This window comes from Acidaminococcales bacterium (genome assembly GCA_031290885.1).
Lineage (GTDB): Bacteria > Bacillota > Negativicutes > Acidaminococcales > JAISLQ01 > JAISLQ01.
In genome coordinates, this window is the sequence record JAISLQ010000064.1 from 1 (window position 1) to 46,075 (window position 46,075).

General features: G+C 50.9%; 45 protein-coding genes and 5 pseudogenes. 39 read left to right on the forward strand and 11 right to left on the reverse strand.

Annotated features, from left to right (window positions below):
* A partial coding sequence (locus LBO03_07775; protein ID MDR3349484.1) for a hypothetical protein occupies nucleotides 1-255 on the reverse strand: 255 nt, incomplete at its 3' end.
* Nucleotides 256-667: 412 nt separating this feature from the next.
* Here LBO03_07775 and LBO03_07780 point away from each other — a divergent pair.
* The 12 genes from LBO03_07780 (at nucleotide 668) to LBO03_07835 (ending at nucleotide 12,678) form a co-directional block, all read left to right on the forward strand.
* A complete protein-coding gene (locus LBO03_07780) occupies nucleotides 668-1,456 on the forward strand; it encodes a hypothetical protein (GenBank protein ID MDR3349485.1) in 789 nt (262 codons plus the stop codon).
* A 70-nt stretch (nucleotides 1,457-1,526) separates the two neighbouring features.
* Nucleotides 1,527-2,012 carry a hypothetical protein gene (locus tag LBO03_07785; protein MDR3349486.1) on the forward strand — a complete coding sequence of 162 codons (486 nt, stop codon included), beginning with the start codon at nucleotides 1,527-1,529 and terminating at the stop codon, nucleotides 2,010-2,012.
* Complete coding sequence (locus LBO03_07790) at nucleotides 2,009-3,331, forward strand: hypothetical protein (GenBank protein ID MDR3349487.1); 1,323 nt, start codon at nucleotides 2,009-2,011, stop codon at nucleotides 3,329-3,331. Before LBO03_07785 ends, LBO03_07790 begins: the two co-directional genes overlap by 4 nt.
* Before the next feature lie 38 nt (nucleotides 3,332-3,369).
* Complete coding sequence (locus LBO03_07795; protein ID MDR3349488.1) at nucleotides 3,370-4,872, forward strand: NTP transferase domain-containing protein; 1,503 nt, start codon at nucleotides 3,370-3,372, stop codon at nucleotides 4,870-4,872.
* Nucleotides 4,872-5,237, forward strand: a complete 366-nt coding sequence (locus LBO03_07800) for a hypothetical protein (GenBank protein ID MDR3349489.1) — start codon at nucleotides 4,872-4,874, stop codon at nucleotides 5,235-5,237. Before LBO03_07795 ends, LBO03_07800 begins: the two co-directional genes overlap by 1 nt.
* Before the next feature lie 243 nt (nucleotides 5,238-5,480).
* Nucleotides 5,481-6,677, forward strand: coding sequence for a hypothetical protein (locus tag LBO03_07805; GenBank protein ID MDR3349490.1), 1,197 nt, complete (start codon nucleotides 5,481-5,483; stop codon nucleotides 6,675-6,677).
* Nucleotides 6,678-6,696: 19 nt separating this feature from the next.
* Entirely contained in the window at nucleotides 6,697-7,797 is a 1,101-nt protein-coding gene (locus LBO03_07810; protein MDR3349491.1) for a DUF115 domain-containing protein, read from the forward strand.
* The gene (locus tag LBO03_07815; GenBank protein ID MDR3349492.1) at nucleotides 7,788-8,432 is read left to right on the forward strand and encodes a hypothetical protein; all 645 of its coding nucleotides are present in this window, start codon (nucleotides 7,788-7,790) and stop codon (nucleotides 8,430-8,432) included. Before LBO03_07810 ends, LBO03_07815 begins: the two co-directional genes overlap by 10 nt.
* Nucleotides 8,429-9,457, forward strand: coding sequence for a hypothetical protein (locus LBO03_07820; protein MDR3349493.1), 1,029 nt, complete (start codon nucleotides 8,429-8,431; stop codon nucleotides 9,455-9,457). Before LBO03_07815 ends, LBO03_07820 begins: the two co-directional genes overlap by 4 nt.
* A gap of 20 nt (nucleotides 9,458-9,477) precedes the next feature.
* Entirely contained in the window at nucleotides 9,478-10,740 is a 1,263-nt protein-coding gene (locus tag LBO03_07825; GenBank protein ID MDR3349494.1) for a glycosyltransferase, read from the forward strand.
* Entirely contained in the window at nucleotides 10,741-11,835 is a 1,095-nt protein-coding gene (locus LBO03_07830) for a polysaccharide pyruvyl transferase family protein (protein MDR3349495.1), read from the forward strand. It begins immediately after the preceding gene.
* A 6-nt stretch (nucleotides 11,836-11,841) separates the two neighbouring features.
* Complete coding sequence (locus tag LBO03_07835; GenBank protein MDR3349496.1) at nucleotides 11,842-12,678, forward strand: radical SAM protein; 837 nt, start codon at nucleotides 11,842-11,844, stop codon at nucleotides 12,676-12,678.
* 399 nt (nucleotides 12,679-13,077) lie between these two features.
* Here the strand turns inward: LBO03_07835 and LBO03_07840 are convergent.
* Together LBO03_07840 and LBO03_07845 are read right to left on the reverse strand one after the other, a co-directional pair.
* Nucleotides 13,078-13,326 (reverse strand): annotated as a pseudogene (locus tag LBO03_07840) (transposase).
* Nucleotides 13,266-13,655 (reverse strand): annotated as a pseudogene (locus LBO03_07845) (IS5 family transposase). Before LBO03_07845 ends, LBO03_07840 begins: the two co-directional pseudogenes overlap by 61 nt.
* Before the next feature lie 70 nt (nucleotides 13,656-13,725).
* Between LBO03_07845 and LBO03_07850 the strand changes: the two are divergent.
* Nucleotides 13,726-14,985 (forward strand): radical SAM protein, encoded by a 1,260-nt coding sequence (locus LBO03_07850; protein ID MDR3349497.1) that lies wholly within the window; start codon nucleotides 13,726-13,728, stop codon nucleotides 14,983-14,985.
* 39 nt (nucleotides 14,986-15,024) lie between these two features.
* On the opposite strand, the pseudogene LBO03_07855 reads toward LBO03_07850, so the two are convergent.
* The 4 genes and pseudogenes from LBO03_07855 to LBO03_07870 all read right to left on the reverse strand — a co-directional run bounded on the left by LBO03_07855 (nucleotide 15,025) and on the right by LBO03_07870 (nucleotide 17,424).
* Nucleotides 15,025-15,847, reverse strand: a pseudogene (locus LBO03_07855) (IS5 family transposase).
* Nucleotides 15,848-15,944: 97 nt separating this feature from the next.
* On the reverse strand, nucleotides 15,945-16,295 hold the full coding sequence (locus LBO03_07860) for a hypothetical protein (GenBank protein MDR3349498.1): 351 nt from the start codon (nucleotides 16,293-16,295) through the stop codon (nucleotides 15,945-15,947).
* 222 nt (nucleotides 16,296-16,517) lie between these two features.
* Nucleotides 16,518-17,111 carry a zeta toxin family protein gene (locus LBO03_07865; GenBank protein MDR3349499.1) on the reverse strand — a complete coding sequence of 198 codons (594 nt, stop codon included), beginning with the start codon at nucleotides 17,109-17,111 and terminating at the stop codon, nucleotides 16,518-16,520.
* A complete protein-coding gene (locus tag LBO03_07870) occupies nucleotides 17,104-17,424 on the reverse strand; it encodes a hypothetical protein (GenBank protein ID MDR3349500.1) in 321 nt (106 codons plus the stop codon). The genes LBO03_07865 and LBO03_07870 overlap by 8 nt, the downstream gene beginning before the upstream one ends.
* Nucleotides 17,425-17,723: 299 nt before the next feature.
* Between LBO03_07870 and LBO03_07875 the strand changes: the two are divergent.
* A pseudogene (locus LBO03_07875) lies at nucleotides 17,724-17,912 on the forward strand (IS5/IS1182 family transposase).
* Between the two features lie 16 nt (nucleotides 17,913-17,928).
* Here the strand turns inward: LBO03_07875 and LBO03_07880 are convergent.
* Nucleotides 17,929-18,138, reverse strand: a pseudogene (locus LBO03_07880) (transposase).
* 11 nt (nucleotides 18,139-18,149) lie between these two features.
* Between LBO03_07880 and LBO03_07885 the strand changes: the two are divergent.
* The 10 genes from LBO03_07885 (at nucleotide 18,150) to LBO03_07930 (ending at nucleotide 26,879) form a co-directional block, all read left to right on the forward strand.
* Nucleotides 18,150-18,425 carry a gamma-glutamyl-gamma-aminobutyrate hydrolase family protein gene (locus tag LBO03_07885; protein ID MDR3349501.1) on the forward strand — a complete coding sequence of 92 codons (276 nt, stop codon included), beginning with the start codon at nucleotides 18,150-18,152 and terminating at the stop codon, nucleotides 18,423-18,425.
* A 2-nt stretch (nucleotides 18,426-18,427) separates the two neighbouring features.
* The gene (locus tag LBO03_07890) at nucleotides 18,428-19,213 is read left to right on the forward strand and encodes a phosphocholine cytidylyltransferase family protein (GenBank protein ID MDR3349502.1); all 786 of its coding nucleotides are present in this window, start codon (nucleotides 18,428-18,430) and stop codon (nucleotides 19,211-19,213) included.
* A 306-nt stretch (nucleotides 19,214-19,519) separates the two neighbouring features.
* The gene (gene fsa, locus LBO03_07895; protein ID MDR3349503.1) at nucleotides 19,520-20,164 is read left to right on the forward strand and encodes a fructose-6-phosphate aldolase; all 645 of its coding nucleotides are present in this window, start codon (nucleotides 19,520-19,522) and stop codon (nucleotides 20,162-20,164) included.
* 16 nt (nucleotides 20,165-20,180) lie between these two features.
* Entirely contained in the window at nucleotides 20,181-21,143 is a 963-nt protein-coding gene (gene glpX, locus LBO03_07900; GenBank protein MDR3349504.1) for a class II fructose-bisphosphatase, read from the forward strand.
* A gap of 118 nt (nucleotides 21,144-21,261) precedes the next feature.
* Nucleotides 21,262-22,281: a 3-deoxy-7-phosphoheptulonate synthase gene (aroF, locus tag LBO03_07905; protein MDR3349505.1), complete on the forward strand. Its 1,020-nt coding sequence runs from the start codon at nucleotides 21,262-21,264 to the stop codon at nucleotides 22,279-22,281.
* A 119-nt stretch (nucleotides 22,282-22,400) separates the two neighbouring features.
* Nucleotides 22,401-23,297, forward strand: a complete 897-nt coding sequence (locus LBO03_07910; protein ID MDR3349506.1) for a hypothetical protein — start codon at nucleotides 22,401-22,403, stop codon at nucleotides 23,295-23,297.
* Nucleotides 23,298-23,649: 352 nt separating this feature from the next.
* On the forward strand, nucleotides 23,650-24,432 hold the full coding sequence (locus LBO03_07915) for a hypothetical protein (protein MDR3349507.1): 783 nt from the start codon (nucleotides 23,650-23,652) through the stop codon (nucleotides 24,430-24,432).
* 9 nt (nucleotides 24,433-24,441) lie between these two features.
* On the forward strand, nucleotides 24,442-25,620 hold the full coding sequence (locus LBO03_07920) for a site-specific DNA-methyltransferase (GenBank protein ID MDR3349508.1): 1,179 nt from the start codon (nucleotides 24,442-24,444) through the stop codon (nucleotides 25,618-25,620).
* Between the two features lie 141 nt (nucleotides 25,621-25,761).
* Nucleotides 25,762-26,265, forward strand: a complete 504-nt coding sequence (gene queF / locus LBO03_07925) for a preQ(1) synthase (GenBank protein ID MDR3349509.1) — start codon at nucleotides 25,762-25,764, stop codon at nucleotides 26,263-26,265.
* A 35-nt stretch (nucleotides 26,266-26,300) separates the two neighbouring features.
* On the forward strand, nucleotides 26,301-26,879 hold the full coding sequence (locus tag LBO03_07930) for a gamma carbonic anhydrase family protein (GenBank protein ID MDR3349510.1): 579 nt from the start codon (nucleotides 26,301-26,303) through the stop codon (nucleotides 26,877-26,879).
* A gap of 3 nt (nucleotides 26,880-26,882) precedes the next feature.
* Here LBO03_07930 and LBO03_07935 read toward each other — a convergent pair whose 3' ends face one another.
* Nucleotides 26,883-27,665 carry an HD domain-containing protein gene (locus tag LBO03_07935; GenBank protein MDR3349511.1) on the reverse strand — a complete coding sequence of 261 codons (783 nt, stop codon included), beginning with the start codon at nucleotides 27,663-27,665 and terminating at the stop codon, nucleotides 26,883-26,885.
* Between the two features lie 65 nt (nucleotides 27,666-27,730).
* Here LBO03_07935 and LBO03_07940 point away from each other — a divergent pair, with 65 nt between their 5' ends.
* Nucleotides 27,731-28,201: a peptidylprolyl isomerase gene (locus LBO03_07940; protein ID MDR3349512.1), complete on the forward strand. Its 471-nt coding sequence runs from the start codon at nucleotides 27,731-27,733 to the stop codon at nucleotides 28,199-28,201.
* A 1-nt stretch (nucleotide 28,202) separates the two neighbouring features.
* Nucleotides 28,203-28,451 carry a GIY-YIG nuclease family protein gene (locus tag LBO03_07945; GenBank protein ID MDR3349513.1) on the forward strand — a complete coding sequence of 83 codons (249 nt, stop codon included), beginning with the start codon at nucleotides 28,203-28,205 and terminating at the stop codon, nucleotides 28,449-28,451.
* Between the two features lie 79 nt (nucleotides 28,452-28,530).
* On the opposite strand, the gene LBO03_07950 is transcribed toward LBO03_07945, so the two are convergent.
* Complete coding sequence (locus LBO03_07950; protein MDR3349514.1) at nucleotides 28,531-28,926, reverse strand: Asp23/Gls24 family envelope stress response protein; 396 nt, start codon at nucleotides 28,924-28,926, stop codon at nucleotides 28,531-28,533.
* Between the two features lie 143 nt (nucleotides 28,927-29,069).
* Between LBO03_07950 and LBO03_07955 the strand changes: the two genes are divergently transcribed.
* Complete coding sequence (locus tag LBO03_07955; GenBank protein MDR3349515.1) at nucleotides 29,070-30,419, forward strand: lipase family protein; 1,350 nt, start codon at nucleotides 29,070-29,072, stop codon at nucleotides 30,417-30,419.
* On the opposite strand, the gene LBO03_07960 is transcribed toward LBO03_07955, so the two are convergent.
* Nucleotides 30,383-32,005 carry a hypothetical protein gene (locus LBO03_07960; protein ID MDR3349516.1) on the reverse strand — a complete coding sequence of 541 codons (1,623 nt, stop codon included), beginning with the start codon at nucleotides 32,003-32,005 and terminating at the stop codon, nucleotides 30,383-30,385. The two genes, LBO03_07955 and LBO03_07960, sit on opposite strands and share 37 nt — an antisense overlap.
* Nucleotides 32,006-32,089: 84 nt before the next feature.
* Between LBO03_07960 and LBO03_07965 the strand changes: the two genes are divergently transcribed.
* The 12 genes from LBO03_07965 to LBO03_08020 form a co-directional block, all read left to right on the forward strand.
* Nucleotides 32,090-32,764, forward strand: coding sequence for a DUF1624 domain-containing protein (locus LBO03_07965; GenBank protein ID MDR3349517.1), 675 nt, complete (start codon nucleotides 32,090-32,092; stop codon nucleotides 32,762-32,764).
* A 47-nt stretch (nucleotides 32,765-32,811) separates the two neighbouring features.
* Complete coding sequence (locus tag LBO03_07970) at nucleotides 32,812-33,627, forward strand: hypothetical protein (protein ID MDR3349518.1); 816 nt, start codon at nucleotides 32,812-32,814, stop codon at nucleotides 33,625-33,627.
* An 11-nt stretch (nucleotides 33,628-33,638) separates the two neighbouring features.
* On the forward strand, nucleotides 33,639-34,406 hold the full coding sequence (locus LBO03_07975) for a hypothetical protein (protein ID MDR3349519.1): 768 nt from the start codon (nucleotides 33,639-33,641) through the stop codon (nucleotides 34,404-34,406).
* 59 nt (nucleotides 34,407-34,465) lie between these two features.
* Nucleotides 34,466-34,936: a YhcH/YjgK/YiaL family protein gene (locus LBO03_07980; GenBank protein MDR3349520.1), complete on the forward strand. Its 471-nt coding sequence runs from the start codon at nucleotides 34,466-34,468 to the stop codon at nucleotides 34,934-34,936.
* Nucleotides 34,937-35,218: 282 nt separating this feature from the next.
* A complete protein-coding gene (locus tag LBO03_07985; protein ID MDR3349521.1) occupies nucleotides 35,219-35,614 on the forward strand; it encodes a hemerythrin family protein in 396 nt (131 codons plus the stop codon).
* Nucleotides 35,615-35,721: 107 nt separating this feature from the next.
* A complete protein-coding gene (locus tag LBO03_07990) occupies nucleotides 35,722-36,534 on the forward strand; it encodes a Cof-type HAD-IIB family hydrolase (protein MDR3349522.1) in 813 nt (270 codons plus the stop codon).
* 135 nt (nucleotides 36,535-36,669) lie between these two features.
* Entirely contained in the window at nucleotides 36,670-37,500 is an 831-nt protein-coding gene (locus tag LBO03_07995; protein MDR3349523.1) for an MBL fold metallo-hydrolase, read from the forward strand.
* A gap of 93 nt (nucleotides 37,501-37,593) precedes the next feature.
* On the forward strand, nucleotides 37,594-41,928 hold the full coding sequence (locus LBO03_08000; GenBank protein ID MDR3349524.1) for a hypothetical protein: 4,335 nt from the start codon (nucleotides 37,594-37,596) through the stop codon (nucleotides 41,926-41,928).
* 81 nt (nucleotides 41,929-42,009) lie between these two features.
* Nucleotides 42,010-42,888, forward strand: coding sequence for an RNase adapter RapZ (gene rapZ / locus LBO03_08005; GenBank protein MDR3349525.1), 879 nt, complete (start codon nucleotides 42,010-42,012; stop codon nucleotides 42,886-42,888).
* Between the two features lie 70 nt (nucleotides 42,889-42,958).
* The gene (locus tag LBO03_08010) at nucleotides 42,959-44,308 is read left to right on the forward strand and encodes a YvcK family protein (GenBank protein MDR3349526.1); all 1,350 of its coding nucleotides are present in this window, start codon (nucleotides 42,959-42,961) and stop codon (nucleotides 44,306-44,308) included.
* A gap of 1 nt (nucleotide 44,309) precedes the next feature.
* On the forward strand, nucleotides 44,310-45,242 hold the full coding sequence (gene whiA / locus LBO03_08015; protein ID MDR3349527.1) for a DNA-binding protein WhiA: 933 nt from the start codon (nucleotides 44,310-44,312) through the stop codon (nucleotides 45,240-45,242).
* A gap of 360 nt (nucleotides 45,243-45,602) precedes the next feature.
* On the forward strand, nucleotides 45,603-46,075 hold a 473-nt coding region (locus tag LBO03_08020; protein MDR3349528.1), incomplete at its 3' end, for a hypothetical protein.

Consider the following 46,075-nt stretch of genomic DNA (forward strand, 5'->3'; position numbering starts at 1 on the left):
CGCCTCCCGGTGCAGGGGAAAACGTTTCCTTTTGCCGGTTTTCCTCTCCGTAAGCTCGATGCGCGCGCGGCAACTGCCTTTCGCGAAGTCATAGGCATCTTCCCAGGTCAACGAGAGCAGGTCGCTTATCCGCAAGGCGCTGTGCACGCCCATGACGAGCAAAAGGCAGTTGCGCAAGGCGCCTTTTTGCCGCCAGTAGGCGGCCATTTTTTTAATGTCGCTTTTTTTCCTGACAGGATCGGTTACCGCCGACATGCCAAACCGCCCCTTTCCCCAAAAAAAATTATTGACTTAAAAGAAAAATATTGTTAACATTATGAATGTCAATATTTACAATGCGTCAGTTTTTCGCGCGCTGCAAACAATGTTCATTTTAGCACAACCGCCGGGTCAACAGAAGTTAAAAACTGTTGACCCGGCGGTTTTTCTTTGCCCGGCGGCGCGGGGTTTCCCGCGCCCGTTCTTTTATTTGATCTATAACGCGGCAAAAATGGAAATGGCTCTTTCCCGCCTGTGCGCGGCCTGTCAACTTAGGCTCCGGTAAACAATATTTAACTTTTGTTGACTTTTCCCGCAAACGGGTTTGGGCACAAGTGGCGCAAATAAAAATTGCGCCTTGGAACATGGCTTGCCGGGCACGCAAAAACACAAAGGAGGAGAAGGGCAAATGAACCAAACGAACCAAACGAATCAAACGAACCAAACGAACCAAACGAACCAAACGAACAAAGTGAACTTCATTCCTTGGGTAGGCGGGGAGTATTGCCAAATAGTGCAAAGGAATATTGATTGGCCCGGCTATGGCTCAAATACTGACTTTGCCAAAGTGTACAGCTGGGGCAGCAAGCACAGAATCCTTATGCTGGGCGAAAGCGTTTATGCGGGCGGCGGCTTTGACGCAGATACAGTAAACAAATTCTCCGACCGCAATATCGCTTTGGTCAAAGACTGCATGGCGGCCGGCCAGAACACGACTTTCGCCAAGGCGGGCGCCGTAGTCACGGGAAAGTGCGATCCCCACATTCCAATATTTCAAGAATTGGCTTTCATGAACTTTTTTCAGAAAGCTGTCGGCGACAGCAGCAGAGACAAACAGTATATTACGCCCACGCTTGTGGAGGATTCGTGCCATGCCTTGGGCGAGGTTCTGGATGTCCTGAAGCCGGATTTGGTCATAGCTTGGGGCATCAGCAAACTTACGTCAAACGGAACGGATGGTTGGCTGCCTTCGGAGAACCATAAAAGCGATATCTGCCGCTGGCCGGACAAATTGACCACGCCGGAAAATGTGGGGCAAATACCCTTAAAACGCGCAGCGGACCTAAACACTTGGGTTTATGACGCGTACCTGCGCACGACCTTTTGGGCGATAGAACATCCCAGCGTTCCCGGATTTTCCTGCGACTATTGGCATAAATTGTTCAAAACCGTATTGGCGGCATTGCCGCCCGTTTGAGCAAAAGGGCAAGGGCGGCGGCGTTTCCCTCGGTTGCATTGTTTACGAGCATCAGAACGAGACTTAGCGGATGGTTATAATGAATATTGCCAAGGCGTTTTGGCAGGCCTACCGGGGCAGGCAGCTGTGGCTGGGACTGAAAAAAGAATATAAGCTCACCGACTGGGACTGGGCCATGCTCTTTCCTTCGGATTCAGAAGAGGAAACCGCGCTCGCCTTGGGCTTGGTGAAGAGTTTCTACCAATTCGAGGAACTGTCCGGAGAAATTTTGCTGATTTTTTGCCGGGAAGAGTTCAAAATCTTGGCGGAAAGCTTCCCTTTCCCGCAAAAGGGCCGCGTTGCGATCGGACGGGAGGCATGCGAAAGCCTCTTGAAGCTATATTCCTTTTACCATTTCGAAGGCAACTTCATCGTCGCCTCGCTGGACAAGCCCGCCGGCCGCAAGGCAGGCCGCCTCTTGGGCTACAAAGGCCTTTCCCGCTTTGACCTGTACCAAGCCTTTGTCTTTAGGCTGCCGCACGATACGGGAACAGGAAACGGCGGGAACGGGCCGTGAACACGCAAGACTTCGCCGACGCCAGGAAAAAACTGGAAACGCTTATACGGGCGGGTGCTTTTAAAAACAAAAAGATATTCTTTTTTGGCAGAACGGACGACGCCGCAGTTTCGAGCGCCTTTTTGGCGCAGAAAGGGCTGCCGGTCTTTGGCATCCTCAACAACTCCAAACGGTTGGCCGGCCAAACCTGCGGCGGGCTGAAAGTCTACAAACCGGAAGAAATATTTGCCGGCGGCGCCAAAGGCTGCGCGGCCATCACCGTGTCGAGATACCACAAAGCAATGCTGGCCCAGCTGGAAAAGCTCGGCTTTGACAAGAACTGCTTCTTCCGGCTGGACAAATTCTATTACTTCGCTACGGCCGGCGGTAATGACGACAGCCTTTGGTTTTTCCTGAAAAACTGTTTCCACATGCTAAGGGCCAAGCTCCTCGTCAGGTGGCTCACCGCGAAATACGGCCTCGGCAAAGAAGGCAAAGTCTATGTCTGCGGCTACCCCGGCTTGGGGGACGTCTACCTGGCCTGCGCGCACTTAGGGCGCCACGCGAAGTCAAGCGGCACCGAAAAATACGCGCTCGTCGTGCCCCATGAGGCAGGCAGAGACATAGCGCTCGCCTTTGACATAAAAAACGTGGCCGTCCTCGGCAAACAGGCCCGGCTCTACCTTGTGGCGCTCGCGCGCTTCCTGCAGGAGCCGGGCATAGAAACCATCTGCCTCTCCTATGACTATGCCAATAACTTCGCCGTGGGCCTGGGCTTCAAACAACTCAACATGAGGGACATCTACGAACAGGCCATTTTCACCTTCCCCCGGCGTGGGCCCAAAGCGGCCTTTAGGCCAAAGAGCGACCCTGAGTACATAGAGCGCCTTATGGCGGAACGCGGCGTGGCCAAAGGCAAGTCCGCCATCTTCTTCCCCTACGCCGGCAGCGTGGACAACATACCGCATCTTTTCTGGCTCAGCCTGATAGCCTGCCTGAAAGAAAAAGGCTACGGGCTCTTCAGCAACACGACGAACGAAGAAGTGGCCCTGCCGGGCACAAAGCCGCTTTCCTTCCCCGTCAGGGAGGCGAAGGCCGTAGTTGAGTACGCGGGCTGGGCCGTCATGAACAGGAGCGGCATCTGCGACGTGCTCTCCCAGGCGAAATGCAGGAAGACCGTCTTTTACATGCCGCAGAGGTGGATGGACAACAGGGGGCACATCTTCGACGCTTTCAGCCTCCGCGCGATGGGCATGGGCGAAGGCGCAGAAGAAATCGTCCTGGACGGGCAAGCCCTGCGGGGCGACATCACGGCAGTTCGCCGGCAGCTGGGCTTGTAGCCGGCCGGCGGCGCGAACGAATAGGAAAGGATGCCCCGATGAAAATAGTCGTACAGGCCGGCGGGCGCGGCTCCAGGCTGGAACAGCTCACCAGGAACAAACCCAAATGCCTCGTGCCGGTCAGCAACCTGCCCATACTCTTTTACGCCTTCCGGCAGTTCCCCGCAGCGGAATTCACCGTCATAGCGGACTACAAAATGGACGTGCTGGAAAAATACCTCGCCGCCTTCGCGTCCCAGTACCGCTACAGGATCGTCCGCGCGCGGAAAAAGGGCACGGCGGCGGGCATACGGGAAGCCGTGCTGGATTTCGGCGACGACGAGCGCTTCATGCTTTTATGGTGCGACTTGATCCTCTCGGAAGATTTTAACCCGGAAGAATGCCAGGGGGGCAACTACATAGGCATCTCCTGCGGCTTTGAATGCCGCTGGTCCTACGAGGGGGGACAGTTCTCGGAGACGCCGTCCAAAGAAAACGGCGTGGCGGGCGTCTTTGTTTTTGAAAGCAAAAAAAGCTTGGCCGGGCTGCCGGAAGAAGGAGCCTTTGTATCCTGGCTGCAAGGAAGCGGCATCCCCTTCCGGCGCCTTGAACTGCGTGGCTGCCGCGAAGTGGGCACCGCGCTCTCCTACGCCGACAACAACGCCGCCGGGCGCCGCTGCCGCCCCTTCAACTCCATAGAGTTCGACGGGGATACCGTCACCAAGCGCGCCGTCACGGAGCAGGGCAAGGCCATAGCCCAAGACGAGGCGGCATGGTACAAATACGTGAAAGGCCTCGGCTACCAGTTTGTCCCGGAAATCTACGAATACGATCCCCTGACAATGAAGCGCGTGCAGGGCAAGAACATCTGGGAATACGACTGTCTGACCCGAAGCCAGAAAAAAACCGTCCTCTCCAACATCATCGGCGCGCTGAAAAAACTGCACGGCTTCACGGCGCCCCGGCCGGCCAGCGCGGCGGACGTCGAAGAGTGCTACGTGGCCAAGACCTTCGAGCGAATCGGCAAAGTGGAAAAACTCGTTCCCTTCGCCGACCGGGAATTCGTGCGCATAAACGGCCGGTACTACAAAAACGTCTTCTTCGGCAGGGAAAATTTCGCCGGCGCGCTGGGCAAGCTGGCGCCGGAAGAATTTCGCCTCATCCACGGCGACTGCACCTTCTCCAACGTCATGTTCGACACCTACGACATGAAAACCGTCCTGATCGACCCCAGGGGCTACTTCGGCAAAAGCAAGTTCTTCGGCGACGCCGACTACGACTGGGCAAAGCTCTATTATTCCCTCAAAGGCAACTACGACCAGTTCAACATGAAAAAATTCACCCTCGACATTGGAAGGGAAGAAGTGGAGTTCTTCATAAAGCCCAACAACTGGGAAGACATGGAAGAATACTTCTTTGACCAAACGTCCGCCGGCAAGGGGAAAATCCGCGCCCTGCACGCGGCCATCTGGCTGTCCCTCACCACCTACGCCTGGGAGGACTACGACTCCATTTGCGGCGCTTTCTACAACGGGCTTATTCAGGCGGAGGAGATGCTCTGATGCTGGAGATGTCCCCCCTGCCCAAGACCTGGCTGCTGGACGCGGACGGCACCATCGTAAGGCACAACGGCCACAAGGCGGGCGGCGACGCCCTTTTGCCCGGCGTGAAGGAGTTCTTCGGCCGGATGGGCCCCGAAGACAAAGTAATCGTCCTGACCTCCAGGGGCGAAGAGCACAGGGCCGCCATAGAAGACTTCCTGCGGCGAAACGGCCTGCGCTGCGACGGCATGGTCTGCGGCCTGCCTTGCGGCGAGAGGATCCTCGTCAACGACAGGAAGCCAAGCGGCCTCGCCACCGCTTACGCCATGAACAAGGACAGGGACGCGGACTTTGCCTTTGCATTTGCCATAAACGAAAAACTGTAACAAGCGGCAACATCAGTGCCCATATCTTTGTATAGTAGTTAAGTCGAATAATTATAAAGTCCGGCATAACGCAGAAAATATCGCGAGACGGTGATTCCCCAATCGTCCGCTCCCTGCAAAATATCAGCCAACTGCCGCTTAATGTTCGACACAGTCTCTTTTCTATGGGGTTAAAGTCAGGCGAATATGCCGACAAAAAAATGAAGCACGAACAACCGCATTCGTATGCAAGAGGACTAAAAAATGTTATTTGACCAACCTCATCTTTATGAAGTCGAGGACATGATTGTTTTTGCCGAAAGGTACAAACGATTGTTCATATATGGTTGTGCAAGCAATCAAGAGTTCCTTCTGAAATTTTTAGATATTTGCGACGTTAAAGTTGAAGGATACCTTACGACATCCCAAGATGGCTGCGCGCTTTGTTATAGGCAAATGCCCAAGCATACATTAGAAACGGTTGACCTGACCGATGCCGGAATTATTGTCGGTCTAAGCGACCGCCATTTCAACGACGTGATACCACGTTTACGTGAGCGTAGGTTTGCCGATTATTTCATAATGAGTGAGTTTAACAAGGATAAAATCGCATATAAACTAACGCCACGTCCGCGAGAACGTATGGAGATCGAGGTGAATCTCGCCGACCACTGCAATTTGAACTGCCAATGTTGCGACCACTTTTCACAGTTAGTCAAAGAACCTCGTTTTCTTGACTTCAATGTATTCAAGCGCGATATGGAACGGCTTGCGCAGTTAAGCGAGCATAACATTGGCAGTATGAAATTGCAAGGCGGCGAACCGTTGCTCAATAAGGACGTGAACAGATTTGTCGAATTGACACGTTCGCTGTTTCCCAAAACTGTCATATACTTCTTCACTAATGGTCTATTGCTGATGAAGTCCGAGAAATACGAGAGTGGTAACTTTTGGCAATGTTGCAAAGACAATGATGTCACGTTGCAGTTGACGGAGTATCCCATTAATCTCAACGTAACGGCTATCGAGCAAAAAGCAAAAGAGTACGAGGTAAAGCTACAAGTATTCGGAGATGTCGCGGACAGAGTGCGCGGCAAAACAAAACGCTCAACGAAACATCCCTTTGATCTCAGCGGTGGCGTTGACAAATGGCAGTATATTTCTTGTTATCATTTTAATGAAACGATGACGCTGAGAAACGGGCGTCTTTATACTTGTTCGATTATTCCGTATGCCAATTATTTCAACGAGGCGTTTGAGCAGCATTTGGATCTGAGCGATAATAACAGCATTGACATTTATAAAGCCCAAAGTTACGAGGAAATCGCGGAGTTCGTCACGCATCGCGTTCCGTTTTGCAACTATTGCGATATAAAACGCAGACACTCACTTCCGTGGGCGCGCAGCAACAGGACGTTAGACGAATATGTCTCAACACAGCAGAAAACGGGGAGTTTGTGACAAAAGGGATGTGTGCTTAGTGAAGCGATTTAATTTCAAAGCCGAGCTTGGTAAAATGACGCCCAAAATTGCCGAGGGCGCGAAGTTGTACATTTGGGGCACGGGAAATAACTGTGAGAGAATTAGCAGGATGTTTGCCAGACTGGTCAAAGCAGATATTTACGAATATATCGATGGCTTTATTGATAACGATTTTGATAAGCAGGGAACGGAATTCCATGGCAAAAGGGTTTATAATATTTCTGCAATTGACCCCTGTAGTTCGGTTGTTCTTATAGCTGTAGATTCACATAAGGCAAACTTAGATATATTAAAACAATTAATGAGAATTGGCATGCGTGAGTTGAATTCAGTATTTCCTGTAGATTGGGCGTTCAATTTGCTTATGAAATTTGCGTATTCAATGTCAATGCAATTCAAAGACAAGCACAAAGACAAACGATGCTTTGTTATTGCGAATGGTTCGAGTTTGTCAGTAAATGACCTGAATATGCTGAAAAATGAAATAACATTTGCCGTAAATAAGATATTTTTGATTTTTGATAAAACTGACTGGCGACCTACCTACTATATCTGCCAAGAAGACCTATTGTTTGAAAGTATACAAGATGAAATATGCAGAGAGATTCATTGCGACAAGTTTTTTTCACTTCCTGCTGTTTTAGAGTTAGACGAGTTCAAACTAACAAACTCAGATTACTTTTATTTTCAACTTGACAGCAGTCACCGATGGAGGCTGGACAGCAAACCGGGATTTAGCGAAGATATTGCCCTGATTCGTTCAGGGGAATCTGTAATATATACTTGTATTCAATTTGCGGCATACATGGGCTTTAGCGAAATATATCTACTTGGAGCTGACAACACAATGACGCCTGTTGTCAAATTGAATGGTGAAATAATCCGTCACAACTATGACTGGCTGCATTTTGACAGTAATTATCGCCCAACCGACATATATATGCCTCAAATTGATGTCATAAACGCGGCTTACGGCACGGCAAGAGAATATGCCGATTCCCACGGAATAAAGATTTATAACGCCACGCGTGGCGGAAAACTTGAAGCATTTGAACGAGTGAATTTTGATAATTTGTTTGAGGTTGAAAAATGCGAATAACTTCAATAGTGCCAATAAAACTTCGCAATGAGCGCTTGCTTGGCAAGAATACTCGCTTGCTCGGCGGAAAGCCGCTGATTGCTTATTGCTTGAATATGTTGCTGAGCGTTGGCACAATAGACGAAAGGTATGTTTATTGCAGCGATGAGTCAATATGCGAATATCTGCCGGATGGAGTCAGCTTCCTGCTCAGGCCTGCGGAGCTCGACCTGCCGACTGCCAACTTCACACAAATTTTCGATTCATTTTCAAAAGCTGTTCCTTCGGATGTATATATATACGCACACGCTACGGCGCCTTTTGTTAAGCCAGAAACGGTCAATGCGGAAATTGATGCTGTACTTAGCGGCGAATATGATTCGGCTTTTTGCGCTGAACGGATTCAGGATTTTCTGTGGAAAGATGGCGTGGCTCTGAATTTCAATCCGGAGAACATACCCCAAAGCCAGGATTTGCCCGTCGTTTACCGTGAAACTTCCGGCGTATATGTGTTCGATAAGGCTGTATTTGAAATTTATCGCAGGCGCGTAGGGCTCAAGCCCTATATCGCTGAGGTCAGCAAGCGCGAAGCGATTGACATAAATACTTCTGAGGACTTTCAATTCGCGGAGTTATTATTAGGAGGCGCGAAATGAGCAGACGTAATTTATTGGACTGCACACTCCGCGATGGCAGCTACATTACCAATGGGGAGTTTACTGAACGGGCCATTCGCGACATCATTAGTACTTTGGTTAACTCACGGCTCGATTTCATCGAGGTAGGTTATCTGAATAAAACCAAGCGATACTGCGGCAACTCAACACATTGGGATTGCATAGAGCGAATTGCCGACTATATACCGCAAAACAGGCAAAGTTCGACAATGCTGGCGATGATTGACATTGACCAGTTCGGAATTGATGATATTACACCTCATTCCGCGCAGTCTGTTGATGGTATACGGATTGTGTTTTACAAGCATCAGGTAGACGAGGCAATGAGATATGCCGGGAAAATAAGAAAATGCGGCTATAAGTTGTTTGTCCAACCGATGGTAACGATTGACTATACACTCGACGAATATTCGTCCCTGTGCGACAGGATAGCGCAACTTGAACCATATGCAATTTCTATAGTGGATAGTTTTGGGTATATGGCACCGCCGGATTTCAGGCAGTATTATCGAGTAATTGACAATATCGTGCCGGACGCAACGGCAATCGGGGTCCACTCACACCAAAATAAGCTGCTTGCCTTGCCTGTCGCCGTTGACGTGTTTGAATATCAGACACAAAGGAAACTTGTCGTAGATTGTTCGTTGCTTGGGATGGGGCGCGGTGCCGGTAATTTGCAAACAGAACTGATTGCGGATTACTATAACGCAAATTTCAACAACAAATACAATGTGCCTAAACTTCTTAGGTTGATAAACGAGCATATAGTTCCAATTCAAAAGGAACATACTTGGGGATATTCCCCGTATTACTTCCTAACCGCGAACAACGAGTGTCATCCTAACTATGCGGCATTCCTCTTGGAGTCACACGATGTTAGCATCAACGAATTCGCGGAGTACCTCAAGATGATACCAAAAGAAATGCGTACAAAATGCCGTAGGCCTTATGTGGAAGAAATATATGAAGAATTCTTGAATAAAAAAGGTAAGTCCTTTTGTTAAAAATGTGGCGAGGTAAACCAATGGCACCAAAGGTTAGCTTTGTCGTCCCTGTTTGGAATGTAGGCGCGTATTTAGAAGATTGCCTTGACAGTTTACTGAACCAAACTTTCACCGACTATGAAATAGTTATTGTGTATGATGTTTCACAGGACAACACTTTGCAAGTCTGCAAGCAATATGCAGATAATCCGAGAGTGCGGCTAATTATCCGCGAAATCAACGAGGGCAATTTGGTTGGAGCGCGAAACACCGGAATCAAACAGGCCTCCGGTTTGTATACGTGCCTAATTGACGGCGACGATATTGTTCACGAAGATTTGTTAAAAATCACATATAACATTGCCGCGAATAACGATGCGGAAGTTGTTTTTTTTGACGCCAAAATGTTTTATGGCAAAACTGAAAAACAGAATTTGAAGTTTGATTACTCCAATGGCAAGTCAGAGTTTGCGCTTCGACATTTGGAACACAATGAGATTTTACGAGGTTATCACTATGGCATTCTCAGCGGCAACTCTTTCCAAAGTTTGCGCAGAAGAAGTATTTATGAGGATTATGATGTGTACTATTATAACAACCAAGCTTGCGAATCAACATTTCAAGCTATCCCGATGGCAGCCCGAATAAAAAGTGCTTACTACTTACCAATTGATTTGTATTGTGTCCGGGTTGACAGGCCAGGGAGCATTAGGCACGGACTGGATTATTCAACCAAAGTGTTGCGTGATTTTACTAACACTTATCTTTATCGATTGCACAAATTAGATAGTTTGAGCGATGAAATCCTCACAGCGCAAGAGAAATGTCAATGCGGATTCAAACTAATGCAAGTTATGATTGAAAGATATTTGCGTTATCAGAAAGAAGCGCTTTACTCAATAATTTTGGAGGAGAAGTCGGAAATGCTTAGAAACCTCGTTTTCTTCGGAGTTTCGGCATTTGGTATTGAGCTAACAAATTTGTTCAAGTTTGCCGGGCTGAAAATGTTTTTCTGCGACAATGACCGTAAAAGGCAAGGCCAAATGGTAAATGGTGTTAGAGTCATTTCGCCTGAAGAATTAAGGGGGCTTTCTAAAAAATCCGACTATCGTTTGTTTATTGCAAGCCGATGCATTCTTGAAATAGCAGTACAATTGCTTGAAAACAAAGTTATTGCCTCAGTTAATGAAGTTATGCCGTTTATGGGACAAACCGAGCGTGAAAGATGTTTTGTTGATTTGTTTGAGCAATATATGTCACTTCGTTTTTCAAAAGCAAAAAAATTTAGCGCGGGAGGAAGATAGATGAAATATGGTCTGTGGTACTTCAAGAACACCCATAATATCGGAGACGATATATGGGCCTACGCGCAGTCGCTGTTTTACCCCCATATTGATTATCTAATCGACAATATAGCGGCCTACAAGTTCAAGTCGGCAAATGGCGAAGAGGTGGCGACAATTATTGCGGCATTTGTCGAACCGTATAATCACGAGTACGCGTTTGCTCCCCCGATTAATGTGAACCCATTGTTTGTGTCGTCATATTTCCGTTCAACTATGTGGGAATTTATTAAAAAGGACTTTGTTCGCAACTACTTAAAAGCGCACGAACCAATTGGAGTGCGTTCGCAAGAACAAGCAAACCGTCTGCGCGAAATGGATATAGAGGCATACTTCAGTGGCTGTATAACATTGACGTTGCCGGAATTGAACAAAAAGGAAGGCGATTACATTTGTTGCGTCGATGTTCCAGATTATGTTATTGACTATGTCAGAAAAGCAGTAAAAGGGCGGTTTGAAATTAAGAAAATGACTCATATTGCACTGATGTTGAATGAAGAAAATTCTCATTATATAAGAGATTGGGAGCCAGAGTTTCAACGCGCTGTAACTTGTGAACAGAGGAACAATCTGTCCATATCCCAACGGTTCGAAATAGCGCGAAGTCTTGTGCAGTTTTACTGCAATGCCCACTGCGTGGTAACGAGTCGCCTGCATGCCGCATTGCCTTGTCTATCGCAGAAGACTTCCGTTCTGCTTGCATTGCCAAACAATGGCGAGGGCATAAATGATATGGGTATGCGTTGTGCTGACTTCCTGCCATTTGTCCATCATAGCAGTTATGAAAATTTTCTCGAAGGCACTGTGGATTTCGACTTTGTAAATCCTCCGGACAATCCTGCAGGGTATCTCTTGTTTCGCAATAATCTTTCTGCCAAGTGTTCCGAGTTTATCAGAAATTGCGAAGATGGGAATATAGCGAACAGGTGTCCCTATACAACCGACCAACGCCAACTCCTTTTGATTGAGCTTCTGGAAAATAAAATTTTGCAGCTAAAAAATATAGTGGATGCCAAAAATCGTCTCATCAAAGACGCTAAAGCAATGCGGGGGTGATTATTTTTGAAGATTGACAAAAAAGGAATATTGGCGGCATCAATATTCAATGGCAGAAATCATTATCTGAAAAATTGTGGCGGTGAAATAACATTTGAACAGATATTGGTCATACCTAACTTTACTTGCCCACTGAAATGCAGGCATTGTGCTGCGGGCAATCAATATGCCCGCAGAAAAAATTTCGATTCAAAAGTTACTGTTGATGATTTTGACAAGCTGCTTTCTGTCTGCAAGACAAAGCAAGCTAACATTCAGGGAGGAGAAGTTTTTGTAAATCCACATATTGCCGAATTCTTTGACTTGTTTTCGCAGATGACGAATATCGAAAACTGTGCCAGCGTAGCCGTGTTTACCAATGCTACCGTTATTCCGTCAGACGCCGCCTTGAACGCATACAGCAAGATAAATTTGCCGAAAACACTAATGATAAGCAACTATAATCTTCAAAATGTCAAAATTGATGCATTTGTGTCAAAGGCAGCAGAATTCGGTCTTGAATATGTCGTTTTTCCGAAAGATAGATACTGGTTAAACCCTGGAGACCCCAGACACGAAACCGGGTTTTCGGAAAGCGAGCTTATTGAAGTTGTTAAGCGTTGCACGGCATTTACGAGGAAGCCTAAAATTATCGACGGTAAGTTTTTCGCTTGCGGACAAAACGCATATGCCCTGTATGAGAACCTGTCAGACTTTGTTGATATTAGGATGTTATCGACCTCTGAGTTGAAGCAAGAGCTTTATGATTATATGTTCAATCGTCAGACCTATGACATATGCAAATATTGTTATGGTCAGTATGATAATTGCGAAAAAGTCGCGGTTGCGGAGCAACTTAAATGATTAAAAATGTTTATGATGGTCGTTGATGGCGCCCTGATGAACTGTCCGCAAATAAACTGGACATCTTACCGGTCTTTTGCCGCTTGTCCGTGCCGGCAAAATCCTTGCGCAGCATTGTTGCGCGGTGGGCTTTGCTTTCTTGACAGGTAGCAAAAATACTACGCCATCTGTCCAATTTATTTATTGATAGTTCATAGATAGTGTCGTCAATAGATAGAAGACCATATTGCAATGCAGCGCACTTGAACTGCCGCCAAAAAGGAAGCCGTGTTTTTTGCATAGCGCGTGGCAATGCCACGCCAGCGCGAGGAACGCATTCCCCACCAAGTGGCGCAACCTGTAAAGATATGCGTCGTAATCCCGCTTCACCCTCCGGCTCTTCTTCGGCGGGATTACTACTTACATTCCCGCCTTTTGTGCCGCCTCCACTATTGCGTTTGTGTCATAGCCACGATCGGCCAGCAGCGCTTCGGCCTCAATGCCTTCAATCAGTTTGCCGCCATATTTGCAATCAGCAACGGGACCTGCCGCAACAAATGCTCTGATTGGCATGCCATGCGCATCCACGGCCAGATGCAGTTTGGAATTGAGCCCCCTTTTGTCCTTCCCATATCCTGGTTGCCGCCAACGGCTCCCGCCGCGTGTGGGTGCGCTTTGATGTGGCTTGCGTCAATCATAAGCCATTCGAAATCCGGTTCGTTTATAAGCTTTTCCAAAACATGTTCCCAAACCCCTTTGTCCCGCCACCGGCAGAACCTTCTGTGCGTGTTCTTCCAATTGCCGTATTCCGGCGGCAAGTCCATCCACGGCGCCCCAGTCCTCAATATCCAGAACACTCCGTTTATGAACTGCCGGTCGTCTCTCGCGTTGCCGCTCCAAGTGCCTTTGCGCCCGGGCAGATTCGGCTCCAGTACATCCCGAGCTTCATCGCTTATATCGGCCGACGATACGCTGCTTGCATTTTTCTCGCCTCGCAATCTCTTTAATTGCTTATATTATATCATAGTTGCATGGCTATTGACGACACTATATAGGAGATAAAATAGTATGAAAGAAATTATTTTTTATGGTGCAGGTGGGTTCGCTCGCGCGAATTACACTCAGTGGATCGCACAAGGCCTAAAACCTGTGTGTTTTGCCGATGCTGACACACAAAAGCATCATTCTTATTTTGTGTGTGCCGATGGTGATACAATGTTACAGGTGGTTCCTTTGGCTGAGGCGATTAACCGTTATCCTGACTATACATTGTATGTTACTGTTGACCCAAATAATCTGTTGCCCGTTACAGATTTTTTGCTTGCATGGGGCATCCCGTCATATAGGATAAAATACCCCGGCCCCTACGAACGGCGCAAAGGTTGTTCGTGGTTAGGCGGTGCCCCAGCGTCTTTTCTTGCATATACTGGAGATAGAATTTGTACCTGCTGTTATGTTGACCGTGAATTTTTGAAGCGCGCCGAGACCATCGAACAAGATATAATCAACGCTCAAAAATTTATTGGCAACAGAATTAATGATTTGCGCAACGATCGCCCGACCCCTTGCGATAAATGCCCCAATTTGGTTGACGGCATATTTTTGCAGAACCCCAAAATTGACCGTATAGGAATAAACAGCTACCTTGACAAAACGGTTTGCAATTTCAGATGTGTTTATTGCGGAGTTGAAGAGGCGTTTCATAAAACAAAAGACGGGTTGGAAACACCATTGGAATTAACAAGGAAAATACACAAGGCAGTTGAAAACGCAAATCCCGCCATTGCCTTGTCGCTGTCTGCAGGTGAAATTACGGTTTCTTCTTGGTGTGATGAAGTTCTCGAATTCATCAAAGAAAAGCATTGGGCAACTCGACTGCTGACAAACGGTTATATTTACAAAGAAAAAATAACCGAATTGATGCAAGAAGGAATCATTACGACTGTGTGTGTATCCTTAGATGCGGGAACAAAACAAACCTTCGCTAAAGTGAAAGCGGTAGACGGTTGGTACAAGGTAATCGGAAATCTTGAAAAATACGCAGTTGTTCACGGAGCGTTGCAACTCAAGTATATTATGTTGCGAGGTATTAACGACAACAAGGAAGACATATTGGGATTTATTGGCTTGTGCGCAAGACTTAACACCGATGCAATGCTTTCAAAGGATGTGTTCGCAGATAGGAAGCTGTCCCAAAGCGAATTGGATTCGAGCTTGTTGTTTATAAAAGAGGCGAAACGACTTAATGTTCGTGTGCTTCTTCTGAGCGAGTTCTTTTATAACATATCTGACAGGCAAGTTTTGGAAAAGGCTTTGCAAAGTGAGTGACCGGCAATGGCCGATATTATGTCTCTCAAGGAATTGATCCGGCAATTCAAAATTGTAAATGCCGCAAATCAAGGACATTCTAAGCTGGAAACGGTTGCGGCGGTTTCTGTATTTTGTTGGCCATAATTTTGAACGCCTTGATTTTGGCGCTGATGTTTTCTATGAGAATCCGCTCACATGAGATGCGCCGGTTATCGGCTTTTTCTTCAGGAGTGAGTTCGCCGCCTTTTGGTTTCTTCTTCTGGGTCTCGCTGTTCCCGTGAAGCCTAAGGATGCCTTGGTACCCGCTGTAGCACTGTGCTTTTATGCCCCCGCTTATTGCCTCCCTACACTTTCCCCGTAAAGCCTGAAGTCATGGCAGGAACCCTCTGCGTGTGCCGTGCAAATGATTTCCCTGCTATCCTTGTTTACAATCAGTTGCGTTTTGATGGTGTGTTGCTTTTTCTTGCCCGAATACCATTGCCGCTGTTTTTTTTGGGGCGTTCTGCCGGGCTTTCGGTCGCGTCGACAAGGATGGCCTCAATTTCGCCGTCCCAAGCAGGGCTTTCTTGCCCGGCAACCTAAACTTCCCGCCCTTTGTCAGCATCTCTTCCACCCACGCGACATAATTCTGCGCCGTGCTCTCGCAAACGCCATAGCTAAACCCCAGTTCCGCAAACGTGGCGTATTGGCGCAGGTATTCAAGCGCCATCATCAATTGTAATTCAACAGGCAGCATACTGTGCCTTCCCCGCCTTTTGTGTTTGTCGGCGTATCCCTTGCGCAATACGCTTAACATTTCTGCAAATGTTGCTTTCCTCGCTCCGATTATCCGCTTGAATTGTTCTTCCGTTAGCTTTTGCGATGCATCATATTTATTCATCACACCTTATTTATCGGTTTTTTAAGAAATTTCTTTAATTATTGGAGAAGTCTTATTGTGTCCCGACATAATAAGCCGGTCGCCGGTTTTACAACTTTTAATTCGCTGATCTGCTTGCGCCCATAGCAGTTGTGCTGAATTTTAATATCGCGCAGTATAGCGTCTTTTGCGCCATATTTTCGTAGGCTTGCGACAGTCTTTCCCGTGCGGATTTAATAAGTTCGACATACGGATTTTCGGTAAGGACATGTTTCCATCCCGTGCGCTCTTCGTCATATTTGTAGACAAAGCCATCCTGTGCAACAAGAGGAATTTCTCCGCTTTTTTCAAATACGAGGGCGGTTGGCAGGCTGAACATTCTTATGCCACCGAACCATTTTTTTGGCATTAAGTATTCAAGGGCAATATCTTTGCCAATGATTTTGATGCACTTGCCGTTTTTCGACATTTGCCATCTCTCCTTGAAAATACAGTTTTGCCCCTGCGCTGTTTTATTTCTCATTGGCGGCTTAGACCGCTGCTTCGCTGGGGCGGTAATCGGAAGGTTGGTTTTGGGCATAAAAAAACCGCAGCTTGTTAAGGCTGCGGCTGATTAGGTTGTTTTGTTTATTCGTAAGTTAAATGCCTTTCCCGATTGCATAGCTATTCCCTCGCGGTTTTGCGTTTTTTGTTAGAGCAGCGCGAGCGGGCCTATTACGTATTCGTTTGCCCAGTCTGACGATAAATAAGTGGGGTTAAAATAGGTTTTATCGTCGGATCGTTTTAGAACAAGTACCGGTGCATAGCCGGAATTATCGTACAAATAAAAGACATCGGCGAGTTCGTATGCTTTTGGCAGGTTTGCGAGAGATTTGTAGTACCTGTCAAATATTTTGTCTTTGGGAACGTCATGCCCGCCTTTCCCGACACGGATTTTGACGCGCTCGGCGTTGATCTCCGGCGATGTCGTCGTTACGTAAACAACAGTAATCTTATAGCCTTTTGCCTTGGCATATTTCAAAAATTCCAGTTTTCCGTTATTGGACATTACCGATTCAAAAGCAAAAGGACGGCCATGCTCGACTTCGTTTGTTCTTTGTTTTTCAGCTTTGTCCATTGCCGCTAAATAAGCACCAATGTCATCGCGTTTGTCAGGCTGTACGATCATATCGGGGCAAATATACGTTTCTGGACACTCTCCGTTTTTCTCAAATTGCCGCACAAGAGTAGATTTGCCGGAACCATTAGGCCCGGCAAATAGATAGAGTTCTTTGTCCTTATCCATGTTTTTCAACTACTTTTCCAGCAGTTTCGCACTCAAACCGCTCTGTAGTTTTTCGTTGCATTTCTGTAAGCCTTGCCATGACTTCTTCGTAGGGCGTGATTGTAAAGTTTTCCATCGCCCTGTCTATGGAATCGGCAATTTTCTCGCATATTATTCGATCTTCTGCCGTATAGCGCCCCTTGAATCGTTCTGCCGTTCTTCTTTGTATTTCGGCAAGTTTAGCCGCGACTTCTTCGGAATAGACGGTTTTGGGGTGTTCTTCCGGACATCTTGCTATATGGACGCTCCGGGCGTCCAATTTTTTGACGGCCATGCTGTTCGCACGCCTCCTTTTTATTTTTGTCCGGCGGCGCAATTGGTTTTGTTCTATTCTTTTTAGAGAGTTTGTTTGTGCCATAATTACTATCTCCTTTGCTATAATATTACCATATTCTCCGTTTCTACGCTACATTTTCCTGTTCGTCGCCGTCTTCGTTTTTAGGGCAACTTTCGCATTGGGAGAACCATCCCCTATCTTTCCAGTATTTGAAGCAGCAGTTTTCGCACATTTCAATTGCCCCCCTTTTTTGTTTAACATGCTGTCTATCGCCCGCGCCGCTTTCATGAGGCAATAGCGGAAAGTTTAGGTTGCCGGGCAAGAAAGCCCTGCTTGAGGACAGCGAAATTGAGGCCATCCTTGTAGACGTGACCGAAAGCCCGGTAGAACGCCCTAAAAAACAGCGGCAATGGTATTCGGGCAAGAAAAAGCGACACACCATCAAAACGCAACTGATCGCAAACAAGGTTAGCAGGGAAATCATTAGGCTTCCTGCGCAACCTAAACGGCTCTATCAAAATTACACAGCCCACAAATCAAGCTGAAGCGGAGAGCAAAGCGTTTCCTGCGGTTACGGTAACGTTCAGCAATGATTCTGAACCGCTTGACAAAGCCAATCACATGCTCGTTGAGTACACGCCGGCTTGAAATGTCGTGGTTGCGGAGCTTGTCTGCCTTGCTCAAAGGGCTTAGTTTGAAACGCTTCTTTGGGCAGGACGCAATTGGAGTGGATCTTTGCCAGCCCTTTAGGCGCGCGCCATAAACTTGCCGGGAACTTCGCGCAGGAAGCAAACAGTTATCATCAATACGGGTTCGCTGAACTGCCGCCGCAACTGATGGCTATGGCGCAGTCCGACGATGGGGTCGTGGAGTCGTTCAGGCATGTTTCAAAACCGATATACGGTATAATGTGGCACCCCGAAAGAGAAAACCCGTTTCGGCAATCGGACAAGGATTTTGTGACGAAAGTATTCTCGCCAGAAAGTTCGGAGAGCTAACTTTGAAAGCCGTCATTTTGGCTGCCGGGCGGGGGACGCGTCTAAAAAAGCATACAGAAAACTTGCCTAAAGGCATGCTGCAATTTTGCGGAAAAACTCTCATAGAACGCCAAATTGAACTCTATAAAAGCATCGGCATTGACGATGTGACAATAGTCTGCGGCTATGCCGCAGAAAAAATCAACTATGGCAAAGTAAAATACTTTTTGAATAAAGATTTCAACAGCACTAATATGGTAGAGTCGCTTATGGCGGCGCAATCAGAATTTAATGACGACTTAATCGTAAGCTATTCGGATATATTGTTCACGCGCCATATGCTATGCAAAATAGCAATTTCAGATTGCGATTTTGCTGTTGCCGTTGATGACAATTGGAAAGCGTACTGGTTAAAGCGCTATGGCAAAATTGATTTTGATACGGAAAGCCTCTCTATCGGTTCAAGCAATGATATATTGTCCATCGGGCTTGAAAATCCGAACTTGCATGAAATTGACGCGCGATACATAGGGCTGCTTAAATTTTCCCAATCCGCATTGCGGCAAATTGTGCGGGTGTGGGAACGCGATTGCGGCAAATTTCAGGATGCGCCGTGGCAGCAGTCAGGCAAACCTATTAGGCAGGCGTATATGACCGATTTGCTTAATGCGCTGATAAAAGATGGGTTTCCAATAAAAGCTGTGCGTTTTAATAACGGATGGCTTGAATTTGACACTAATGAAGATTATGAAAACGCCTGTGAATGGGCAATGAACAGCGTTATCGGGGAAGACAATTATGAATTTTGACCAACTCCAGTCTATTGGGCACTTTGCCGCTCCCCTCCAGGGGCGGCAAAAAGTTCGGCATAGCGCCGTAACGGATTGTTAGGGATCCTTATTGGGAAAATACCGGGACAGTTCCAAATTTCGGTTAATTTTTCTCCTGCGCCGGGCAGGATTTTTGTTTTTGGCGGCGAAGGGTTTTGAAAAGGCTAAGCAGGCGGCAACGGGCGCGGAGGCGCAGGCCAAAAATTGTTTTTATGTTTTCGGCTTCATTGCGCTGTTCGGTTTGCGCCGGGCAAAGGCGGATTTTAAAACAAAGGGGGCGAAGGTTTGGATCTTTTCCTTGATACGGCAAATATCGGCGAGATACGCGAAGCTACTTCTTTGGGGGTAATTGCGGGCGTAACGACAAACCCTTCCTTGGTAGCGAAAGAAGGCCGCGCTATGGCGGCGGTTATAAGGGAGATAACCGCGATCAACCCAGGGCCGGTGAGCGCCGAGGTGCTGTCTTCCGACGCGGCCGGCATGGTGGCGGAAGGCAGGGAGCTTTCGCGCATAGCGGACAATGTGGCGGTAAAAATCCCCATGACGGCGGAAGGGCTGAAAGCGGCGTCGCAATTGGCCAAAGACGGCGTCAAGACAAACCTTACGCTGATTTTCAGCGTGAACCAGGCGCTTTTGGCGGCCAAAGCCGGCGCGTCTTATGTCAGCCCCTTTGTCGGGCGCCTTGACGACATTGATCACGACGGCATAGGACTGGTTGGAGAGATCGCCCGCCTGTTTGCTTTGCACAGCCTGCCGGCGCGCATCATCGCCGCCAGCGTCCGGCATCCGCTGCATGTTTCGCAGGCGGCCCTGGCGGGCGCGCACATCGCCACCATTCCTTACAAGGTGCTGATGGACATGATCGGGCATCCGCTGACGCGCAGCGGGATAGAAAAATTCACGGCCGATTGGGAGCGGGCAAAAAAATAAGGAAAGAGGGGACCGAATGAAGCGCGAATTAACTATGGAATTTATCCGCGTAACCGAGGCGGCGGCGATTGCCAGCGGCCGGCTGATGGGGCGCGGCGACAAAATAGCGGCGGACCAGGCGGCGGTGGACGCGATGCGCAAGGCGTTTGACGCTATAAACATTTCCGGCACGGTGGTCATCGGCGAGGGCGAAATGGACGAGGCGCCCATGCTTTACATTGGGGAAAAAGTGGGGGCGGGCGGGCCGTCGGTCGACATAGCGGTAGACCCGCTGGAAGGGACAAATCTTGTGGCCAAGGGGCTGCCGGGTTCCATCGCGGTCATGGCGGTGGCACCCAAAGGCATGTTGCTGCACGCGCCCGACATGTACATGGAAAAAATAGCGGTAGGGGCGCGCGGCAAGGGCTGCATAGACATAAACGCCCCCGTGCGGGAAAATCTGCGCAAGGTGGCGCAGGCGATGGACAGAAAGATAGAGGATCTGGTGGTGGTCATACTTGACCGCGAACGCCACAAAAAGATCATCGGCGATACGCGGGAAGCGGGCGCCAGGATCAAGCTCATTTCCGACGGCGACGTGTCGCCGATCATCAGCGCCGGCATTGAAGGCAGCGGCGTCCACATGCTCATTGGCGTGGGGGGCGCGCCGGAGGGCGTCATTGCCGCGGCGGCCATGAAATGCTTGGGCGGCGACATGCAGGGCCGGCTTTGGCCGGAAAACGAGGCGGACAAAGAACGCGCCGCCATGATGGGCATAACCGACATAGACAAGGTGTTTACGATCGACGACTTGGTAAAAGGCAATGAGGTGTTCTTTACCGCCACCGCCATAACGGAGGGCGAAATGTTGCGCGGGGTGCAGTATTTTGGCGACGGCGTGCGCACCCACTCGATTTCCATGCGCCTTTCGTCCGGCACGGTGCGTTTTGTGGACGCCATCCACTCTATCGGCGGGCACCCGAAAAATATCAAACTTTGATCTAACGGTTGTTTGCGAACAAGCCGCCGCTATGTTAGAATAATAACGAGATCGGCGGCTTTAATTTTTCTGGCTGTTTTAGTGGGGAAAGGAACCGCATTAGGAGGATTTTCAGGACATGGTAATTGTTTTGGCGCAGGGGACGGACAAAGAGCAGATCGCCATCCTCATAAAGGAACTGGAAGAGGCCAATTGCAGCGCTTCCATAACTTACGGCGAATTTCAAAACATCATAGGCGTGGTGGGCGACACCCATAACATAGACAGGGAGCGCCTGGCCGCTTTTGAATTTGTCGAGAAAGTCCTGCCGGTGCAGGAACCTTACAAAAAAGCCAACCGGGCTTTCCATCCGGAGGACACGGTCGTCCGGGCGCTTGGGCAGTCGATCGGCGGCGACAAATTGGCGGTCATCGCCGGCCCTTGCTCGGTGGAAAGCGAGGAGCAGATCGTAGGCATCGCGCAGGCCGTCAAGGCGGCGGGGGCCAATTTCCTGCGCGGCGGGGCGTTCAAGCCGCGCACTTCGCCTTATAGTTTTCAAGGCATGAAAGAAGAAGGGCTGGATCTTTTGAAGATTGCCAAAGCGCAAACCGGCCTGCCGATAGTTTCCGAGATAATGTCAACGGACAGGCTGGACAGGTTTGTCGCAGACGTTGACATAATACAGATCGGCGCCCGCAACATGCAGAATTTCGACCTTTTAAGGGCGGTGGGGCAGACGCAAAAGCCCGTGCTTTTAAAACGCGGCTTGAGCGCGACCATTGAAGAATGGCTGATGTCGGCCGAACACGTCATGGCGGCGGGCAGCGAAGGCGTGGTGCTTTGCGAGCGCGGCATCAGGACGTTTGAAACGTATACGCGCAATACGCTTGACCTTAGCGCCGTCCTGGCGGTAAAAAAGCTCAGCCATTTGCCGGTTATCGTTGACCCAAGCCACGCGGCCGGACTCTGGTGGATGGTGGACGCCTTGAGCCGGGCCGGCGTCGCGGTCGGTGCCGACGGCATAATGGTTGAAGTCCACAACGATCCGTTGCGGGCCAAATGCGATGGCGCGCAATCAATCAAGCCGGAGCGGTTTGCCGCGCTTATGCGCTCCCTGAAGACTATCGCCGAGGCAAGCCCGCGCCGTTTGCAGCTGTAAAAAGAGGCGGAGCCGGCGGTTCGGTTGCGAAAAGGCGGCCGGTCCGTCGCGGTTCCTGCCGCCGGCCCTTCATTAAATAAAATATTTTTCTTAATTTCACGAAGTGAGGTAAGGCGCGGATGTTTGTCAACAACGACCCGATAAGTTACAGTAAAATACCGGCAGGCTATCAGCCAAAGCCCACGGCGGAAACCGAGGCAGCGCAAGGCCGGGCGGGCGCGGCAAACGGCCGGGACAAGGAAAGTCCCGCTTACATCCTCTCGCTTAGCGGCAAAATGCCGGAGGGCGCGGAAAACGGCCGGGAGGAAAAAGCAAACAAACAGCCCGCAGTAGGCAACAATCCGGCGGGCGCGGCCGAGGCGAAAGAGAAAAAGGCGGCCGGCGCGGAAAACCCCGCAGATAAAGGCGAGACGGGCGGCGAAGGCAAAAAGGGCGCGGCGGAAGGCCCGTCCGCCAATGCCGGCGAACCTTGGCGGAGAGGCAAAAGCCCTGAAGAACAAAGGCAAATTGAGCGCGAAGTGCAAGCCATGCGGCAGACCGAGAACAAGGTCATCGCGCACGAACAGGCGCACAAAAGCGCCGGCGGCCAGTACGCGGGCGGCATAAGCTATGAGAAGTCCGCCGGGCCGGACGGCAAGCAATATATCGTCGGCGGGGAAGTGTCCATTGACATGAGCGGCGAAAGCACCCCGCAAAAGACCATTGCCAAGATGCGGATCGTAAGGGGGGCGGCGCTGGCGCCGGCCGACCCGTCAGGGCAGGATCGGGCGGTGGCCGCCGCCGCTGCGGCAAAGGAAGCCGCCGCCAGACAGGCGCTCAGCAAAAACCTGCGGGAGGAAACGGCGGCAAAATTGGGCAAAGCCGCCCCCGGCGCTGCTGCAAACGCCCCGGTCGGCAAAAATGCCGCCGCGCAAAATGAAAAAGCCGCAGACAAAGAAAACTACGGCGTTTTTAAAGATGCCAGCGCCCGCGAGCAAGAACCGGACATCGGCACATGGGTGGATTTGTCTGCCTGACCGGGGGCAAACGGGCAAAAACAATATGCGCCGCGCGGACGCAAAAGGCCGTGCGGGGAGGGAATAATGTAGCAAAGAACGTGGCAAAAAATAAAGAAAATACTATTTTCCCAGCAGGCAAGCCCTTGATTGCTATTTTGTTGACGTCAACAAAATAGTGGAGGCTGGCGTGTCTGCCAAAGAAATCGACGACCTGATATTGACTCGCTACGCCTGTTACCTCATTGTGCGAAATGGCACCCCACGCAAACGGGCCAGCACCTTAGGGCAAACATACTTCGCCATAAGAACCCGCGAAAAAGAATTCATTTCGGTTTAACATATAGACGATATAGTGGGAAGATGGGTATAAATGGGCAATTTAACAGATTTAAGCATAAAATTTGCGTCACAAAAGAACTACCTTGACGAATTGTTCAAGGTATATCCGGCCATTCCAGAAGGCATTAGAGATATTGACGAAGAAAAACAATGTCACGTTGAAGAAAGTTTTAATGCTCATGACAATATTAGCCTCATAACACATCTATTGTCTATGGACATTTTCCCGATCAAAGATTCATATGTAGCATATCTAAAACGAGACCCTACTGCCATACAAAGAAACCCAAATACAATCAATCGCCTATGTGGCAGACTTTATGAAATGGGCTTAGATGAAATAATTGACAAATGTTCATATCCAAAAGAAACCAATCGACAAATTGGACCGCTTTTTAAAAAATGGCTTGCAAAGGGCGGTTTAGGCATCACGCCGGTAAATATGCAAACATTCGAAAACGGAAATGATAACGCTGTATTAGATGCCTCTGATGCAGAAATGAAACAATGGTGTGCCAGAAATCTAAACTACACACGGGATAAGGGGCTTGATTTTGTTGGTAGATTTAATGGTAGATATATAATTGGCGAGGCAAAATTTTTAACCGATTTTGGCGGTCATCAAAATGCTCAATTTGCTGACGCGATGAGTACCATAACAACTAAGTCTGTAAAGGCGGAAAAAATAGCAATACTGGATGGCGTCTTATATATAAAAGGAAATAATAAAATGTACCGGGATATTACTACGAAATACAGAGAATATAATATTTTCAGCGCTTTGCTTTTGCGCGAATATTTATATTCATTGTGAGATGAAGATATGGAGTTGTTTTACCCTGGCAAAAGAAGTCAAGAAGATATTTTAAATTCAACTCCTGTTTGTAATTTCTCTGGATGTTTCAATCATGAAAACATACTCATTAAAGGAGAAAATTTAAATGTTTTACAAGCACTATTAAAGAATTATAATTTCAAAAATAAAATAGATTTAATTTATATTGATCCACCATTTTCAACAAATACGGTTTTTACAATAGGGAAAGATCGTGTCAGCACCATTAGTATGAGTAATGACGATGAAATAGCTTATAATGATACTTTACAAGGGTATGCATTTATAAATTTTATCAGAGAAAGACTGATCATTGCAAAAGAGTTATTGTCCGAACAAGGGTCTATTTATTTGCATATAGACTATAAAATAGGTCATTATATAAAAATAATAATGGACGAGGTCTTTGGCATAGAGAATTTTCGGAATGATATTGCCAGAATAAAATGCAATCCTAAAAATTTCCCCAGAAAAGCATACGGCAATATTAAAGACATGATATTGTTTTACTCAAAAACCAATAAATTGATATGGAACGAACCTAAAATCCCCTTTTCTTCAAAAGATAAAGAAACATTATTTAAAAAGATAGACAAAAATGGCAGAGCTTATACAACAATCCCTTTACATGCTCCTGGCGAAACAAAAGATGGAGTTACATCACGGGAATTTAAAGGTATGAAACCGCCTAAAGGCAGACATTGGAGAAGCGATCCAAGAGAACTTGAAGAACTTGACAAGGCCGGTCTAATTGAATGGTCTGCTAATGGAAACCACAGAAAAATTATTTATGCAGATGAACGGGAGGGAAAAAAAATACAGGACATTTGGGAATTTAAAGATTGCCAATACCCTGTATATCCAACCGAGAAAAATATGGATATGTTAAAAACAATAATTTTAGCTTCATCTAAGCAAAATAGTTATATTATGGACTTTTTCTGCGGGTCCGGCACTACATTAGCGGCAGCACAAGAATTAAATCGCAAATGGATAGGAATAGATAAATCAATTCATGCCATAAATGCAACGATAAATAAATTTAAAAACATTCCCCCCAATATGCTCTCAAATTCAGATTATTCCTATATTGAAGAAGAATGTGTGAATAAATCTTACAACGAAAACAATATACACGAAAGCATACATAGCTACATTGGTAAATAAAATAATCTTTCGTAGTAGGGCTAAAAACGGCGCATAGAATGACTGCGGCAAAGAACGCGTAACTAATGTTATAATATTGTCATGAAGGGGGGTTTTTACATGGCACTTACAGCAAGTTTGCGTCCGCGCGGGGAGGGAATAATGGCGGCGCAGAAAAAAACGCGCGGGTTAAAGGCGCTGGGCGCGCCCGTTACCCGCTACAAAGACAATTACGATCCCGGCCTCTTGGAGTGCTTTGACAACAAGCACCCGCAAAACGATTATTTCGTCAGGTTAAATTGCCCGGAATTTACCAGCTTGTGCCCTTTGACCGGCCAGCCTGATTTCGCCGCCGTTTACATTTCCTACGTGCCTGGCCGAAAGCTGGTTGAGAGCAAATCGCTGAAGCTTTATCTGTTCAGTTTTCGCAATCACGGCGATTTTCACGAGGATTGCGTAAATACCATAATGAAAGACCTCATCAAACTGCTTGACCCGAAATATATTGAGGTATGGGGCTGTTTTGCGCCGCGCGGCGGCATATCCATCGTTCCTTACTGCAATTACGGCTGTCCGGGCAGCGAGTGGGGAAACGTTGCGCTCCATCGCCTTCATTGCCATGACGCGGGAAAAAGAGGGGAGACTTGGGGCCTTGGCGAACAATAAGCCGGTTCCGGCCGGCCTGTGGGGAGATGATGTTTATGAAAACATACGATAAAGGCGCGCTTTTCGAGGGGCATACGCCCAACATCCACGAAAGGGCGTACATAGCCGAAGGCGCGAGAGTGCTGGGCGACGTTACCATAGGGGAATACAGCAGCGTTTGGTACAATTGCGTCGTGCGCGGCGACGTCAATAAAATAATCATCGGCAGCTACAGCAACATTCAGGACAATACCGTCATACATGTCGCGGATACGCACGCCACCGAAATCGGCGATTTCGTGACAGTAGGGCACGGCGCGGTCGTCCACGCCTGCAAGGTGGAGGATCATTGTCTGGTGGGCATGGGCGCGGTCGTGCTTGACGGGGCGGTCATCGGTTGCGGCAGCATCGTCGCCGCCGGCGCGGTAGTGCCGCCCATGACGGTGGTGCCGCCTTTTTCGCTGATTGCCGGCGTCCCGGGCAAAATAATCAAAAAATTGCCGGAAAATACCGAATCGACGCACGCGCAGGCGGTAAAATACAAAACGCTCTGGTGCGAGCGTTACAGCATACTGCCGGACAATGACGGCGAAAAATATAAAGGCAGCCGGATTGTTTTAAGCAGCAAGGAATGACCGTCAGCGGCTGTTTGCTTTGAGATGCCGCGCAAGCCGCCGCCCCGCGCTTTGTATTTCCGGCAAAGGCGGCAGGGACGCCAGGGTTTTTTCTATATAGCGCCGCTTTAAGAACAGTTCCCGGCTTTTGGGATAATTAAGGTCATAAACCCAAGAAAGCTTGATCAACCTTACGTCGTTGACATTGCGGGCGTCATTGATGTCGGCTGTTTGCCCGCCGTCAAGCGCGGAGAGTATTTTTTCCGAACAGCCGCCGGCCTTAGGCAGGTCAGGTTCCAAAACAAAGCGGAGTTCTTCTTGGCGGGCAACGTAATAATCGCAAAAAATGCGCATGATGTCAAGCTTGTCGGCGTCGCGCAGCAAAAAGAGCAGCGGTTTTTCATCTTCCGGCAATTCTGCCGGGACAAACCGCTTGTTGTGCCATTGGACCGCGGAAATGATCGTGCGCTGTTCTTTGCCGGAAAGCCCCGCCAAAATATTGTCTTCCAAGATGGCTTCAACGCCCAAGGCGGCGTGGTCGACGGACCGCCGGTCGTCGAAGGTATGGAATTTGTTCATTTGCGGGAAACGCCCCACGTCATGCAATAGAGCCGCCGCCTCGGCGGCAAAAACCGCCTCCGGCGGCCAGCCGAGGCATTGCGCTATCTCCCGCGCGTCGTCGCAGACAAGGGCGGTATGGTGTATTTTCAAATCAAAAGCGCTGTTTGCGGCACTGTCGCCATGGCGGTTTTTGATGATATAAACGGCAAACCACGCCTTTAATTTTGACAAGTCGGTGTCGAGCATTTTGACAGTTGTTCCCTTTCCAAAGTAAAAGCCGCGTTGAACAGGGCTTCATCAAGGAGGACGAAATGAGCAATGCCATTGTAAAATTCGCCACAAACAGGGGGGAATTCTCCGTCGAGCTTTTTGAAGACAAAGCGCCGAAAACGGCGGCAAATTTTCTTAGCCTGGTAAAAAAGGGCTTTTATGACGGCGTAATTTTTCACCGCGTCATAGAAGGGTTCATGATCCAGGGGGGCGACCCCACCGGCACGGGCACGGGTGGGCCGGGGTATCAGATAAAGGACGAATTTGGCGATGGCCTCGGGCACGATGGCGCCGGCGTGCTGTCGATGGCCAATGCCGGCCCTGACACAGGCGGCTCGCAGTTTTTTATAACTTTGGCCCGGGCGCCCTGGCTAAACGGCAAGCACGCGGTTTTCGGCAAAGTAATCGACGGGCTTGAAGTCGTAAAAAAGATCGGCTCCGAACCGACCGATTTTTCCGACAGGCCGCTGGAGGACATATTAATGGAAAAACTGACGGTCGCCGGAGATTGACATGTACACCGTTTATATGGTGAGGTGCAGCGACGGTACGCTCTACACCGGCATCAGCAACCGCCTGGGCGAGCGGCTGGAAAAGCACAATCTTGGCGCCGCATCGCGCTACACGGCCTCGCGCCGCCCGGTGCGCCTTGTCTACAGCGAGCCGCAGCCGGACAAAAACAGTGCCTTAAAACGGGAAATCGCCATTAAAAAACTCTCGCGCGCGGATAAGTTAAAGTTGCTTGGAGACAGCCCGCAATAGCGTTTTCCCTTTGGGACGCTCCTTTGAAAATAGAGCAAGCTATCTTTATAATGTGATAACTCGCTCTATTTTCTGCTATCTATTCGTCCTCGTTACTTTCCTGCTCCGTTTTGACCAATTTTTCCACCGTGACGTCCACTTTCTCGACTTTATAGCCCGTTATGCCCTCCACTTCGTTCTTTACGGTTTCCCGGAGGCGGGAAACAACCGACGGTATGTTTTGCCCGTAGAGGACATTGACCTTCAGATCAAAAGAAACGGTCGCCGGCACGGTCGGTTCCTCGTTTTCGTTTTCAATCGCGTCGGTCTTTCTGACGTTTATCTGCGGGGAAACTTTATCAGCCACTATGCGCGCCAGGGCGACCAGGGAGATCTTTTGCCCCGTGCGGGTTGAGATGCTTTCGATTTTCGACATGGCCGTTTTGGCCAGTTCACTAAAAACCTCTTCGCTGATGATGGTTTTGCCTAAAATCATGCTTGTCCCTCCTTTTTGTTTTTTTGATCTTGCTGTTTTGATTATACAACATATTCGCTGTGCTTGCGAAAAAACCTGCGGATTTTTTGAAAATATAGATTGCCGGCGGAATATCTTTGCCGCCTTTCCCGAAAGGAAAGCAAATGACGAAGAAAATAATTGCAGAAATTGTTTTTTTGTTAATTCCGTTCAGCCTGTTTGCGCTCGCGGCGCGCGCCGGCCCCCAAGAGGAATACGAGGAAGCCGCCCTCGTTTACGCCGCCGCCAACGCCAGCCTGGCCGCTTACGGCGACCAGACGGGCGCCGCTTTTTTCAGTGCCCGGGAAGGCTGGGAAACGCTCCGCCCGCAAAACGGCGAAACAAAAGCCGGCGGCGGGATTTTCAGGGTGCATAGGACGGACGCCCGCAACGGGCAAAAAGTCTATATAATGGCTTTTCGCGGCACAAATTCTTTCAAAGAAGCAACGGCCAATTTGCGGATAAAACTCGTGCCGTTTGCCGGCGCAAGCCCGGAAGAAATAAAAAATAACGCCGCAAAGCGCAGCGCGGGGGAAGGCCAGCCCAAAGCGCACAAGGGCTTTTTGGAATACGCGCTGGCCGGTTTTGACGCGCCGTGGCGGCAATGCCCCCTTTACGCGTCGCTCAAAAACGATCCCGGGGCAAGGCTGCTTGTTACCGGGCACAGCCGGGGCGGGGCGGCGGCGGTGCTGTACGCCGCCGCCCTGGCAAAGATGGGCGCGCCGGCGGAAAGGATAAAAGTGATTACCTTTGGCGCGCCGGCGCCGGGCAACCAGGCTTTCGCCGATGAATATAACGGCCGGCTGGACGTACTGCGCGTATACGACCGCCTCGACCCTGTGCCGCCCAGCCTGGCTTTTCTCCCTTACGCGCAGCTTGGGCGGGCGCTTATGGCCAAAAGCGCCCGGCGCCGCCAGACGATACCGCACGGCATGAATCAATACGCGGATTTCGCCGGCAAACATTATTATGACTGCCGGGCAAAACTGGCCGAAGGCGCGGATCCGGCCCCGGCGCGCCGCGCCGGCAAAACCGTTGCCGCCGCGGTGCGTGCGGGTGGCGGCGGGTACGGTTTGGAAGCGGAATACCGCTATATGCGGGAAAACCTTCTTGACGCCTATCGAAAGTGCCTGCCGCGTTTGGCGGCGCTCGGCGCGGCACAGGGCGGCGCCGGCATAAGAGAGGCCGCCGCGGCGGCCGGGGCCGACTATCTTTTGCGCGCGCAGATAAGCGTCAGCCCCGTGAAAACAGGCAAGAACAAATGGATAGTAACGCTTGAGCAGAGCCTGACCGATCTGGCGACAGGCAAGATAATTGCGGCGGCGAGTTTTAACCGCCAAATAAAAAACGGCGGCAGTTTTTTGCAGACATCGTCTTACAACGCCTTTAAGGCCGCCGCGCAGTTAAATGCCTTGGACCCTGACCTATCGGCAGCCAATCATTCATCCGTTGCGGCCAGGGCCGAAGACGGATAGGCGCGCAGCCCTTCGGACAAGGCGGCGGCCACTTCCGGCGAATCGTCTACGAGATAGACGCGGCCGGGATGTCCGCTGCGGTCGTAGTCCACGCCGTTCCACCAGACGGCGGCCTTGATGTTGGGATATTTCGCTATTTTCGCGAACATGTCGCGGATCCAGGCCGCTTTGTCGCCGCCCACCGAATTTGAGGAAAATTCCGTAATCATGAAAGGCTTGGCAAAAAAGGACAGGTACTTTTCGTACAGCGGCCGATAAATTTCATCAAAAGCCCGCCATTTTTCACCGGGGAAATAAGTGCCGGCGTTGTAGCCGGTCAGTCCGACGACGTCCACATATTCGTCCCCCGGGTAATAAGCCGCGAAACTGTTCCAGGCAAAATCCGGCAAAGACGCGTCGTGCGGGTTCCATATCCAGATAAGGTTGTCCACTCCCGCCTCATCAAACAGTTTCCTGATATAGCGCCACAGTTCGACATATATGCGCGGGTCGCGGGCAGTATAAAAAGCCGAATACCAGCACCAATCGCCGTTCATTTCATTGTTCAGGCGAAAAAGCACGGGTTTGCCGAACTTTTTCAGATCCCGCGCGTAAGCGGCGAAATATTCGTCATAATGCCCGTTCAAAATTTCATAGGACACCAAGGCGTTGGCAGTCGCGCCTTCCGTTTTGAGCGCGTCGGCGCCGGCATCGTGGATGGTGGCAAGGGTCAGTTCCACCAGGCGGCCCCTTTGCCACGCCCGTTCAAGCTGCGCGAGCGGCAGCGGCTCGTCGACGCTCTGGTAGCGCAGAAGTATTTTAAAGCGGTGCCCCAAGGCCCGTTCCTTCTCCGCCAGCTGCCGGAAAGTCTGCGGCGCCGAATTTTCAAATATCCCCCAGGTAAGCCCGCTCCCGGAAGAAAATATTTCTTCGTAAACCGCGCGGGTAGCAGGATTCATCGGCGAGGTCCCGGCGTAGGGCTGCCTGCCGTCGCGCGGCGTCCCTTGGCGCTCGATGAAAGAAAAACTTTCGGTTATCCGCTCCGCCCGGTCGTCGCCGGGCAACGCGGACTTTACCATGATCGTATACGTTTCGTCCCGGCTGCGCCTGACCGAAGTCGCCGTATAATAATTCTTGTCGTTTTCCACCCTGGAGAGCTTGCCTCGCGACCATTTGGACGTAACGGCCGGACAGCCGCCCACGGTGGCCGGATATTCGGCGGTTACGCGGTGCGCGATGCCCCGGCGCAAAAATTTGTTGCTGTAGTTTACCAGTTCGTGAAAACCGGCCGCTTTGCCGGAAAAATTGTCATGATATATTTCAACCGCCAAGCTGGGCGTCTCGAAAACATTGCGCAGGCTTGTCGCGCTTATGTCGACAAAGCTGCCTTTGGGTATGAGCAGGCGGTAACCGTTGGCGTGGTCGGTAAAAAGATCATAAGCATTGTCATAGCCGGCGACGCTTTTGCGGTCATGATCGCCCGTCTCCGAAACATCGGCCGCGCAGACATAGCCGTCGACAAAAAATTCCTCGGCGCCCGCCGGGGGCGGCGCGAGCGCGAGCGCAAGCAGCAGGCAAATGGCAGACAAAAATTTCCGGCTGGACAAAGTGGCCTCCAAGATAGTAAAGTATCACGCTGATTCCTTATTCTAACAGATAAGTTGATTTTTTGCCAGCGGGGGGCGATGGGCATGGGCAGGAACATGCCGCTGGACGCGGCCAGGGGGCTGGCGGTCTTTCTGATGCTGATCTTTCATCTGGCGGTGGATTTGGAAGACTTTTTCGGCCTTGCCACCGGCTATGGATACGGCTGGTGGCAGGCGCTGCGCTATTTTACCGCTATGCTTTTCATAAGCGTCTCCGGCTGGACGGCCGGGGCAGGCGCAAAAGGCCGCGCCCGGCGCGGCGCTTTCAGGACGCTGGCCGGCGCTTTGCTGGTCAGTGCCGCTACATATATCTTTTTGGGCGAAAGCTACGTGCGGTTTGGCATACTGCACTTTTTAAGCTGCGCGCTTTTTCTGGTCCCCCTTTTGCGCGGGCAAAGCGATTTTTCTTTGTTTTTATTGGCCGCTTTTTCCGCCGCCGCCGGCTGGCTGCTGCCCGGCATAAATACGGACGCGGCTTTTCTTTTGCCTTTGGGCGCAATGCCGCGCGGATTTTACAGCGTGGATTATTACCCCTTGTTTCCCTGGCTGGCCGTTTTCATCGCGGGGCTGTCCGCCGGGCGGCGCCATGCGCCGCTGAAAGCGCGCCCCTGCGGCAACTTCGCCGTAAAGGCGGCGGCTTTTCTGGGGAAGCGTTCCCTTTTTATTTATTTGGCGCATCAACCATTATTTTTATTGTGTTTGTATGCCTTAATGGGGTAAACTATGTATAGGGCAAACATGCGGTAATTTTTTTCAGGAGGTACGCCATGCACAAAAAAGGGAGGTTTTTTGCCGCCTTGCTTTTATGCTTGTTGGTTTTTGCGGCGCAAGGCGGCAAATGCCACGCAAAAGAGCAATCATGGGTATCGCTTGCCGCCGGGCAAATCCAATTGCCGGACGGCACGCGGATAGTGGAAATAGACATTCTTTCCCTGCTTGACCTGACAAAAGATTTTTATGTGGAGAAAGAAATGCTCCGGGCCATGTCCTTGGAAAACCGGCACGCGTATTATCAGAAACTATTTGAAATATTAAACGACCAGTCTTTGCGCTTCGCGCTCCGCGCCGTAAATTTGTATTTGGTAAACGTTCCGGACGGCGGCAACGATTATTACACCGCCTGGCTTGTTACCGTAAAAAGCAATAAGGAAACGGAAAAATTCCTGCCGGACGTTTTCAAGGGCAAAATGACCGAACAAAAAAAAGAGCAGGCCCTGGCTTGGTACGAGAAGCAAAAACAAGAAGTGGAAGGCATGTTCCCCCGCGGCGAAAAACCCGACTTTGCCGGCCCGGCGCGAAAAGTGGAATATGCTGACCTGTTTGGGTACAAACTTTCCGCAGAGTGCGAATGGCAAGGGCTGGACTTTATCACTATAAACAAAAAACCCGCCTTGAGCCACGGCGTTAGGCTCATCGGCGAAAACGGCGGCCTGTTTTCCGCTTTTTATGTCAAACGCTACATGTTTGGCGCGGGAAAGAAGCCGGCATCTTTGGCCATCGTTGCCTTTGACAGCGAGCGTTCTTTCTGGACGCGGGCGTTTGACCGAATCATGGCGGACGGCTTTAAGCCGTCCGCGCGTTAGGAGGCCGAGCCATGAACAAACTTTGCGCAATGTTGGCGGCGCCCCTGTTGTCCTTGCTGCTCTTTTGGCCGCCGCTTCCGGGCGAATGTTATACGCCCGCCGGCCACAAAAAGGTGCCTTCCGCCATTGGTGCGCTGAATCTGCCCGCTGACGCTTACGTGGCGGAAATCGATATGTCGGCGAGCGTGAAGTATCTTCTGTCGCCGGTCGAGGAAGCCCTCTTCAAGCAGCTCAATGTCTACCAGGTTACCTTAAACGATGGGGAAAGTTACCGCAGCGCCGTGTTAATGGCGTTTTTTATGGACGATGCCGTCTTTAACGGGCGTTCCGGGAGCAAGCCCCCGGAGCAAAGGGGCAAAAGGTACCTTGAATACAGCCAGTTGCAAAAGATCCTTTACACGCAAAAACAAATTTTGGACGAAATCGCATTTTTGCGCGTGCTGGCAGACGACCGCCTGTACGCGCCGCCGGACAAAAACGGCGAGCGAAAGCCGTTTAAAATATTCGGGAGAGATTTTGGCCTTTTTGCGCGAAACAAACCGCAAGTATTTAGCTATGAATGGCCGGAAATTGCGGCGGCCATGATAAACGGCGAATTTGGCTTTAAATCCGATTTGCGGATTTCCGGCAGCTTGTTCGGGTTTATGGCGAGCATTTACGCCGCCGGAATAGCTTTCAACCACGAAGACAAAGGCGTAAACTTCCTGTTCTTTGTCGCCCCGGGCAGCGAGCGCGACTTTTGGGCGCCGATATTTGAAAAAACGGTTGTTGCGCAATAGTCATAAAAAATTGCAATGACAATACCGATACTCTAACGATGACAGAGGAGGCGCTTGGCATGATAGTGGAACACAAATGCAAAATAGACGAGTTGTTGCCTTATTTGCCGCTTAGGCTATCGCGGGCGCTGGCTTATCTGCGTGACGCGGATTTGGGCGCGCTGGCGGACGGGCGGCATGAAATCGAAGGCAAGGACATTTATCTTAACATAATGTCCTACAGCACGGGGAAAAAAGAGGAGCAAACGGCGGAAGCGCACTATAAATACATCGACATACAGTACATAATCAAAGGCAGCGAAACCGTTTATTGCGCGCCGCTTGACCTGGAGCGGCAGAGCGTGAAAGAGAAAAACCTTAAAGAAGACTATGTGTTTTTCGATAAACTGCAGGAAGAGAAAGAATACCTCCAGACGGCCGGTTCCATCATGATCTTCTTCCCGTGGGACATACATCGGACAAAATGCCATGTCGGCGGGCGAGCCGGCAAAGTGCGCAAAGCCGTGATCAAGGTGAGGGCCGAGGGTTGAGATAGCGGCAGCGCGCCTTGCCGTCCTTGGCCCTGAAAGCGCGCCGGCAAGGGATTGAAACGCAAAATGCGCCGGCACAACTCTTGAGATTTAAGACGCGCTATGGCAACGGCGCCGCAGCCGGGGATAGGAGCAAGGCCGATTTGCCGCGCTACACTTGGACGATGCGCGAATTTTCCGCAGGAAGCGGATTGACGTCTTACGGCTTAAAAGGTACATTCAGCCCTATTGTGCGAGCGACATAAGCAATAAATTTAATCAAGTCCAAAGGAGGCACACATCATGATCTGGACTTCGTCACTGGAGACGGGCATCGGCAAAATCGACGAGCAGCACAAAGAACTTTTTCGGCAGATCGACATTCTCATGGACCGGGGCAAAGACGATCGCGTAACCGACACCATCAAGTTTTTGGGTGATTATGTCGTCAAGCACTTTAACGACGAACAAGGCATGCATTTATCTTCCAAATATCCCAAGGCCGCCGAACACCAGAAAATGCACACGGATTTTGTCGCGGCCTACAACAGGATGAAACAAGAATATGCGCAGGCAACGGAATTGAGCAAATTGCCGGTCATCCTGAAAATCAACAAAACGGTCATGGATTGGCTCAAAAATCATATCCTTATACATGACAAGGAGTTTGCGGCCTATTATAAGGCCGCAGGCAAATGAGGCGGCAGCCCTCTGCCTTCAGAGTGGGCTTTGCGCAAGGCGCGGCTTCCGCTTAGGGCGGAAATTGCCCCGTCGGCCGAAGTTGGCCGGACTATAAAGGGAAAGCCATGCGGATAAAATTGATTGCCTGCGATCTTGACGGCACATTGCTAAATAGCGGACACACGGTAAGCGAAAGGACCCGCGCCGCGATAAATGGGGCGCGGGCGGCGGGGGCGCGGTTTTGCATAATTACCGGGAGAATGTTTTGCTCGGCGGTTCGTTTTGCCGAATTTTTGTCTTTGGATACGCCGCTGGCCGCCTATAACGGCGCCTTGATAAAAGGCGCCGCAAACGGGCGAGTATATTTCTCGCAGCCGATCGACAGGGAAACCGCGCAGGAAATATTGTCCTTCGCCAAGGCAAACGGCTTTTATCTGCAAAAATACGTAAATGACCGGCTTTATGTGGAAAAGATAAACGAAAAAGCGCGAAGTTACGCGCAAAAGGTCAATGTTTCGGCGCACGCGGAAGGCGATGCGTTTTACGAACTTTCCGCGCCGCCGGACAAATTGCTGTTTATTGTTGACCCGGCGGAAAAGTCTGCGGTGGCGCAAGCGATCGAAAGAAAATTCTCCGGGCGCGTTGCAATTACCAGTTCCGGGCCGCGTTTTATTGAGATTATCCGCATAGGGGTCAACAAAGGCGAGGCGCTGGCGTATATTGCCCGGTTTTTGCGGGTGGGGCGCCGGGACGTGATGGCCTGCGGCGATTCCTTCAATGATCTGGAAATGCTGGATTTTGCCGGGTTGAGCGTCGCGATGAATAATGCCGCGCCCGAAATCAGAGCCGCGGCTGATTTTGTTTCTTTAAACAATGACGAAGACGGCGTGGCCTTGGCGATTGAAAAGTACGTGCTGGGCCGCCGGCTTTCGTCTTAGCGGCGGACAGGGGCGCGTGCCGGCGATTCGTCCCCGGAACATGTTCTCTCTGTTGTTTTAATGCTTGTTTTGGCGAAAATCGGCCGAAATGTGATAAAATAGTTAGAGGTTCCCTTAGGAAAAGGGGTGGGCGAATTGAAAGTTACAGTGCTTGTCGAAAACACGGTAAGCCTTGCCGCAGTCAAACCGCTTTTGGGGCAACACGGGCTGTCAATGCTTCTGGACATACCCAACTGCGGCAGGATACTTTTTGATTCCGGTTCGTCGGACATTCTGATAAAAAATCTTTTGCTCATGGACATAGTCCCCGACAGCGTGGATTACGCAGTTTTAACTCACGGCCATTACGCCCACTGCGGCGGCCTGTTGGAATTTTTGCGTTCGCGGAGCCTGCCGCTGACGGTTTTTGCCGGCCCGGGCATTTTTTCCCCGCGGTATATGCAAAGAAAAAACGGGCCGCTTGAATTCGTCGGCATGCCTTATACCAAAGAACTGCTTACATCGGCGGGCGCGGAATTCATTTTCGTCTACGGCCCGACGCAGATAAGGGAAAACATCTGGCTGAGCGGCCCCATACCGAAAACGAGCGATTTTGAAAAGGAAAATGTTTCCATGCTGGACGCGAACGGCCAAACCGACCGTTTTACCGACGAGGTGGCTTTTTATGTTTTGCGGCCGGAAGGCTTGGCGGTGTTTTCCGGCGGCTCGCACCGCGGGTTGGTCAACAGCATAAAATACGGGCAAAGGGTATCGGGCGCTAAAAAGATACATGCGGTGGTCGGCGGCTCGCATCTTGCGGCGGCCGACAGCGAGCAGCAGGAGGCAACGCTGGCTTTCCTCAAGGAATCGGACATTAATATGTTGGCCCTTAACCATTGCACCGGCTTAAAAGTGCAAAGCATGCTGCTGGGGCAGGGCGGCGTGAAATTTGTAAGCGCCAACGCCGGCGACGTGCTGGAACTTTAGACTATCGCGGGCGATCGCCCGCGCGCAATATTAAGATATCGCAAACGGCCTCGCGCGCGGGGCTGTTTTTTCCCAATGGGGGGCCCTTTTTGCATGGCAACTGAAATTCAGCCGTCCTTTCATATTTTTGAATGTCTTAAAAACCTAAGCAACATAATGTTTTCGCCTGTCCGGGATCTTTCCGGTTGCGACAGCCTTTTGCCTGCGGATCAACTGCCTTTTGACCCGTACTGCCGGTTTTCGCCCCGGACGCGATGGACGTGCCGGCTCAAAATCAAAAAAACCAAATTCGACAGTTTTCCGGACATGCCGCCGGCGCTTGCCGGCTGGGTGGGCGATTGGGGCGGCCCGACGCCGGCGCAGCCGCCGCAGGCAAAAAAGTACCGCAAACAGGGCGGCGAATTTTGGCAAGGCGGGGGCGCGGACTTTCCAGCGCCGCTTCCGGCGCGGGAGGCCGGGGAGAGATTCGACGCCGATCCCGGGCGCGTAGCCGCATGGGAAAAATGGCTGCGCGACAAATGGCGGCCTTGGGCCAATGACAACGTGCAAAAGTACAAAGCGATACTGGCTTATGAAAAAATCCGCGCCTTGCAGCAAAAATTGGCGCGCGGCGAAGGGCAATTCGAGCTATTTTGGGGGGCGGCGGTTTTTTATTGGAAATTTGGCGATGTCAAGCTGCGCCGCCCTCTCCTGACGCAGCGGCTGGAAATTGAATGTTCGCCGGACACGGGGGAAATATGCCTTGCCGCCAAACATTCGCCCGCCCGGCTGGAATATGAGGCGCTTTCCGGCATCCCCGGCGTAAATTTCAAGGAGCTGTTTTCTTTGGAAAATTCCCTGTTCGATGCGCCTTTTGACTTGTTCGACGCGCCGGCGGCGGCCGCCTTCAGCCAAAGGCTGGCGGCGGCGATTGGCAACGGCTGCGAAACCGGCGGCGCGGATAAAACGGCGCAGGTTTCGGAGAGGAACTGCCCGGTTATCTGCCTTGATGAACAGGCGCTTTTCCTGCGCCGGCTTGACGGGCGGCAATGGCGGGGCGAACTGGAAGCCATCACGGAAGCCGTTGAGGCGGGCGCCGCCTTGCCCGGCATTTTTGGCTATTATTATGGCCATCGGCAAAGGCCCGGCGGCCTTTTCGGCAAAGAGCAGGAAGAAGCCGGCAATTTGCTGTTTCCCTGGCGGACGGATTCCGTCTGTGCCGACATAGCGCGCCGGCTGGCCTCCGATGCGCTGGTCGTCGTGCAGACGCCGCCGCAGAGCGCAAAAGAAGCTTTTGTCGCCGATATGCTGGCGCATCTTCTCGCCCAAGGGCAAAAAGTATTGGTTACTGGCCCTTTGCGGGAACCGCTGCAAAAAATAGCCGGCCTTTTGCGTAAGGACTTGCCGGAATTGGCGGGCCTTTGCGCCCTCGCTGTCGGCAACGGGCAAGACAATGCGCGGGAACTTTTGGCGGCCTTGAAAATGCACAGGCAAAAGCTCAACGGGCGCGGCCGGGAAAAACCGGGGCGCGCGGCGGCGAAGCTAAAGGAGCGGCTGGATTTTTTTCAGCGGGAATTGGACGAGGACCGCCGGCAGGTACAAGCCGCCCGCGCCCTGGAACATACCCGGCGCTTCAGCGTAAAAGGACAGGATTTGGCTCCCTGGCAGACGGCCAAATGGCTACAGGAAAACCGGAGCCGGCTTGGTTTCATACCTGACGACATCGGCCATGATCAAGCCTGCCCGTTGGACAAAGACGAAATGAACCGGTTTTTTGCCCTGGCCGGAAAAATGTCCCTGGCGGAGGAAGAAATTTTTTCTTTGCGGCTCCCCCCCGGCGGCGAACTATTGGACAGCGGCGCCCTGTCTTCGCTTTTCAGCGCCCTTTCTGATCTTAAAGCCAACCGGGAAAAACAAAAGCAGCTGCTGGACGATTGCGCGGCAATGGCTGACGTCGGCGCCGAAACCATAGCCGGTATTTTAGCCGAATGCCAACAGGCCCTGGCCGATCTTCCCGACGGCGGCAGCTGGATAGGCGAGATTTTACGCGAAATAGTGGAGTTGCCGCATAAAAACAGGCTTTGGCAGGAATGTTGCCAGAACGCTTTTGCCGGACTTGAAAGGATAAAAGTTTCGGCGGCGCAGACGGCCGGCCACGCCTTTACATTGCCGGAAGAATTTCCCGCGCCGCTTTTGCGCGAAGCCCTCTATGATTTGCGCCTGGAATTTTACAAAAACAAACGCCCGGGGATTTTGTTTAAGGCGCTGGCCAAAAAAAGCACCGTCAGGGCGTACAAAGAATGTCTGGTGGACGGGTTGCCGGCGGACGGGTTGCCGGCGGTGGACTTGCTTTTGGGCAAAATAAATTGCCTTGATGAAAAAGAGAAGGCGGCCGACAAATGGAATTTTATGATGGCGCAAGTGCAAGGGCCGCGCCTTGACGCTTCAAGCCCGTCTTTCCCCGACGATTTGGCGGAATACGCCGCAAAGCTCCGGGCGGCCTTGGATTGGCGGATGAAATATTTTGAAAAACTGAAAGAACACTGGCAGAAGTTCGTTTTGCGCCAACCGCCGCGCTGGGCGGATCGCGATTGGCTGATCGGGCTGGTTGCCAAACTGCGGGCTTGGCTGAAAGAGAAAAAAATAGAAGAATTGGAAAAATTGCTTGCCCGGCAACATGGCCTTATAATGGGGGACGGAGACGGGCAAAAGCTTGACCCGATCTGCCGGGAACTGTCCGCAGCTTTGTCTGCCCGGGACGTTGAACGGTGGCAATTTTGCCTGGACGCGCTTTTGGCGTTGGAAAACAAGCATAAATTATGGCGGGAATTTAAACTGTTGTATGAGAAACTGCGAGAAGCCGCCCCCGTATGGGCAAAAGAGACGGCGACGCGCGGACGGGAGGCCAATCTTGCCGCAGCGCCCCAAGACTGGCCGCAGGCTTGGCGGTTTAAGCAGGCCGGCGCTTGGCTGAAACGGCACATGGAGGGCAATCCGCTGGAAAAGATAACGGCGCGGTTTTACAACAGGCGCTTGGACGAGCCGGCCATGATCGGGGAATTTGCGGCGGCCGGCGCATGGAATTGGCAAATTGGCCGCCTCGCGCCGGAAGAGGTGGGGGCGCTGGATTTCATTCTGGGCGATGCCGGCCGGGGCGGCGAAGAGACGACTGACGGCAGGCCGGATTATGAATTTTGGCGCGCTGCGGAATTTTGGCGGATGAGCTTGCCCGCCTGGGTAATGCCGCTGGATATTCTGACGGAAGCGGCCGGGCCGTTTGACCGCATGTTTGACGTGGTGATCGCAATCGACAGCGAAAAATGCGATATTTTCAGCGCCGGCCTTTTGCTGCGCGGCAAAAAGGCGCTGATTGCCGGCGACAACGCGCTTGCGGGGCCGGCGCCTTATGAACGGGTGGATGCGGCGGTTAACATAGCTTTGGAAAAAGCCTTTCTCGGCGTCCCTGACAAGATGCAATTCGCGCTAAACGACAGCCTGTATGATTTTGCCCTGCGGCTCGCGGACAACAGGAGTTTCATATTGGGCGCATCTTCCGGGCCCTATGGCCTGAACGAATTTATCGGCAAACATTTTTACGCCGGCAAACTGCCGCTGCCGCCGCCGGCGCAAACTCGCGGCCTTGCGCCGGCCCTGCTGAAAATACCGGCGCGGGACGCGCGGCCGGACGGACAGACGAACGCGGACGAAGCGCGGATCATTATTGCCCGTCTGGCCCTTATGCTCACACAAAAAGAATATGAAGGCAAAACGGCGGCGATAATCACCTTGGGCGGCGCCGAGCAGCAGCAATTGCTGGAAAATTTCCTGCTGGAGCAAATACCGGAACAGGAAATAGCCGCCCGCCGGCTGGTTGCTTCCGCGCTTGAAGGCTATACCGGCGGCCGGCGGGACGTGATACTGGTTTCGTGCGTGTCGGCGCGGATAGCGGAAGCGGCCGGGCAGCGCCAATTAAATGGCGTTTTGGGGCTGGCGCGCGAACAGGTTGCGCTGTTTCATCCTTTCTCCGCCCAAGACCTCCCGGCCTGGTCCGCAGTCGCCGGCCTTCTGGATTTAGAGGAGGCGGCAGTAGAAGGCGGCAAAAGCCCCGATGCTTTATTTGAACAGTTTTCCACCAGCGAAATTGTGCGCGATATTTTTGCCGCGATTTCGCAAAGGGGCTACAAGGCTTTGCCGGAATACGAGGGCCGCGGCCTGTCCTGCCGGTTCGACATTGTCATAAAAAGCGAAGAGTTCAACGTGGCGGTTGTTTGCGACGGCATAAGAAACCAAGAAGAAATCGAGCGGCTGATGAAGCAGGAGGACGAACTTATGGGGCGCGGCTGGCATTTTTATCACATACGCGGCTGCGCCTTTTACGCCGACAAAAGCGCCGCTTTGTCTGGGCTGTGGAAAAAACTGGCCGCACTTGGGATGGCGGCGGCAAATTAAATCAAATCTTTAATAAGGCGCGCCTGTCTGCGGCAAGCTGGCTTTTTTGCCGCGGGCGGCGCCCTGCTGGGGGGACTGGCCGTGAAGAAAGCGGAGTTTTTGATCATAACCGGGATGTCGGGCGCGGGCAAAAGTTTTGTGCTGAAAGTCCTGGAGGACTGGGAATTTTTCTGCATAGACAATCTGCCGCCGGAACTCATCCCCAAATTCGCGGAACTTTACCGGCAAATGGATTGGCACAAAAATGTCGCCGTAGTGGTGGATATAAGGCTGGGAAATTTTTTCGACCAATTGACGGCCGTTTTTCAGGACTTTGCCAAAACTGGTTTTGAATATGACCTTTTGTTTTTGGATTGCAGCGACGAAAAACTCATCCGGCGCTACAAAGAAACCAGACGGCGGCATCCGCTGGCCGCGGACGGCCGGGTAAGCAACGGGATAAACTTGGAAAGGGACGCGTTAAGCCGGGTACGCGAGCTGTCGACCGTCATAATAGATACTAGCGACATGGCGACCGCCGAACTGAAACAAAAAATCGCGGAAATGTTTTTCAAGGGAAAAAGCGATTCCGGGCTTGGCATAACGATAGTGTCCTTTGGTTTCAAGTTCGGCATTCCCACGGACGCCGACATGGTCATTGACGTGCGTTTTTTGGACAATCCTTTTTACGTGGAGCGACTTCGGCATAAAAACGGCCATGACAAAGAAGTGGCAAATTATATAATGCAATCGCCCGTAACCGGTGAATTTTTAGCCAAACAGGGGGATTTGCTTGATTTTTTGCTGCCGCAATTCGTAAAAGAAGGCAAATCGCAGTTGGTAATCGCGATCGGCTGCACCGGCGGCATGCATCGGTCGGTATTTGTCGCCAACGCGTTGGCGGATCGGCTCAAAGTCCAGGGCTACAAAGTACGCAAGGAAGACCGGGACTTGGCGAAAAACCTGAAGGCCGCGACTTAGCCGGCAATTTGCCGTAGCGCAAGAAAGCTGCCGGACATTCCCTTTACGATAGCAGACAGAAGGTGTCCAGATGTCCTTTTTGAAATGGCTTTATCCTGGCATAAATATAAAACGCTGGATAGTTTTGCTGCTATTGGGCATTATTTTTGCCGCGGCCGGCTTTGCGCTGGCTTTTTCCCGGCAGCTTGCCGATTTGGCCGATGCGCCCGCCGCCGGCGCGGACAGGGGCAATTTACTGACAGGCATTGGCTGCGCGTTTGTTCTGGCGGGCTTGGGTTGCGGCATCTTGGCCGTTCGCGGTTTGTTGCGATCCCTGACGGCTATTTTCCTGTCTGGCTATGACGACAGTTTTATTGACTTGGTATTCTTGAAGCGGCGCCTGGTCAAAGGAGCCGCCGTTACAGTAATCGGCGGCGGTACCGGCCTGTCCACGCTTTTGCGCGTCATTAAGCAGATAACGAGCAATTGCAAGGCAGTCGTGGCGGTAACCGACGACGGCGGCTCCTCCGGCCGGCTGCGCGAAGAATTCGGCATAATACCGATGGGGGACTTGCGCAGTTGCATAACGGCGCTCGCCGACGCGGAACCGTTGATGTCAAAGCTCATGCAATATCGGTTCAAGGAAGGGAACCATTTTTCCGGGCATAGTTTCGGCAATCTGTTCATAACCGCTATGGCGGCCATTGTCGGCGATATGGAGACCGCCTTGGACGCGACCGGCAACATCTTGAAGGTGCGCGGCAGCGTTTTTCCCGCCACTTTGGAAAATGTGCGGCTGGCGGCGCTGATGGACGACGGCGAATTGATTGAGGGGGAAACCAAAATCGCCGCCGCCGGCAAAAAAATCAAACGGCTCATACTCGTGCCCGAACGCCCGGCGGCGGCAAAGAGCGCGGTCGAGGCCATTATGGGCGCCGACATGCTGGTGGTGGGGCCCGGCAGCTTGTATACCAGCATAATAACCAACCTGCTGATTCCGGAGATAAAAGAAGCGGTGCTGAAAAGCAAAGCGGTCAAGGTATATGTTTGCAACGTCATGACACAGCCGGGGGAAACCGACGGGTACAGTTCCTATGACCACGTCAAGGCGATTTACGACCATGTCGGCGAATACTTTTTTGATTTTATAGTTGTGAACAAGCAGGAAGTAGGAACGGAACTTTTGGAAAAATACGCCCGCAAGGGCGCGTATCCCGTCAAAAATGAAAACGGCATGATCATGGCCATGGGCGCGAGCGTCATCGAAGCAAACCTTATAAGCGAAGACAACCTCGTCCGCCATGAGCCGGCGCAACTGGCCAAAACACTGATCGCCCTCATCTACCGGCTGCATTTGTCTGGCAAGGGCAGCCGGCTGCTTGATTATTACTTTGTGAAAGACAGTTTGCGCAAACTGAAAAAAGTGCTTGAAGGGGAATGAAATGTCATTTTCCGGCGATGTCAAAAACGAGCTGGCGCACTTGCCGGCGGCAAAACCCTGCTGCCGGCAGGCGGAGTTGGCGATACTTTTGCGCATGGGCGGCAGCGTCGTTATCCGCGATTGCCGCATAGGCATTGAATTTTCCACCGAAAACGCGGCTTTGGCCAGGCGGGTCCTGCAACTGGTCAAGAACAACTTCGACCTGCCGGTCGCGATCGCGGTGGTCAGGCTTCGGCGCCTGAAAAAAAACAATCGCTACCTCATCAAGCTGCTGCCTTCCGAAAAGACGCAAAAGTTCCTTTGCCTGTTGGGGATCGTCCCGAACATGGAAAACAGCGAATTGGAGAAGACGCTGCTGCGGCGTTCGTGTTGCCGCAAAGCCTTTTTGCGCGGCGCTTTTTTGGCCGGCGGGTCGGTAAGCAAACCTACCGGCGACTACCACTTGGAGATAGTCGCCAAACCGGACGGGCTGGCGGAACTGCTTTTGAAAGAGTTGAAGAGGGCCGGCGCCGCAGGCAAACTTGTCAGACGCAAAGGCGATTGTATCGTATATTTGAAAGAAGCCGACCTTATTGTTTCCTTTCTTTCGCTGATCGGAGCGCACGGCGCCTTGCTGGACTTTGAAAATGTCCGCATCGTGAAAGACATGCGCAACAACGTCAACCGGGTGGTAAACTGCGAGACGGCCAACCTCGGCAAAACTGTCGGCGCGGCTTTGCGGCAGCTGTCCGCCATAAAGTATATCGACGAAGCGATCGGGTTGGGCAAACTTACGCCGGCCCTGCGCGAAGCGGCGGCCCTCAGGCGAAAATATCCGGAGGCCAATTTGAGCGAGCTGGCGGAATTTACTGAAGGCAATGTCGGCAAGGCCGGCATGAACCACCGCCTGCGCAAACTTTTGCAAATAGCGCGCGGCAGCGGTTGGGAACTATAAGCGGACGGCGGGAAAAAATCAAAATTGCTCGGGCATAACGACATTAAGGCGCCGCTCCCGTACGCGAAAGCCGCCCGGGGAGACTTGAAGAAAGTTACCGGCTCGCTTGACAGGCTGCGGGCTCGCGTTTTGCGCGGAAAAATCCTTGAAACAATGGCGCGGCAATGGATTGACAGCTTGGGCATGGACAAAAAAGGTTCGTCTTTATATGGAGTTAGGCGCAATGGGGGCTCGCATGATGTATAAAATATAAAAGCGTGTAAAAATGACACACTCGGCAAGGAGCAATAGACCGATTTATAATGGGCGAACAAATTATTTGGTTGAAAGAGTATCCTTAATTTGCAGGTGAGGATTTTTATGGATAATCAACTGTTGGGCGTTGCGAAAACGGCAAACCAAAAATTCAATAGAACTAAACAATTTTTGATTTCTACTTTAGGTTATCCTTATTTTGAGACAGATACCTGTATTTTATTTTGTGGGGATACTTTAGAAATGCAGGAGGAATTGGAAGGTGAATTGTTTGATGCAATAATAACGAGTCCACCTTACAATATTGGAAAAGAATATGAAGATGTTAAACCATTGCAGGATTATATCGATTGGTCAACACAATGGATTTCCGGTTCAAGTAAAATACTTGTTTCAAATGGTACGCTCTTATTAAATTTAGGCTATGTATCTATTGAAAAACAGGCGCACGCAGTTCCGCTTCCCTATTTGTTATGGGATAAAGTGCCATTATATCTAAATCAGGAAATAATCTGGAATTATTCAGCAGGTGTTGCTTGTAAAAATTATTTGAGTCCCCGAAATGAAAAAATATTATG

Coding starts and splice junctions, on each gene's coding strand:
- LBO03_07780 (MDR3349485.1), top strand. CDS start 668: ATGAACCAAACGAACCAAACGAATCAAACGAACCAAACGAACCAAACG.
- LBO03_07785 (MDR3349486.1), top strand. CDS start 1,527: ATGGTTATAATGAATATTGCCAAGGCGTTTTGGCAGGCCTACCGGGGC.
- LBO03_07795 (MDR3349488.1), top strand. CDS start 3,370: ATGAAAATAGTCGTACAGGCCGGCGGGCGCGGCTCCAGGCTGGAACAG.
- LBO03_07800 (MDR3349489.1), top strand. CDS start 4,872: ATGCTGGAGATGTCCCCCCTGCCCAAGACCTGGCTGCTGGACGCGGAC.
- LBO03_07805 (MDR3349490.1), top strand. CDS start 5,481: ATGTTATTTGACCAACCTCATCTTTATGAAGTCGAGGACATGATTGTT.
- LBO03_07815 (MDR3349492.1), top strand. CDS start 7,788: ATGCGAATAACTTCAATAGTGCCAATAAAACTTCGCAATGAGCGCTTG.
- LBO03_07820 (MDR3349493.1), top strand. CDS start 8,429: ATGAGCAGACGTAATTTATTGGACTGCACACTCCGCGATGGCAGCTAC.
- LBO03_07825 (MDR3349494.1), top strand. CDS start 9,478: ATGGCACCAAAGGTTAGCTTTGTCGTCCCTGTTTGGAATGTAGGCGCG.
- LBO03_07830 (MDR3349495.1), top strand. CDS start 10,741: ATGAAATATGGTCTGTGGTACTTCAAGAACACCCATAATATCGGAGAC.
- LBO03_07850 (MDR3349497.1), top strand. CDS start 13,726: ATGAAAGAAATTATTTTTTATGGTGCAGGTGGGTTCGCTCGCGCGAAT.
- LBO03_07860 (MDR3349498.1), bottom strand. CDS start 16,295: ATGTCGAAAAACGGCAAGTGCATCAAAATCATTGGCAAAGATATTGCC.
- LBO03_07865 (MDR3349499.1), bottom strand. CDS start 17,111: ATGGATAAGGACAAAGAACTCTATCTATTTGCCGGGCCTAATGGTTCC.
- LBO03_07870 (MDR3349500.1), bottom strand. CDS start 17,424: ATGGCCGTCAAAAAATTGGACGCCCGGAGCGTCCATATAGCAAGATGT.
- glpX (MDR3349504.1), top strand. CDS start 20,181: ATGAAGCGCGAATTAACTATGGAATTTATCCGCGTAACCGAGGCGGCG.
- aroF (MDR3349505.1), top strand. CDS start 21,262: ATGGTAATTGTTTTGGCGCAGGGGACGGACAAAGAGCAGATCGCCATC.
- LBO03_07910 (MDR3349506.1), top strand. CDS start 22,401: ATGTTTGTCAACAACGACCCGATAAGTTACAGTAAAATACCGGCAGGC.
- LBO03_07915 (MDR3349507.1), top strand. CDS start 23,650: ATGGGCAATTTAACAGATTTAAGCATAAAATTTGCGTCACAAAAGAAC.
- LBO03_07920 (MDR3349508.1), top strand. CDS start 24,442: ATGGAGTTGTTTTACCCTGGCAAAAGAAGTCAAGAAGATATTTTAAAT.
- queF (MDR3349509.1), top strand. CDS start 25,762: ATGGCGGCGCAGAAAAAAACGCGCGGGTTAAAGGCGCTGGGCGCGCCC.
- LBO03_07930 (MDR3349510.1), top strand. CDS start 26,301: ATGAAAACATACGATAAAGGCGCGCTTTTCGAGGGGCATACGCCCAAC.
- LBO03_07935 (MDR3349511.1), bottom strand. CDS start 27,665: ATGCTCGACACCGACTTGTCAAAATTAAAGGCGTGGTTTGCCGTTTAT.
- LBO03_07940 (MDR3349512.1), top strand. CDS start 27,731: ATGAGCAATGCCATTGTAAAATTCGCCACAAACAGGGGGGAATTCTCC.
- LBO03_07945 (MDR3349513.1), top strand. CDS start 28,203: ATGTACACCGTTTATATGGTGAGGTGCAGCGACGGTACGCTCTACACC.
- LBO03_07950 (MDR3349514.1), bottom strand. CDS start 28,926: ATGATTTTAGGCAAAACCATCATCAGCGAAGAGGTTTTTAGTGAACTG.
- LBO03_07955 (MDR3349515.1), top strand. CDS start 29,070: ATGACGAAGAAAATAATTGCAGAAATTGTTTTTTTGTTAATTCCGTTC.
- LBO03_07965 (MDR3349517.1), top strand. CDS start 32,090: ATGGGCAGGAACATGCCGCTGGACGCGGCCAGGGGGCTGGCGGTCTTT.
- LBO03_07970 (MDR3349518.1), top strand. CDS start 32,812: ATGCACAAAAAAGGGAGGTTTTTTGCCGCCTTGCTTTTATGCTTGTTG.
- LBO03_07975 (MDR3349519.1), top strand. CDS start 33,639: ATGAACAAACTTTGCGCAATGTTGGCGGCGCCCCTGTTGTCCTTGCTG.
- LBO03_07980 (MDR3349520.1), top strand. CDS start 34,466: ATGATAGTGGAACACAAATGCAAAATAGACGAGTTGTTGCCTTATTTG.
- LBO03_07985 (MDR3349521.1), top strand. CDS start 35,219: ATGATCTGGACTTCGTCACTGGAGACGGGCATCGGCAAAATCGACGAG.
- LBO03_07990 (MDR3349522.1), top strand. CDS start 35,722: ATGCGGATAAAATTGATTGCCTGCGATCTTGACGGCACATTGCTAAAT.
- LBO03_08000 (MDR3349524.1), top strand. CDS start 37,594: ATGGCAACTGAAATTCAGCCGTCCTTTCATATTTTTGAATGTCTTAAA.
- LBO03_08010 (MDR3349526.1), top strand. CDS start 42,959: ATGTCCTTTTTGAAATGGCTTTATCCTGGCATAAATATAAAACGCTGG.
- whiA (MDR3349527.1), top strand. CDS start 44,310: ATGTCATTTTCCGGCGATGTCAAAAACGAGCTGGCGCACTTGCCGGCG.